Annotated in this window: 58 protein-coding genes and 1 pseudogene (1 of these 59 cut by a window edge); 9 read left to right on the plus strand and 50 right to left on the minus strand. The window is 66.1% G+C overall.

The genetic code is table 11. From position 1 onward, the window contains the following. Both AUP43_RS15675 and AUP43_RS19690 read right to left on the minus strand, forming a co-directional pair. Positions 1-3,849 (minus strand): beta strand repeat-containing protein (locus tag AUP43_RS15675; protein WP_232315199.1); only part of this gene is annotated, 3,849 nt, incomplete at its 3' end. Between the two features lie 639 nt (positions 3,850-4,488). Next, a pseudogene (locus AUP43_RS19690) lies at positions 4,489-4,836 on the minus strand (DUF4347 domain-containing protein); the annotation flags it as partial. Between AUP43_RS19690 and AUP43_RS19485 the strand changes: the two are divergent. Further along, the gene (locus AUP43_RS19485) at positions 4,735-4,986 is read left to right on the plus strand and encodes a hypothetical protein (protein ID WP_232315200.1); all 252 of its coding nucleotides are present in this window, start codon (positions 4,735-4,737) and stop codon (positions 4,984-4,986) included. The pseudogene AUP43_RS19690 and the gene AUP43_RS19485 overlap by 102 nt on opposite strands. Positions 4,987-5,250: 264 nt before the next feature. Further along, a complete protein-coding gene (locus AUP43_RS15685) occupies positions 5,251-6,063 on the plus strand; it encodes a phage tail protein (RefSeq protein WP_067559209.1) in 813 nt (270 codons plus the stop codon). Positions 6,064-6,259: 196 nt separating this feature from the next. Here the strand turns inward: AUP43_RS15685 and AUP43_RS15690 are convergent, their stop codons facing one another. The 4 genes from AUP43_RS15690 to AUP43_RS15705 all read right to left on the minus strand — a co-directional run bounded on the left by AUP43_RS15690 (position 6,260) and on the right by AUP43_RS15705 (position 10,044). Beyond that, positions 6,260-7,324 (minus strand): sodium:calcium antiporter, encoded by a 1,065-nt coding sequence (locus AUP43_RS15690; RefSeq protein WP_198154934.1) that lies wholly within the window; start codon positions 7,322-7,324, stop codon positions 6,260-6,262. Continuing rightward, positions 7,321-8,574 (minus strand): cytochrome P450, encoded by a 1,254-nt coding sequence (locus AUP43_RS15695; RefSeq protein ID WP_067559214.1) that lies wholly within the window; start codon positions 8,572-8,574, stop codon positions 7,321-7,323. Before AUP43_RS15695 ends, AUP43_RS15690 begins: the two co-directional genes overlap by 4 nt. Before the next feature lie 124 nt (positions 8,575-8,698). After that, positions 8,699-9,175, minus strand: a complete 477-nt coding sequence (gene lspA / locus AUP43_RS15700) for a signal peptidase II (protein WP_067559215.1) — start codon at positions 9,173-9,175, stop codon at positions 8,699-8,701. Then, positions 9,172-10,044 (minus strand): cation transporter, encoded by an 873-nt coding sequence (locus AUP43_RS15705; protein ID WP_067559216.1) that lies wholly within the window; start codon positions 10,042-10,044, stop codon positions 9,172-9,174. The genes lspA and AUP43_RS15705 overlap by 4 nt, the downstream gene beginning before the upstream one ends. A 48-nt stretch (positions 10,045-10,092) precedes the next feature. Between AUP43_RS15705 and AUP43_RS15710 the strand changes: the two genes are divergently transcribed. Further along, the gene (locus tag AUP43_RS15710) at positions 10,093-10,440 is read left to right on the plus strand and encodes an ArsR/SmtB family transcription factor (RefSeq protein ID WP_067559218.1); all 348 of its coding nucleotides are present in this window, start codon (positions 10,093-10,095) and stop codon (positions 10,438-10,440) included. Between the two features lie 28 nt (positions 10,441-10,468). Here AUP43_RS15710 and AUP43_RS15715 read toward each other — a convergent pair whose 3' ends face one another. The 15 genes from AUP43_RS15715 to cueR all read right to left on the minus strand — a co-directional run bounded on the left by AUP43_RS15715 (position 10,469) and on the right by cueR (position 18,170). Beyond that, positions 10,469-11,200: a cytochrome c biogenesis CcdA family protein gene (locus tag AUP43_RS15715; RefSeq protein ID WP_232315201.1), complete on the minus strand. Its 732-nt coding sequence runs from the start codon at positions 11,198-11,200 to the stop codon at positions 10,469-10,471. Beyond that, a complete protein-coding gene (locus AUP43_RS15720) occupies positions 11,197-11,688 on the minus strand; it encodes a hypothetical protein (RefSeq protein ID WP_067559219.1) in 492 nt (163 codons plus the stop codon). Before AUP43_RS15720 ends, AUP43_RS15715 begins: the two co-directional genes overlap by 4 nt. After that, positions 11,685-12,296, minus strand: coding sequence for a hypothetical protein (locus tag AUP43_RS15725; RefSeq protein ID WP_067559224.1), 612 nt, complete (start codon positions 12,294-12,296; stop codon positions 11,685-11,687). The genes AUP43_RS15720 and AUP43_RS15725 overlap by 4 nt, the downstream gene beginning before the upstream one ends. Continuing rightward, a complete protein-coding gene (locus tag AUP43_RS15730; RefSeq protein ID WP_067559228.1) occupies positions 12,293-12,736 on the minus strand; it encodes a copper chaperone PCu(A)C in 444 nt (147 codons plus the stop codon). Before AUP43_RS15730 ends, AUP43_RS15725 begins: the two co-directional genes overlap by 4 nt. Continuing rightward, entirely contained in the window at positions 12,733-13,389 is a 657-nt protein-coding gene (locus AUP43_RS15735) for an SCO family protein (protein WP_067559229.1), read from the minus strand. The genes AUP43_RS15730 and AUP43_RS15735 overlap by 4 nt, the downstream gene beginning before the upstream one ends. A 53-nt stretch (positions 13,390-13,442) precedes the next feature. Beyond that, positions 13,443-13,733 carry a hypothetical protein gene (locus AUP43_RS15740; protein ID WP_198154935.1) on the minus strand — a complete coding sequence of 97 codons (291 nt, stop codon included), beginning with the start codon at positions 13,731-13,733 and terminating at the stop codon, positions 13,443-13,445. Positions 13,734-13,754: 21 nt separating this feature from the next. Continuing rightward, complete coding sequence (locus AUP43_RS15745) at positions 13,755-14,030, minus strand: hypothetical protein (RefSeq protein ID WP_067559234.1); 276 nt, start codon at positions 14,028-14,030, stop codon at positions 13,755-13,757. A 3-nt stretch (positions 14,031-14,033) separates the two neighbouring features. After that, positions 14,034-14,555, minus strand: coding sequence for a TlpA family protein disulfide reductase (locus AUP43_RS15750; protein WP_067559237.1), 522 nt, complete (start codon positions 14,553-14,555; stop codon positions 14,034-14,036). Next, positions 14,552-15,130: a DsbE family thiol:disulfide interchange protein gene (locus AUP43_RS15755; protein ID WP_067559240.1), complete on the minus strand. Its 579-nt coding sequence runs from the start codon at positions 15,128-15,130 to the stop codon at positions 14,552-14,554. The genes AUP43_RS15750 and AUP43_RS15755 overlap by 4 nt, the downstream gene beginning before the upstream one ends. Then, on the minus strand, positions 15,127-15,612 hold the full coding sequence (locus tag AUP43_RS15760; RefSeq protein WP_067559242.1) for a c-type cytochrome: 486 nt from the start codon (positions 15,610-15,612) through the stop codon (positions 15,127-15,129). Before AUP43_RS15760 ends, AUP43_RS15755 begins: the two co-directional genes overlap by 4 nt. Next, a complete protein-coding gene (locus tag AUP43_RS19620) occupies positions 15,609-15,740 on the minus strand; it encodes a hypothetical protein (RefSeq protein ID WP_269746879.1) in 132 nt (43 codons plus the stop codon). The genes AUP43_RS15760 and AUP43_RS19620 overlap by 4 nt, the downstream gene beginning before the upstream one ends. A 4-nt stretch (positions 15,741-15,744) precedes the next feature. Beyond that, positions 15,745-16,248 (minus strand): DUF411 domain-containing protein, encoded by a 504-nt coding sequence (locus AUP43_RS15765; RefSeq protein WP_067559244.1) that lies wholly within the window; start codon positions 16,246-16,248, stop codon positions 15,745-15,747. Positions 16,249-16,259: 11 nt separating this feature from the next. Next, a complete protein-coding gene (locus AUP43_RS15770) occupies positions 16,260-17,192 on the minus strand; it encodes a WD40/YVTN/BNR-like repeat-containing protein (protein ID WP_198154936.1) in 933 nt (310 codons plus the stop codon). Between the two features lie 139 nt (positions 17,193-17,331). Continuing rightward, entirely contained in the window at positions 17,332-17,676 is a 345-nt protein-coding gene (locus AUP43_RS15775; protein ID WP_067559246.1) for a hypothetical protein, read from the minus strand. Between the two features lie 98 nt (positions 17,677-17,774). After that, positions 17,775-18,170, minus strand: a complete 396-nt coding sequence (cueR, locus tag AUP43_RS15780) for a Cu(I)-responsive transcriptional regulator (RefSeq protein WP_067559249.1) — start codon at positions 18,168-18,170, stop codon at positions 17,775-17,777. A gap of 147 nt (positions 18,171-18,317) precedes the next feature. On the opposite strand from cueR, the gene AUP43_RS15785 reads away from it, so the two are divergent. Continuing rightward, entirely contained in the window at positions 18,318-20,771 is a 2,454-nt protein-coding gene (locus tag AUP43_RS15785) for a heavy metal translocating P-type ATPase (protein WP_232315202.1), read from the plus strand. Between the two features lie 37 nt (positions 20,772-20,808). Here the strand turns inward: AUP43_RS15785 and AUP43_RS15790 are convergent, their stop codons facing one another. The 15 genes from AUP43_RS15790 to AUP43_RS15855 form a co-directional block, all read right to left on the minus strand. Then, on the minus strand, positions 20,809-21,945 hold the full coding sequence (locus AUP43_RS15790; RefSeq protein ID WP_067559252.1) for a permease: 1,137 nt from the start codon (positions 21,943-21,945) through the stop codon (positions 20,809-20,811). Positions 21,946-22,040: 95 nt separating this feature from the next. Then, entirely contained in the window at positions 22,041-22,298 is a 258-nt protein-coding gene (locus tag AUP43_RS15795; RefSeq protein WP_067559255.1) for a hypothetical protein, read from the minus strand. 162 nt (positions 22,299-22,460) lie between these two features. Next, positions 22,461-23,135: a YcbK family protein gene (locus AUP43_RS15800; RefSeq protein ID WP_067559256.1), complete on the minus strand. Its 675-nt coding sequence runs from the start codon at positions 23,133-23,135 to the stop codon at positions 22,461-22,463. Between the two features lie 74 nt (positions 23,136-23,209). Further along, positions 23,210-23,521, minus strand: coding sequence for a DUF6127 family protein (locus AUP43_RS15805; RefSeq protein ID WP_232315203.1), 312 nt, complete (start codon positions 23,519-23,521; stop codon positions 23,210-23,212). Positions 23,522-23,646: 125 nt separating this feature from the next. Next, a complete protein-coding gene (locus AUP43_RS15810) occupies positions 23,647-25,920 on the minus strand; it encodes a phage head spike fiber domain-containing protein (protein WP_067559259.1) in 2,274 nt (757 codons plus the stop codon). 1 nt (position 25,921) lies between these two features. Beyond that, positions 25,922-28,108: a phage head spike fiber domain-containing protein gene (locus tag AUP43_RS15815; RefSeq protein WP_067559261.1), complete on the minus strand. Its 2,187-nt coding sequence runs from the start codon at positions 28,106-28,108 to the stop codon at positions 25,922-25,924. Further along, positions 28,105-32,628, minus strand: coding sequence for a phage tail tape measure protein (locus AUP43_RS15820; RefSeq protein ID WP_157089388.1), 4,524 nt, complete (start codon positions 32,626-32,628; stop codon positions 28,105-28,107). Before AUP43_RS15820 ends, AUP43_RS15815 begins: the two co-directional genes overlap by 4 nt. Before the next feature lie 77 nt (positions 32,629-32,705). Beyond that, a complete protein-coding gene (locus AUP43_RS15825) occupies positions 32,706-33,368 on the minus strand; it encodes a DUF6441 family protein (RefSeq protein WP_067559266.1) in 663 nt (220 codons plus the stop codon). Then, on the minus strand, positions 33,365-33,664 hold the full coding sequence (locus AUP43_RS15830) for a hypothetical protein (protein WP_067559269.1): 300 nt from the start codon (positions 33,662-33,664) through the stop codon (positions 33,365-33,367). The genes AUP43_RS15825 and AUP43_RS15830 overlap by 4 nt, the downstream gene beginning before the upstream one ends. A gap of 11 nt (positions 33,665-33,675) precedes the next feature. Further along, positions 33,676-34,422 (minus strand): hypothetical protein, encoded by a 747-nt coding sequence (locus AUP43_RS15835; protein ID WP_067559272.1) that lies wholly within the window; start codon positions 34,420-34,422, stop codon positions 33,676-33,678. Continuing rightward, positions 34,422-35,822, minus strand: a complete 1,401-nt coding sequence (locus AUP43_RS15840; protein WP_067559275.1) for a hypothetical protein — start codon at positions 35,820-35,822, stop codon at positions 34,422-34,424. Before AUP43_RS15840 ends, AUP43_RS15835 begins: the two co-directional genes overlap by 1 nt. Positions 35,823-35,828: 6 nt before the next feature. Then, a complete protein-coding gene (locus AUP43_RS19310; RefSeq protein ID WP_198154937.1) occupies positions 35,829-36,071 on the minus strand; it encodes a hypothetical protein in 243 nt (80 codons plus the stop codon). An 83-nt stretch (positions 36,072-36,154) separates the two neighbouring features. Beyond that, entirely contained in the window at positions 36,155-36,619 is a 465-nt protein-coding gene (locus tag AUP43_RS15845; protein ID WP_067559278.1) for a hypothetical protein, read from the minus strand. A gap of 3 nt (positions 36,620-36,622) precedes the next feature. After that, positions 36,623-36,988, minus strand: a complete 366-nt coding sequence (locus tag AUP43_RS15850) for a head-tail joining protein (RefSeq protein WP_456093698.1) — start codon at positions 36,986-36,988, stop codon at positions 36,623-36,625. Between the two features lie 45 nt (positions 36,989-37,033). Next, positions 37,034-37,369 (minus strand): DUF2190 family protein, encoded by a 336-nt coding sequence (locus AUP43_RS15855; RefSeq protein WP_067559282.1) that lies wholly within the window; start codon positions 37,367-37,369, stop codon positions 37,034-37,036. A 70-nt stretch (positions 37,370-37,439) separates the two neighbouring features. Here AUP43_RS15855 and AUP43_RS15860 point away from each other — a divergent pair, with 70 nt between their 5' ends. Together AUP43_RS15860 and AUP43_RS15865 are read left to right on the plus strand one after the other, a co-directional pair. Then, on the plus strand, positions 37,440-37,679 hold the full coding sequence (locus AUP43_RS15860; protein WP_067559285.1) for a ribbon-helix-helix domain-containing protein: 240 nt from the start codon (positions 37,440-37,442) through the stop codon (positions 37,677-37,679). Positions 37,680-37,685: 6 nt separating this feature from the next. Continuing rightward, on the plus strand, positions 37,686-37,973 hold the full coding sequence (locus AUP43_RS15865) for a type II toxin-antitoxin system RelE/ParE family toxin (RefSeq protein WP_067559287.1): 288 nt from the start codon (positions 37,686-37,688) through the stop codon (positions 37,971-37,973). Between the two features lie 6 nt (positions 37,974-37,979). Here AUP43_RS15865 and AUP43_RS15870 read toward each other — a convergent pair whose 3' ends face one another. Genes AUP43_RS15870 through AUP43_RS19490 form a run of 5 tightly spaced genes read right to left on the minus strand, consistent with a single transcriptional unit; the run spans position 37,980 to position 44,307 of the window. Next, entirely contained in the window at positions 37,980-40,064 is a 2,085-nt protein-coding gene (locus AUP43_RS15870; protein ID WP_067559372.1) for a prohead protease/major capsid protein fusion protein, read from the minus strand. Positions 40,065-40,077: 13 nt separating this feature from the next. Further along, on the minus strand, positions 40,078-41,592 hold the full coding sequence (locus AUP43_RS15875) for a phage portal protein (protein WP_067559291.1): 1,515 nt from the start codon (positions 41,590-41,592) through the stop codon (positions 40,078-40,080). After that, complete coding sequence (locus tag AUP43_RS15880; protein ID WP_067559294.1) at positions 41,592-41,798, minus strand: phage head-tail joining protein; 207 nt, start codon at positions 41,796-41,798, stop codon at positions 41,592-41,594. The genes AUP43_RS15875 and AUP43_RS15880 overlap by 1 nt, the downstream gene beginning before the upstream one ends. Continuing rightward, the gene (locus tag AUP43_RS15885) at positions 41,799-43,793 is read right to left on the minus strand and encodes a phage terminase large subunit family protein (protein WP_067559297.1); all 1,995 of its coding nucleotides are present in this window, start codon (positions 43,791-43,793) and stop codon (positions 41,799-41,801) included. It abuts the gene before it with no gap. Then, positions 43,744-44,307 (minus strand): hypothetical protein, encoded by a 564-nt coding sequence (locus tag AUP43_RS19490; protein ID WP_067559299.1) that lies wholly within the window; start codon positions 44,305-44,307, stop codon positions 43,744-43,746. The genes AUP43_RS15885 and AUP43_RS19490 overlap by 50 nt, the downstream gene beginning before the upstream one ends. A 111-nt stretch (positions 44,308-44,418) precedes the next feature. On the opposite strand from AUP43_RS19490, the gene AUP43_RS15895 reads away from it, so the two are divergent. The 3 genes from AUP43_RS15895 to AUP43_RS15905 all read left to right on the plus strand — a co-directional run bounded on the left by AUP43_RS15895 (position 44,419) and on the right by AUP43_RS15905 (position 46,266). After that, positions 44,419-44,691 carry a hypothetical protein gene (locus AUP43_RS15895; RefSeq protein ID WP_067559302.1) on the plus strand — a complete coding sequence of 91 codons (273 nt, stop codon included), beginning with the start codon at positions 44,419-44,421 and terminating at the stop codon, positions 44,689-44,691. A gap of 94 nt (positions 44,692-44,785) precedes the next feature. After that, positions 44,786-45,370: a DUF3489 domain-containing protein gene (locus AUP43_RS15900; RefSeq protein ID WP_067559304.1), complete on the plus strand. Its 585-nt coding sequence runs from the start codon at positions 44,786-44,788 to the stop codon at positions 45,368-45,370. 50 nt (positions 45,371-45,420) lie between these two features. Further along, positions 45,421-46,266 (plus strand): DUF429 domain-containing protein, encoded by an 846-nt coding sequence (locus AUP43_RS15905; protein ID WP_067559307.1) that lies wholly within the window; start codon positions 45,421-45,423, stop codon positions 46,264-46,266. Here AUP43_RS15905 and AUP43_RS15910 read toward each other — a convergent pair. The 9 genes from AUP43_RS15910 to AUP43_RS15950 form a co-directional block, all read right to left on the minus strand. Then, positions 46,263-46,481: a DUF7220 family protein gene (locus AUP43_RS15910; RefSeq protein ID WP_067559310.1), complete on the minus strand. Its 219-nt coding sequence runs from the start codon at positions 46,479-46,481 to the stop codon at positions 46,263-46,265. The genes AUP43_RS15905 and AUP43_RS15910 overlap by 4 nt on opposite strands. Beyond that, positions 46,478-47,800 carry a site-specific DNA-methyltransferase gene (locus AUP43_RS15915; RefSeq protein WP_067559313.1) on the minus strand — a complete coding sequence of 441 codons (1,323 nt, stop codon included), beginning with the start codon at positions 47,798-47,800 and terminating at the stop codon, positions 46,478-46,480. Before AUP43_RS15915 ends, AUP43_RS15910 begins: the two co-directional genes overlap by 4 nt. A gap of 413 nt (positions 47,801-48,213) precedes the next feature. Continuing rightward, entirely contained in the window at positions 48,214-48,594 is a 381-nt protein-coding gene (locus AUP43_RS15920; RefSeq protein ID WP_067559316.1) for a DUF6362 family protein, read from the minus strand. Continuing rightward, on the minus strand, positions 48,587-48,787 hold the full coding sequence (locus AUP43_RS15925) for a hypothetical protein (protein ID WP_067559318.1): 201 nt from the start codon (positions 48,785-48,787) through the stop codon (positions 48,587-48,589). The genes AUP43_RS15920 and AUP43_RS15925 overlap by 8 nt, the downstream gene beginning before the upstream one ends. After that, positions 48,784-49,323 (minus strand): crossover junction endodeoxyribonuclease RuvC, encoded by a 540-nt coding sequence (locus tag AUP43_RS15930; protein ID WP_067559321.1) that lies wholly within the window; start codon positions 49,321-49,323, stop codon positions 48,784-48,786. Before AUP43_RS15930 ends, AUP43_RS15925 begins: the two co-directional genes overlap by 4 nt. Before the next feature lie 341 nt (positions 49,324-49,664). Further along, a complete protein-coding gene (locus AUP43_RS15935) occupies positions 49,665-51,986 on the minus strand; it encodes an AAA family ATPase (protein ID WP_232315204.1) in 2,322 nt (773 codons plus the stop codon). Next, complete coding sequence (locus AUP43_RS15940; RefSeq protein WP_067559327.1) at positions 51,983-52,753, minus strand: PD-(D/E)XK nuclease family protein; 771 nt, start codon at positions 52,751-52,753, stop codon at positions 51,983-51,985. Before AUP43_RS15940 ends, AUP43_RS15935 begins: the two co-directional genes overlap by 4 nt. Beyond that, positions 52,750-52,956, minus strand: a complete 207-nt coding sequence (locus AUP43_RS15945) for a DUF6511 domain-containing protein (protein WP_067559331.1) — start codon at positions 52,954-52,956, stop codon at positions 52,750-52,752. Before AUP43_RS15945 ends, AUP43_RS15940 begins: the two co-directional genes overlap by 4 nt. Before the next feature lie 207 nt (positions 52,957-53,163). Then, on the minus strand, positions 53,164-54,649 hold the 3' portion of the coding sequence (locus AUP43_RS15950) for a DEAD/DEAH box helicase (protein ID WP_067559334.1). Its footprint extends 197 nt past the window's final position; only the last 1,486 of its 1,683 coding nucleotides appear in the window; the start codon falls outside the window, past its right edge; it ends in the stop codon at positions 53,164-53,166.

Consider the following 54,649-nt stretch of genomic DNA (forward strand, 5'->3'; position numbering starts at 1 on the left):
GCCCCCCGGTACCGTCGGATCCACAGGCGTCACCACAATCGGGTTCGTCGGTTCCGTCGGCGGGGTGGTGGGCGGATTGGTGACCGTCAGCGTGAAGCTTTGATCCGCCAGCGTGGCGTTCTCATCGTCCGCCAGATCGAACGCGAAGCTGAAGCCGCCCGCCGAAGCGCCCGCCTTGAAGGTGAGCTTGCTGTCGTCGATGTCCTGCTGGGTGAAGGTGCCGTCCTCGGACACGGTCACGCCGTCCAGCAGCAGCGTGCCGCCAGTCGGCAGTGTGCTCACGGTATAGGTCAGGTCCTCACCGTCATCGTCGACATCGCCCTCGTTCAGCATCGCCGTGGTGATCGTCACCGTCTGCCCGGTCTGCACCGATGCGCCCTTGTTCACCGCCAGGACCGGCGCGTCATTGACACCTGTGACGGTGACGGTGTAGCTGGCGTCGCTGATATTGCCGGCCTTATCCGCGACCTGGGCGACGATAACCGTGTCCGCCGTCTCATCGGTGGCGAGAGAATCGAAATCGCCGTTCGGATCGAAGGTGACCGCGCCCTCCGCGTCGATGGTGAACAGCCCGCCCTCGCCGCCGGTGATGGCCTCGCCGATATTCTCGTCGGAGCCGGCCACAGAGACCACGCGGTTGCCGGCCGAACCATCCACCAGATCGGCGACGGTGCCCGGCGCGTCGTCCTCGCCGACCGTATCGCTCCCGTCGGCATCGCCCAGCGGGGTGGTATCGATGGTGAGGGAAAGCGCGGTGCTGGTGAAGCTGTTGCCAGCCTTATCGGTATAGATCGCGACGATCTCCTGCACTCCCTCGTCGAGCGCGTCTTCAAGCGTGATGGTCCAGGTGCCTTCCGAATCGACGGTGGCGGTGCCCAGACTATGGTCGTCCTCGTCGAACAATTCGACGGACGCCCCCACCTCGCCGGTGCCGGTGAAACTCGGCGTCGTCACCTTGGTGTAATTGTCGCTGGTGGAGACGCCGCTGTCGGAATCGCTCGACAAGTCGGGCACGGAGCCTTCCGGCGGCGTGGTGTCGATGACGATATCGGCATTGTCGGCCAGATTCTCATCGTCCGGCACGCTGAGCAGCGCCGGCAGCGCATCGTCCTGGGCCAACAGGGTGGCCCCGCCCTGCAAGGCGATGGAGGCGACGGAGAGGTCGGCGCTGTCGTCGTCATCCGCTCCCACCGTATAAGTGCCGGTGAAGCTGGTCGAAGTCTCGTCGGCATTCGCCAGCGTCACGGTCGCGCCGTTCGACAGGGTGGCGACCAGCGACCCGCCATTGGCGGTGAACACCACGCTCTCGTCGAAGGTGACGGTGATGCCGATCTCGTCATCCGCCTTGTAGCTTCCGTCCGGCGTAACGGTGCCGATGGAGAGAATGCCGGGGGAAGGGGCCGTCACGATGGAGAAGACATCGTTCTCGGTGGCCGGCGCCATCTCGTTCCCGGCCGCGTCCACCGCACCCTCGATCCGCACGTCGATGTCGCCGACGACGGCGTTGATATCGGCCACATTGTAGGTCGCCACATAGGTGGTGTCGTCGTCCTGCCATGCGCCGCTTGCGAAGCTCAACGTGCCGGCTGGGTCCTCGTCCCCCGTCGGGAAGTCGATGGTCGGAGCGACCTCCGTATCCATCGCCTCGCTGAACACGAGTGTCAGCGTGAAGGTGCCGGATCCGACTTGGCCATCGGTCACGGTGTCGACCGAGGGCGTCACGGATTTCACCGTCGGCAGCACGCCGTCGATCACGATATTCTTGTTCGCCCCCAGCGAGTCGGCCGCGCCCGGCGTCGGCAGCGTCAGGTTGGCGGCGTTGCCCTCCGCGTCGGTGATCGTGGTGCCGTCCTCCAGCGTCAGGCTGCCCGTTCCGACATAGTCCAGATCGAGGCTCTCGTCGCCGGTCTGCACGACATAAGAGAAGGTTAGGGTATCGGTGCCAGTGCCGTCGCTGTAGATGGCGGCCCGGTCGGTATCGCCAAGCTCCAGAAGCAATTCCAGCACGCCGTCGCCCTCGACCTTCACCGCCTCGCTGAAGGTGACGGTTATGTCGATCTCGTCTCCGAACTTATAAGGGCCATCGCTTTCCACCGCCGATACCGAGGCGACCGTCGGAGCGATATCGTCCACAACGATGATCGTGAAGGTGTCGCTGTAGGTCTCCCCGCCGGCATCCTCCGTCTGGATTTCCACCTCGTAGCTGCCCGCCTTCAGCGGTTCCGCCAGCTTCAGGCCATCTCCATCAATGGCGAAGCTGCCTTGGTCCGCACCGCCGACGAGGCTGTAGCTAAAGCCCGAATCATCGTCGATATCCATGGTCGTCAGCGTGGCGACCACGGCCCCCGATTCCGCCGCCGACAGGTCGATGTTATTGCCGGACAGCGTAATGTCGGTCGGCGCGTCATTCTCGGCGGTGACGTTAATGGTAATCGCCGTCGAATCCTGTTGCGCGCCGCCCGACCCCGAATAGCCGCCATCGTCGATTGCAATCGTGAGCGTAACGTCGTCTGTGGCGTCCTGCGCCGTCTTGAAGCTGACGGCCTCGGCGACGATAAAAGCATTGATGTCCGCGACGGTGCCGGTCAGCGTCAGCGCGCTGGCGGTGCCGCCGACCGTGACGCCCGCGCCGGATGTCGCGGCCAACGTGCCGCTGGCGACGGACAAGGTCGCTATTGCATCGCCGCTGCCCGCATCGACATCCGAGAAGCTGATGTCGGTCACGGCGCCGGCCACATCCTCCGTCACGGTCAGGGAATCCGGCGCGGTCACGACGGGCGCGTCGTTCACGGCGGTGACATCGAGGGTCACCGTGCCGCTATCGCTTAGCTCCCCACCGCTGCCGCTATTGCCGTCATCGTTGATCGACACCGTCAGGGTCACGTCGGCCGTCGCGTTCGATGCCGTGGTGAAGGTCACGTTGCTCGCCGCGATGAAGGCATTGATGTTCGCAACGGTGCCGGTCAGCGTCAGCGCGCTGGCGGTGCCGCCGACCGTGACGCCCGCGCCGGATGTCGCGGCCAACGTGCCGCTGGCGACGGACAAGGTCGCTATTGCATCGCCGCTGCCCGCATCGACATCCGAGAAGCTGATGCCGGTCAGCGCGGTCGCCACGTCCTCCATCACCGAGATCGACCCCGGCACGGTCGCCACCGGCGCGTCGTTCACCGCCGTCGCGGTCAGCGTGATCTCGCCGTCGTCCGGGCCGTCGTTGGCGAGATCGTGGATGTGCGTGGTGATGGTGAGGCCCTGGTCGTAATTCGCCGCCGGGGTGAAGGTGACGGCGGCCAGGGCGGCGTTCACGTCGGCGACGGAGCCGGTGACCGTCCACACGCCGGTGCCGTCATTGTAAGTGCTGGTGGCGCTGCCATAGGTGCCGGTGCTCAGCGCGCCGCCGTCCGCATCGGACAGCGTCAGCGTCGCCGTGACGGTGTCGCCGGTATCGACATCGGTGATCACGATATCGTCCAGCGTCACCGCGCCGCCATCCTCGGTGAAGGATTTGGACTGCGTCAGGTTGGTCGCCGTGGGCGCGTCGTTCACGGCGGTGACCGTGACCGTCTGCGTCACTGTCGCGCTGGTTTCCACGCCGTCGTTGACCTGGAAGCTGATCGTCCGGTCGGCGGTGTCGGGCGAGTCGGAGGTGTTTTCGTAGGTGACCGCCTGCATCGCCGCTTGCCACTGCGCCACCGTCGCCGTGCCGCCCGCCGAGGTCAGGTTCAGGACGCCGGTGCCGGCGTCGTAGGAACCCGTGATGTTGCCGTGCGTCCCTCCACCAACGTTGGTGAAGGCGAGCACATCCTCTGCGGACTGGAAACCGCCGGTGATCGAAACCGTGGCGCTGGACAAGCTCGCATTGTCCGAATCCGCGACGCCAAGTGCGGCATCAATGGCGACCGGGCCGGCATCCTCGGTGAATGCTGGTTCGCCGCCGGAAATGGTAATAACGGGGGCGGTCTCGGAAACAAGCTCGGTAGAGGTGAAATTGTAGGTTACAGTAACGCTGAATGTTTCACTCCCACCCCCAAAAGATATTGGGCCAGATCTGAATGCCAGCGCCCTCTCATCCAGACCATCAATGGTAATTACCCCGAAATCTTCCAGAACATCAACAGAAAAAGAGCCGGCGCTAGTCGTAAAATTTGTAAATACCGGATCCGAAATATCAGTGAATTTATCCAAAGCTCCATTGTTAAACACTAAATCAAAATCCCAAACATCCCCAGATGGATCTTGGGCTATTGCATTCAGAATAAATACAATAGTATCACTGGATATATTTACTGTAAATGTCCCCAAATCCAGCTCGGGATCGGTGACTATACTATCGTCTACAATGCCGTCAGCCCATTGCTCTCCCTCTTGAAAGCCCACCCCCCCTATATAAATGTTGGTAGAGATAACGTTGAGAACGTTCGAGAAAGAGGCGGCTGCAATTGCATTTGCCTCAATCTGACCGACAGAGCTTTCCAAATCCCAGTCGCCTGATTTGGCGGCAGCGCCGGTCAAATCGTCCGAGGCCGCGACATCCGCGCCGGTGATCGCCGACAGGCTGGCGAGGAAGGCTTCGCCGGCCGGGCCGGCCGCCACTTCGCAGCCATAGAGCAGGATGTCGCCGCCGGGCGCCAGCGCGCGGCCGATGGCGTCGAGCGCGGGCGCGTGAGCCTCCAGGCTGTCCTGGTCGAGGCTGGCGGCGCCCAGGCGCACCGCGCCGGCCGCGCCGTGGGAGAGAATATGCAGGGCGTCGATATCGGCCCGTCCGTCCAGCGCCGCCGCCAGAGCGGCGAAGCCGTCGGCGTCGGCGGCGACGAACAAGGTCTCGGCCCCCTCGGGCACGCCGTCGCGCAGCGCCTCCCAGCCATCGACCCCCATATCGATTACGAAGATTTCCGTCCGCGCCATCGACTGCAACTCCCTAAAGCTCAACAATTGGTTATGACCGGCACATTTATGACAAACGCCATGCTAGCGGCTATTTATAAATAGGCCGTTAATTCGCCTATTCGGCAATGGTTTAATTGTGACTCTATCTGACCAATTCTGACTGTTTTCCTGTGCTGAAATTTGTGCATTGCGGCAATTCCCCGAAATCGGAGGCGACTCGAAACCGTCATCTATTTCTTTTACAGGTTGCATTCATTTTCGCTCAACTCGTTAAAACTTTATTAATAATTGAAACGCAATTTTTACGTCGGGGGAAGGCAAATCAAAGACCTGGCCCCACCAACAACCATCCGAGAGGAGATTGACATGCTGGGGTTTTCGCTTTCCCGCCGCCACGGCTATGCGTTTGCGGCGGCCGCCGCGCTGGCGACCAGCGTTACCGGCGGCACGGCCCAGGCCTGCTCGGCCGATTCGCCCTATATCGGCAGCATTTGCACCATCGTGACCAACTATTGCCCGGAGGGGTATCTGCCGGCGGACGGGCGAATCCTGACGATCAATAACTATCAGGCGCTCTATTCCTTGATCGGCACCCTCTTCGGCGGCAGCGCGCAACAGGGCACTTTCGCCCTGCCGGACCTGCGCGGCCGCAGCGTGGTGGGCCAGGGCCAGGGGCCGGGCCTGCCCGCCGTGGCGCGCGGCCAGTCCTTCGGCACGCCGACCACGCAGCTCTCCCTCGCCAACATGCCGGCGCATAATCACAACGCGGCTTTCACTCCCGTCGTCGGCCAGCAGCAGGTCACCCTTCCCGCCGTGACCGGCTCGCTGACGGTCGACTCGACCCTTCCGGTCGGGACCGCGACGACGACGGTAGCCCCAGCAGTGACGGCCGGTCAGGCGACCTTTCTGACCAATGCCTCCACCAGCAATCCAGGCACGCAGATGCGCGGCCTCTACACCCAGACTGAGCCGACCAGCACCGGCAGCATCGCCGTCACCTCCATCCCGTCGGGCAATCCCAGCATCCCGCAACAGACCGTGACCATCAACACGGTCATCGGCGGCTCGGTCACTGTCGGCAACAGTGGCGGCAGCACCCCCTTCACCAACGAGCCGCCCCGCATCGGCCTGATGCAGTGCATTGCCACTCTCGGCATTTACCCGACCAACCCGAACTGATTTCCGCGCATCCGCATGGGCCGGCGCAGCGCCGCCGGCCCATGTTTCTTCTCTGCCCCACGGGCCAGGCCCGCGACAGACAAGCGCATAGGAGAATGGGGCGCGGAAAGCGCCTCAAAATCCTTTAACATCAATTTCTTATGAGAAATTGGCGGAGGGGACGGGACCCCGGTCTAACCTTCTCTGGGCCCCGCAGCTATTCCGTCCCTTCCTGAGCCTGCCTGCCGGATGCGCCAGCTGATTCCTGCGCGCCTTGTCCGAAGGGCTGAACCCAGAGCACAAGCACGGCCACAAAGAGGGCGTAGACCGCGGGAAGTGCTGCGACTTGCCAGCGTCTAAATCCGCTATCGCGACCGCCCCACCAGATGAAGGCGGCATAGAGGGTCGGCATCAGGGCCACAAAGGCAAGCGTCACCCAGAAGAGCTGCAGGTTCTCGATCGGCATTCCGACAATTGTGAGCGGAATGAAGGCGAGCGTCATCGTCACGGCGTGATCGCCGATAACGCTGGTAACGCCCGACGTGACCTGACCGCTGCGGGCGACATACCAGGTGGCAAAGACTTCCGGCAGAGCGGCGACCGGCGCGGTGATGAAGAGTCCGCCGATGATCTTCGAGATCCCGATCGCGCTCACGATCTTCTCGGTCGAGAACACGGTGAAGTAGGCGCCGGCGGCAAGAGCGCCGACGCCGGCCACGGCCTTCCACTTTTCCTTCCGCTTCCAGTCGACCTCTTCGCCCTCCTTGCGGCCGCGCAGAAGCGCCTGGACGAGATAGGCGAGATAGCCGAGCAGCAGGATCCAGCCGTCGATCGGCTGCAGCCCGCGCCAGGGCGCAGGCAGGGTCAGGAGCGCGAAGAGCGCGATGATGCCGAGATAGGGCAGCGCCTGGACCGTCACGGCTTGGCGATCGACTTGCAAGAGGTGCGCGCGGCGGTGCTCCTCGTGGTCGTCATGCCTGCCGTTCTCGCCGATGCCACTCTTGCGAGTAGCGAGGTAGGCAGTCACCACCATCATCGGGATCGCCAGCACGTTCGAGCCGAGGAGCGCACCGAGGCCGATATCGCCGACCCCGCGCAGGGCGCTCGTGGTATTGATACCGATCTCGGGCGAGGCGGCGGCAAGGCCGACGAAGGCGCCGCCCGCCGCGACCGAGAAGCCCCATTGCTGGCGCAGCTTCCTCAGAGGGTCGGACAGGTGCTCCGCCCCCCAGTGCGCCAGCCAAACGGCAGCAAGAAGAACCCCGGCCCAGACAGCGATCACGATTCACTCCGAAGTCTGACGTTGCTCATCACGAAACGGCTCTTTGGCATGGCCGGCAATCTCCTTGTGTCGATCTCCAGATCCTGATCCGGCATGTCGTAATCCATGCTATTCGCGAGAAATTCGCAGGAGACCTTCATGAGTTCGATCGTGATCCATTCGCCCGGGCAGCGGTGGTTCAGGTCGTGATCGCCGCCTCCCTGCGGAATGAAATTGAAGGGACTGCCATCCCAACGCTGAAAACGCTCGGGCCGGAACTCCTCCGGCGCATCCCACGCCCGCGGATCGCGATTGGTGCCGTAGAGGTCCAGCATCACCCGTCGTCCCCGCGGGAACCTATAGCCGTTCCATTCGAAGTTGCGCCTTGCGCGCGCCATCACCGCGGGGAAGAACGGATAGAATCGCCGGACCTCCTGCACGAAATGCTCCACGCTCCCGTCCTCGGTCTGGAGCATCTGGCGGCAGGCCGGAAACCGGTGCAGGGCGTGGGCGGCGAAGGTTATGAACACGGAGACGGCGACGGTCGGCCGCAGAATGTTCAGTAGTTCCACGGCGGCAATGCGGGGACTCAACGGCTCGCCATCCAGATCCCGCCAGGTAGCGATCACACGCGCCGCGCTGTCTTCCGGTGGGTCCAGACGGCCGGCACGAACGCCCTCGACGACGTCCTCGATCCACCTTTCAGACCGCTTACGGGACAGGCGGGACCACCAGTGCCTCGGACCGACCGATCCCGCGTAATCGAACAGCGCGGTGAGCTCCGACGTGCGACGGCGGGCCTCCGGCTCCGGCAGCGGAACTCCGGCCCATGTGCAAACGACTCTCGTCAGAAGCTGCTGCACCTCATCGTAAAGGACGACCCGGTCCTTCGCGGCCCAACTTTGGGCGTAGACGCTCCACGACCCGGCGGTCAGCTCTTTCAGGTTGTCGATCCGCTCGGGCGTCATGAGGGACATGAACATCTGCTTGCGGTGTCGGTGCGCGTCGCCGTCCAGCCCCTGAACGCCGCCCCGGCCGAAGAGGGTCTTCTGGATTCTGCCCGGCGTAGCGCCGCGCCGGACGAACAGGTCGCGGCGATAGAACAGCTCGGCCGCCTCCGGCCCGCTCATGCAGATCGTCGGGCGGAGCAAGAGCCGAGCCTGAAAGAGATCGGCCCCGTAACGGCGGCACCTTTTCGAGACGAACCCGTAGGGATCGAAGAGCAGGGCCAGCGTACTGTCGAAACTCTGATCGCGCGGAATGCGGGGCACCAGTTACGCTCCTCGCAACCCGTTCGGACAGGCCCGAGGTCCTCGCCACAGCGGATCCGTTCCGGACCGTTCTCCACCGGTGCAGCAACCGCCCTGCAGACCGTCGCTTCCGGCTCGTCTCCTCTCAAGCCTCCGCACGGTCTCTCGCCTTCGCGGGACGAAAGCTGTCCCACACGAGCAGCGCCGCGCCGCAGAAAACCGCCACGTCGGCAAGGTTGAAAGCCGGCCAGTGGTAGGCTCCCACATGGAAGTCCAGAAAATCCGTGACGGCCTGAAGCCGCACCCGGTCAACCACGTTGCCCAGAGCACCGCCGATGACCAGTCCAAGCGCCGCGCTGACCACCCGGCACTGCGATCGCCACAGCCAGACGGAAAGCCACGCCACAATTGCGAAGGCGAGCAGGACCAGCGCCCACCAGGGCACTAGGCCGCCGAGCATTCCGAAGCTGACGCCGTCATTGCGGACAAGAACAAGGTTCATGACCGGCAGGACCTCCACACCGCCTGCCAGCCTCGGTGAATTTAGGGCAAGCGCCTTGCTGCCCTGATCAAGAGCGAGCGCCGCAGCGGCACAGACTAGCCCCAGAAAGCGAGCGCTCATATGCTCTCCTGCAGATCGGCTTTCGCATCGCGGATGATCGACCACGAGGATTGCATGAAGAGCCCGGCGATCACGGCCGCCACAACGAGGTCAGGCCACGCCGTGCCGGTCCAGGCGACCAGACCCGCCGCGAGAACGACGGCGGCGTTGCCGATGGCGTCGTTGCGCGAAAACAGCCACACCGCCCGCACATTGGCGTCGCCGGTCCGGTGAGGCAGTAGCGGAAGGACCGCGACCACATTGACGACGAGCGCGATCACCGCGAACAGACCCATCAACTCGGCCTCGGGCTGCTGCTGCACCAGCACGCGGTAGGCCGTATTGGCGAGAACCCCGAGCCCGAGCGCGCCCAGGAACAGGCCCTGGATCAAGGCGGAACGGGCCCGCCAGACCAAGCTCCAGCCGATCGCCAGCACCCCGAGGAACGTGATCAGGCCGTCGCCGAGGAAATCGAGCGCATCGGCTTTCAGCGCCTGCGAACCGGAGATGAACCCGCCGAACATCTCGATGACGCCGTAGCCGACGTTCAGCAGGATCACGATCCACAGCGCCCGCCGATAAGCCGGGGTGATATGGCTCAAGTCCTTCGGAAGATCATCGATGTCCCCTTCGTGATCGACGTCGGAGCCGCCCAGGCGGTCGAGGCGATAACCGATCCCCGTTACCGCGCGCTCCACTTCCGGCAGTTGCGCGCCCGGATCGGACACATGCAGCGTCATGACCTGCGTTGCGATCGAGACCTTCACTTCCTCCACCCCGACAGACCGAACCGCCTTCTCGATCTTTGCGGCGCAGGAGGGGCAGTCCATCCCGGTGACGCGATAACGGGCCATCTCTGCGGCGTTGTGGATCAGGTCTGGGCTGCTCATCAGATTCTTCCTATCATCGGCGCGGGCAAAATATCACTGGTGGATGATATGTCTAGTGCGGGAATCCGATCCGTCGATCGGGAGGACTCCAGGGCCTCCCTGCAGCGGGCTAAGCTTCTCAGGGGCTTCGCCGATCCCTCCCGACTGGCAATCCTTCAAGCGTTGAGCGACGGGCCTCTGTCAGTGGGGGAGATCGTCGGAGCGACAGGTCTCTCGCAGCCCAACGCGTCGAACCACCTACGCTGCCTGAGCGAATGCGGTCTGGCGGTTGGAGAGCAACGGGGACGCCACGTCCATTATCGCTTGAGTGATCCGCGGATTTCCCGGTTGCTCGAGCTCATGGACGAAGTACTGACCAACGTGGCGGTGGGTGTTGAAGATTGCCAGAGCTACTAGCCCGCAAGTACATGTACCGCCCGCTGGTTCAGCCGATCCGTGCCAGGACCGGGAAGGCGTCCAGGAGCCAGTAGGCTAATGCACTCAGCCGACCACTCATCATGGCCAGCCCCATCAGGATCATGACGCCTCCGGCAGCCTGATTCAGGCGCCGACCCCAACGACCGATGCCCCGCAGCTTGCCGGCGATGGTGTCGGTGAAGGCGGCAACAATGAGGAACGGGATTCCGAGCCCGGCTGAGTAGACCGCCAGGAGGACGAGACCCTCGCCTATCGTTGCGCTGGTGGCACTGGCTGTCAGGATGGCACCGAGGATCGGTCCGATACAGGGCGTCCAGCCGAAGCCGAAGGCAAGGCCGAGGACGTAGGACGCGACCGGCTGTCCGCCCGGCAGATCGAGGTGAAATCGCAGGTCGCGTTCCATAGCCGAGAAGCGAGCTGCTCCGATCATGAATAGTCCGAACAAGATCACGATAGCGCCGCCGACGAAGTTCAGCTCGTACCGCCAGCGCAGTAGCGCCTGCCCCAGCGCGGTCGCCGAAGCCCCGAGGACAATGAAGATCGTCGAGAATCCGAGGACGAAGCAGAAGCTCAGCCAAACCGCGTGTGCACGGGACGGCGCCGCTCGATCGGAGACCGTTCGTCCCGCAACGTAGGAGACGTAACCTGGCACCAGTGGCAGGACGCAGGGCGACAAGAAGGAGATGGTGCCGGCCAGCAGCGCTGCCGAAACTCCAAGGAGGGAAAGGTCGACCATCATGCGCCCGGCCGCACTCCGAGAGCGCCTCGCGGGAGCCGCAGGGCTGCAAGGTAGGCGACGGTGGGAACGATCACCCACTGCAGCAGCGGCGTGAGACCCGCGTCGAGGATCGGAACGACCGGCATGATCTCCCGATAGGCCCAGGCCGCTCGAACGACGATGTTCAGCCATTCGCTGAAGACCGTGTAGGCAACGCCGAACGCCACAGCCACGATCAGGACCCGACGTACCCGTTCGAAAGGCCACGTCGCATCTCCAACCAGGAAGAGCGACAAGAGCATCGTGCTCATGGCGATGAGAATGTCCCCGCCCGTGCAATGCAGGATCGCGAAGGCGATCTCGCCCCAGGTTCCCTCCAGCCAGATGGTGTAGAGGGGGATGTGGCCGATCTCCCAGCTCAGATGTGCGACGGCCGAGAACAGCACGTATCTCCGGAGAACCAGGAGCCAGTCTGGTGCGGATGCTCCGTGAATGACCGCGCTCGTCATCTGATTAGCCCCAAGACACGATCCAGAAGACCCGGCTCAGGCGGGCGCGCGTTGCTCAAGCCATTGATGTAGAGGACCATGTTCACATAGCCGAACTCCTCACCGTGGAAGATGCCGGCGTGACGCCCGCCGCGGTCGAGCACATGGGCCTGCGGGCTGATCCCTTCGCGCGAGGAAAGGTCGGCAAAGCGTGCCGCCAAGGAAGCGGCTGTGGCGCCGCTGGACGGTTCGACGGTGATGAGGTTTGACGCCACCGGCTTCTCGCCGCCGTCGCCGTCCTCGGCAACCGCAACGAACGTAACCATGTCGCGCATCGGTGTGACGTTCACCGCTTCCCGGACACGAGCGAGCAGCGTCTGCTGCGCGGCGCAGGGCGCCCCACAGCCTTTGGGCGCGAAGCTCAGGACCACGATCTGATCCGAGAGACGGCCAAGATCGAACGGTTCGCCGGAACCATCGACGCCGTCGAGTTCCGGCGGACGCCGGACATCCGTGGCCTCGAAAGCAGGCTCCTTCGCCGCCACAGCTTCGTCGAGCCGGTCTTCTGGATGGTCGGCGAGGGCCGGGCCGGCAAGAAGCAGCGCAGCAAGGAAGATTACTGATCTCATGGCCGTTCCTCCGTGGGGCCCATCGCGCCGGGGCCGAGAACCGGGACCTCCACTGTCAGCTTGCCCGCGGCCTCGAAGACCAGCGTCAAGGGGAAGCTCTCGCCCTCCTCGAGTTTCCGCGAGAGGTCCATCAGCATCAGATGCGAGCTGCCTGGGGCGAGCGTCACTGGTGTGCCGGGAGAAATGTCCAGTCCTTCGATGTGCACCATGCGGCTCACGCCCGCAGCATCGGTCTCGATCCCGTGGAGCATGACGTGTCCGGCTACCGGACTCGTCACTTCGAGCAACCGATCGAGCTCATCGCTGGTCAGGGTCAGGTAGGCGGCGCCTGGCCGCGAGGCGAGAACGCTGGCGCGGGCCCAAGGATCGCTGACAATGATCTCAGCCTGCGCGGCCATCGGCATGGCGAAGGTAAGGAGGGAGGCGACGAGCAACTTCATTCCTGCTGTTCTTCCTTTTCGATCTGCATGAGGATTTCCTCGGCGACGGCCTCAGGCGGCTGGTCGCGTTCCTGGAAGACAGCCTCGAACCGCCCGTCCGGGTCCATCAGGTAGATGTGGCCGGCATGCGCCATCATATAGCCGTCGGGCGCGGTCTCTTCCTCGACCCGCTCGTACCAGGTGCGGAAAGCTTGCGCCGCCTCTGCCACCTGCGCCTCGGTGCCGGTCAGGCCGACGAGGCGGGGGTGGAAGGCGGAGACGTATTCGGCCATCACCGGAACAGTGTCGCGCACCGGATCGACGGTGATGAAGAGCGGCGCCACACGGTCTGCCTGAGGGCCAAGCAGATCGAGCACGCTTGCCATGTAGGCCAGCGTCGTCGGGCAAATGTCCGGGCAGTGGGTGAAGCCGAAGAAGACGAGCTGCCATCTCCCGGCGAAGTCGGCCTCCGTCACGGCACGGCCGGTGTGATCCGTCAGCGAAAACTCCGAGCGGATGTCCGCTTCTCCGGAAGAAATCGCCTGGGGTGGTTGTGGCGCCAAGTACGCGCGCAACGTCAGCGCGCCGCCTGCCGAGAGCAGGAGAGCTGCCGCGCCGGCCCAAATCACGAGCCGGGCGCGCCGTAGACGGCGCATTCTGGTATTTTCGGTCATCGTTCCAACTCAGGTAGTGGCCCGCCCGGGCCGCAGCCCGGGCGGGTGACGGGTCAGCCGTCCTGCGGCTCGACCTCGGGCGTCTGCATCTGATCCGTCATGGCCTGCATCATCTCGGTGCAGGCCTCCATCATCGGTCCCATCTGCTGCATCATCTGCATCATTGGCATCATGCCCTGCATCCCGGGCATGTCCCCGCCCATCATGTTGCCAGGCATGGCGTCCTGGTTCTGCATCATCTGGTCGGACGTCTGGTCCCCGGCCTCCTGCGCGAGGGCGGCCGTGGTTAGGAGCGCCGTCAGAGCGGTCGCGGCGAACCCGAGCTTACGTGTGGTATTCATCATCTTCTCCTTCAGGTTTTTCGGTTATTCCCTCGTCGGGTCCGGCTCTCCGGCCGGATTGCTCTTGCTCGCGCAAGATTTCGAGCCGCCCATCATGCAGAGCCCCAGCCCGCACATGACGGCGCAAGGGGCGAGGCTCAGGATCAGCGGCGCCGCGCCCACGGCTGTGAGCCAGCCCCAGTTGAGGGCGAGACCTGCGCCGACCAGCGCCATCGCGGTGAGCATCAGGCCTCGACGGCCCAACGGCAGTCGCAGCGGGACGGCCCGTCGTGTTGCGGGCATGGTTGTCGTCTCGAGCATGGTCTACTGACTCCTTTCGTTGATGAGGGATTGGACTTGGGCGACGGCTTCAGGACTGTCCCATTCCGCCGGGCCGGCAAGGCGACCGCGCTCGCGCCCCACGCGGTCGATCAGGATCGTCGTCGGCAGCCCCACCACGGCGAAGGCGAGCATCGCGCGAATGTCCTCTGCGAGGTACATGTCGAGGTGGCGAATGCCGATCTCGTCGTAGAAGCGGCGCACAGGCTCGAGCCCCGCCCGATCGATCGACAGCGGCAAGACATGGAAGTCCGGCCCGCCCAGGCGCGCCTGAAGCGCATCAAGGGTCGGCATCTCCTCGCGGCAAGGCGCGCACCAGGTGGCCCAGATGTTCAGAAGCACGACCCGCCCGCGGAAATCCGCAAGCGTCAGGTCCCGACCGTCTCTGTCCACGAAGGGCGGCGAAAGGAGATCGCGCGGCTCCCCGTGCAGGGGCATCGCCGTCCGAGCAACAGCCGGGTTAGCCGCGAGCGCGAGCAATCCAGCAAGGACTTCGCGGCGCCTCATGAGCCGCGCTCCGCTTGCAACCGGCGCACGACCGGCACGATGTCGTCCTCAAGCGCGCGCCGGTCGAAGGGGCCGACGTGCTTGTAGGCGATGCGGCCTTCGGCATCGATCACGAAGGTCTCCGGCAAGCCGTAGACGCCCCAGTCAATGGCTGCGCGTCCCGACCTGTCCGCTCCGATGCGCGTGAAGGGATCGCCGAGCTCTTCGAGGAAAGCCAGCGCCTCTTCGGGATCGTCCTTGTAGTTGATCCCGTAGATCGGAACGGTGCCTGCTTTGGCCAGCTCCACGAGAAGCGGGTTCTCCGTGCGGCAGGGGACGCACCACGATGCCCAGACATTAACAAGAGAAACCTGGCCCTGCAGGTCGGCCGAGGACAAGCCATCCTGCCGCCCTTCGATGGGCGGGAGCGCGAACTCCGGGACCGGTTTTCCGATCAGCGTCGAGGGCAACCGGTCGTCGTTGTTCCAGAGGCCCCAATAAAAGGCTGCAGCCAGCAGGCCGAACACCGCCAGAGGCAAAAGCAGAACCAGTCGGCTCCCTCGGCGCCGAGGCTCTTGCTCGACATCCGCGCTCATGATCCGTCCTCGTCGTTCGCGGTGACATCTGACTGGAAGGCTCGCTGGCGGTCGGGCCATGTGCTCTTGATGTAGGCGAGCACCGCCCGGATCTCCTCGTCCGTCAGCACACCCTCAAAGGCAGGCATGTCGCTTTCGTAGCCGGGCACGACGCCGCCGACCCCGAGCTTCGTGATAGTGAAGAGCTGCCCGTCGGCGTGGTGCCAGGTGTGCCCGGTCTCGTCGTGCGGCGGGGCGGGCATGCGGCCGCTCTCAAGCCGGCGCTTCCAGTCCGGTTGACCCTCGAGATTGGCCCCGTGGCACGACGCGCAGTTCGCAGCATAGAGTTCCTGCCCAAGGGTGAGTTCGTCCGCTGTCACGGGCTCGCCGAGGAACGTCACGCCGTCCACTGGTGCGCCGCTGCCCTGCTGCTGGGCGAATGCGCCGATGGCGACCAAGCTTGCGACCGCGACGCCGGAGAAGGCAATAGCTCTGCGCTTCATCTCGGCCCCCGCAGGTACTTCACCAGCGCCACGAGGCTGAGCACGAGGACCGCGAGGACAAGCAGCAGAACAAGACCGCCGCCTGCCATCATGAGGCCCATCATCGGCCCGTCCATCATTCCCATCATGCACTCACTCATTGGAATAGACGGTGACCCCGCCCTCGCCGAAGGCGTAGGTCTTCAACGTGCCGGTCTTCTCGGGCGCCATGCCGGGCGCGTTCGCCGGCATGCCGGGGAGCGTGATGCCGGCGATTTCTGGACGCTCCGTCACCAGCCGTTCGATGATCTCCGCTGGCACCAGCCCGCTGACGTAGTAGCCGTCGATCTCGGCCAGATGGCAGCCGAGGCCCTGCTCCGGCACGCCGGCCTCGACGGAGCGCCGATCGAAATTCGGGTCGTCGACGCGGGTCACCTGGTAGCCGTTTCCTTCGAGGTATTCGGCATAGGCGTCACAGCAGCCGCAGCTCGGGTCGCGCCAGATCGTGATCTGTTTCGAGGGCACCGCCTGTTCCGCGGCGGCGGCATCAGCAGTGGTCGCCCGGCCCGAATCCTGCGCCGAGGATAGCGTGGCGAAGGCGATACCCCCCGCCACCGCGACGGCTGCAAGTGAGGTGAATGCAAGAGCGTTCTTCATGATGAACTCCTTCAGATGGCCGCGAGCGCGGACCAGGTGTCGCCGCCGTCGCGGCTCTGCTTCAGGCCGCCATCCAGCGCAGCGACGATGTGGTCGGGATTTCTCGGGTGCACCGCCACTGCGGAGGCGAATCCGTCCGCGAGGTGCGACCAGACGACGCCGCCGTCGCGGGAGGTCCACACGCCTGACGGCAGGGCGGCGTAGAGCGTTTCGGGCGCGGACGGCGCGCTAGCCAGCGCATGGATCGGCTGGCCTGCCGGAAGTGGCGCTTCCGACGGCGGAGCATCGCCGGAAACCAGAGCGTCCATCGCGTTGCCGGGCTGGACGTCCTGCCAACGGCAGAAGCAATCCGGCACGCGCGTAAGCCCCATCTCGGTGCCGGCGTAAATCCAGATCCCGCCCATGCCCGTGGCGAGATCGACCGAAGCGAGCGTCAGAAGGTCTCGCTCAACTTCATCTAGCCACGGGCGATCCATGGCGAGGCTCCAGCTTCGGCCGGCGTCCTCGCTCTTCCAGAGGCCGTCTCCCCGAACCGCGGCGTAGATCATCTCAGGCTGTCCGGCCGCGACGGTCACAGCGGCGATCTCGCCTTCCGGAAGGTCATGCGAGCGGGCTTCCCAGGTGCGGCCCTCGTCGTTGGAGAATGCAATCCCGCCAGAGGCGAGGCCGGCAATAATGCGGCCCGGCCGTTCGGGGTGTGTTGCGAGAGCCAGGACGGCGGCAGGGACCGGCAGCGCCGTCCATGAGCTTCCGCCGTCGTCGCTGCGCATCAGATCCGAACCCGCGGCGAGCAGAACGTCACCGTCGAAGGCGAGCGCTACCACTGCTGGCTTCACCGGTTCGGCGCCATGCAGAACCTTCGGTAGCGCCAACACGCCGACCGCGGTGCCGGACGAGAGAAGGAAACTGCGACGCGTTAGCGCCGGATACGATGGGCCGGGCATGGTAACTCCTCATCAAACCCTCGGTCCTCCGCCGCGGCCGGAAGGCACGCCAAGCGGTGGGAAAGGACTGCGCATCGGGGGCACACGCCGCCGAGGCACGGATTGACGCCCCGGCCGCGCTCGTGCGGCGGGCGTCAGATCAGATGAGGGTTCGAGGAGGGTGTTTGGCTGGAAGGTTTGCAACGCCGCAGAAATTCTGCGTCACCGCTGGCCCAAGCGCCTCGCGTGGAACCGAGACGATGCCGTATCCATGCGGCGCAAGCACAGCTGCGAAACTGCCCGCTCCGCAGACGAGGTCGCACGCGACAGCCATTTCGCCTGCATCGGTGTCGCCACAGGCGTCGCAGTCGGACATGTGCATCGCAGCATCATCGGAGGCGATCATGGCCGCAGCCATCTCCGCCGAGCCCGCTGCATGCGCAACCGAACTCGCCGCGAATGCGGCGAAGACGGCAGCGAAGATCAGGCGGGCCAGAAACGTCATGGAGTAAGCTTAACCTGTAATGGGCCGGGTTTCCACCGAGCTGTGCTCGCAATCGAGTGAACGCCTTGCCTTCATCGGCCTCCGAATGGTGCGATCCATCAGGTCGTTCCGGAGCGTGCAAGGTCGTTCATGATGGGACATTCGGGGCGATCATCGCCCTGGCAGCGCACGACAAGATCACGAAGAGTCGCGCTTAGTGCCTGCAACTCGACAATCTTCTGATCGATCCGCGTAAGGTGCTTTTCCGCTAGCCTCTTGACGTCCGAACTCGAGCGTTGGCGATCTTCGTAAAGGGACAAGAGCGTCCGGCATTCTTCGATGGTGAACCCGAGGGATCGAGCGCGAGCCAGGAAAGCCAGCTTGTGCAGGTCCTGAGATCCGAACTCCCGGTACCCGTTCTCGCTTCGCGAAGGCCGCACAAGTCCGATGTCTTCGTAGTAGCGAATGGTCTTGGCCGGCAAGCCGCTCCGTTCCGAAACATCTCCGATGTTCATGGTCGCGACACCTCTCGCTCTGTCTTGAGCAACCACATAGGGATTCCACCTACTGGAAGGTCAAGCGCCTCGCCGGAAATTTTCCTTCTTGACCTTCCAGTCGCTGGAAGCCCCACCTTGGCGATGAGATGAGCTGGAGGACCGAACATGGATGTTGCGCGTGCTACAACTGGAATGGTGAGAGACCCGGTCTGCGGCATGGTCGTCGACCCAAGCGACACCGGCCCTCGCCATGAGCACGAAGGCCACGTCTATCACTTCTGCTCCGAGAAGTGCCAATCCAGGTTCGCTGCCTCGCCCGGCGACTTCATCGAGGCCGTCGATCCGGTCTGCGGGATGTCCGTCGATCGCGCGACGGCCAAGCATTTGTCTTCGCACACGGGCGAGAAGTTCTACTTCTGCTCAGCGCGCTGCAAGGAGAAGTTCGACTCCGAGCCGGAGACGTACCTGAAGGGCAAGCCAACGCCGGAGCCGATGCCGGCGGGCACGATCTATACGTGCCCGATGCATCCCGAGATTGAGCAGGTCGGCCCCGGAGACTGCCCGATTTGCGGGATGGCACTCGAGCCGAAGGGCGTGCCTCAGGGGGACGAGGGCCCGAACCCCGAGTTGGTCGACTTCACCCGCCGGTTCTGGATAGGTGCCGCGCTGACCGTGCCGGTACTCCTTCTGGCGATGGGCGGCTACGTCGGGATGCCGATCCGCACCTGGGTGGGGGAGCGGCTCGCGCACTGGCTCGAGCTGATCCTGGCGACGCCGGTGATCCTCTGGGCGGGCTGGCCGTTCCTGGTGCGCGGCTGGAAGAGCTTCCGTAGCCTGAACCTCAACATGTTCAGTCTAATCGGCATGGGGGTGTTCGCGGCGTGGATCTTCAGCACCGTCGCCGTGATCGCCCCCGGCCTGTTCCCGAGCGGATTCCGCGACGCGGAAGGGAACGTCGGCATCTATTTCGAGGCCGGTGCGGTCATCGTGGTGCTCGTGCTCCTTGGCCAGATTCTTGAGCTGCGCGCGCGCGAGCGGACTGGTTCTGCGATCCGTGCGCTGCTCGACCTCGCGGCGAAGAACGCGCGCGTCATTCGTGACGACGGCAGCGAAGAGGAGGTGCCGCTCGAGGAGGTGCAGATCGGCGAGCGCCTCCGGGTCCGCCCCGGCGAGAAGGTGCCGGTCGACGGTGAAGTGGTCGAGGGGCGATCTTCGGTCGACGAGTCCATGCTCACTGGTGAGCCGGTGCCCGTCGAGAAGGTCGCCGGTGACCCGGTCACCGGCGCGACGATCAACGGGACCGGGAGTCTGGTGATTGAGGCGAAGCGGGTAGGCAAGGATACAATGCTTGCGCAGATCGTCGAGATGGTGGCGGCTGCACAGAGGTCGCGTGCGCCGATCCAGAAGCTTGCAGACGCGGTGGCCGGTTACTTCGTGCCGGCGGTGATCGCGATTGCGGTGGTCTCCTTCATCGCGTGGTCCATCTGGGGACCCTCGCCGGCCCTTGCCTATGGGCTCGTCTCCGCGATCGCCGTCCTGATCATCGCCTGCCCCTGCGCCCTCGGGCTCGCCACGCCAATGTCGATCATGACCGCCACGGGGCGCGGCGCTCAGGCGGGCGTTCTGATCAAGAACGCGGAGGCGCTCGAAGCCTTCGAGAAGGTGGACACGCTGATCGTCGATAAGACCGGCACGCTGACGGTGGGCAAGCCGGAGCTTTCCGCCGTGCTGCCCGAGGCGGAGCACGACGAGGCCGAGATCCTGCGTCTGGCGGCGAGCCTGGAGCGGGGTTCCGAACATCCTCTTGCAGAGGCCATCGTCCGGGGCGCCGAGGCGCGCGGACTGAGCCTCGCCAAGGCAGATCAGTTCGAAGCGGTGACCGGAATGGGCGTCAAGGGCGTGGTCGACGGGAAATCGGTGGCCTTGGGTAATGTCAGGATGCTGGCGGAGCTCGGGATCGAAGCGCCGGCTGCGACCGAGATCGCGAATGCTCGGCGCGATGAAGGCGAAACTGTCATGTTCGTGGTCGTCGACGGAACCATCGCGGGGCTCGTGGGGGTGGCCGATCCGGTCAAAGAGACCACACCGCAGGCGCTCAAGACGCTGCACGAGCTTGGCTTCCGGATCGTCATGGCGACGGGAGACAACGAACGCACCGCGCGCGCCATCGCGAGTCGTCTCGGCATCGACGACATCCGCGCCGATGTGCTGCCGGAGGACAAAGCGCGCGTCATTCGCGCTTTGCAGTCAGAGGGCCGAAAGGTGGCGATGGCCGGAGATGGCGTCAACGACGCGCCGGCATTGGCTCAGGCTGACGTCGGAATCGCGATGGGCACCGGCGCCGACGTTGCTATCGAGAGCGCGGGCTTCACTCTGGTGAAGGGCGACCTTGGCGGAATCGTGAGAGCGCGGCGCTTGTCGCTCGCCACCATGCGCAACATCCGACAGAACCTGTTTTTCGCGATGATCTACAACACCGCTGGCGTGCCGATCGCAGCAGGGCTGCTTTATCCCTTCTTCGGGCTCCTGATCTCACCCATGTTCGCTGCCGCTGCGATGAGCCTGTCGTCCGTCTCCGTCATTGCCAATGCACTCCGGCTGCGTGCCGTGCGACTCTGACAGCGAGCTTCTCGCTCAAACGCGGGCGCGGGTCGCTTCATGCTCTTGCTTTTTCCCGGCGTCCCGTGCTCTCACCGCCGCCTCGGAAGTGCAGCCAGAGAAGCGCCGCGGCCGCGGCCAGGAAGGCGAGGTTCAGGAAGAAGGTGTAGTCGATCGCGAAGCGGACCATCTCCTGCAGCGACGGCCTCTCGGTCGGGATCATGCCGACAAGCGCAAACAGGTAGTGCACGGTGATGCCTGCCGCGACCATGCAGACATAGAGCAGTCCCGACAGGTAGAGGGCGTAGCGCCAGCCATAATATTTGGCGTGGACCCAGATTACCGTCGCCGCGACGAGATCGGCACCAAGGAACGCCACCACGCCCCCGAAGGACGCATCGCGCGACCAGAGCATCGCCGCCAGGGGCACATTGCCCATCGAGCCGATGAAGGTGAAGAACGCGACCACAGGGGCAACGAGCGCGTTCTCAAGCACAATGAGAAATCCTGGGCTCTGCTGCGCGCCGCCATCTCCAATGAGGAAGATCGTATTCCAGAAGCTCTGCGGCACGAAAACAGAGATGAAGCCGGCGATGGTGAAGCCGAAGAGGATCTCTTTCCAGACCATCTTCCATTCCATGAAGAACGCCCGGGCGATCCGTTGCCAACCCTTGCGGGAGAGGAGCTTGTCGCGGAACGAGCCCTTCATCCCGTGGTCCATGTCCATTCCCTCGCTCTGCTGAGCCTTCTCGGCGTGCCCCTTCGCCTCGTCGATGAGGCCCGAGGGGAACCAAAGCTGCGTCAGAATGTAGGCGTACACGATCATCAGCATCCCGAGCAGAAAGTTCGCGAGGGTGAACTTCCAGCCGAGCAGCACCCAGAGGACGATCCCGAGCTCGATCACCAGATTGGTCGATGCGATGAGGAACGCGATCGAGTTCATCGGATGCGCGCCCTTGACCAGGACCGAGCGCGATGCCGCGAGCGCGGCGAAAGAGCAGGAAGATGAGATGAAGCCGAAGAATCCGGCGATGCCGGCCTCTCTCGGTCCGCGCTCGCCGAGGATCTTGGCCATCTGCTCGCGAGTGACGAGGACCTGGATGCCGGCCGAGATGATGTAGCCGAAGATCAGCGCCCAGAGCGCCTTCCACAGCATACCGGCGCCAGTGGTGAAGGCTTGAAGAACTTGATCCATGAAGGTTGCTTGCCAGGCGTCGGTTCTGTTCCCACTCCGAAGAACCTCTGAAGTTCCATGAGGTTCCTCTGACGCCATGCACGGCATCTTGAGGGTCAGCTTCCTTTGCAAGCCCGCGCCTGCTCGCGCATCACGCCATAGTCGCTCATCATCTCGGCAAGCGCCGAGGGCTCCGGGAGCAGCGCGATCTCGTCGGCCGCCTGCGTCTGGAACTCGCGGCCGTACTCGACAACCGGCGGACAGACGCCACCGGCCGGAGCTTTAGAACCGACCGTCGCGCAGGCGGTCAGCGAGGTCGTCGCGATCACGAGGACGGCGAGCCGCAGCCTCCAACATACGGCGCTGAACATCATGGGTTCTCTCCACGCTTTCAAGGCGCTCCGCGACGCGTCCGGCGCGCTCACCGAAGCGTCGGAGCGAGAGCAGGAAAAGGAGCACGGCGATCGCGATGGCGCCGTAGCGCAGGGCCGCCCGCGCCCAAGGGCTGGCGGCAAGCCCGGTGAACAGAGCAGCGATCATCGAAGCCCCCGCTTCCAGTCATCGATGCGGGCGTAGATGGCGACCGCGATGCCGGCGAGGGCCACGGCGATGAACACCCAGCGCAAGGTGTCGAGATAGGGGACGAGCGGCAGGATCGCGGTCTGGGTTTCCGCCAGGACGTTCTGCGCCACCTCGACGCCAGCGGCGCCAAGCGTCGCCACGCCAGCCGCGCCACCGCCTTTCATCGTACGGCTCTCGGCCAGCACCTCTCGCGCAGGCGGGGTCTCTGCCGCGAAGGGCACGGGCCGCGCCGGGAACCGCTCGCCCCACTGCCGCGCGGGGCCGAGATCGACGTGCATGAACCCTGATCGCGGGTAGAGGCCAAAGCCGAGGAAGCCGACCTCCCGCGCCGCCGCCTCAAACGCCGCTGGATCGTGGTTCGCCATGGCAATGTCGAAGGCTGTACCGTCGAGGTGCTTCGAGTGTGGCGCGCCGCCGACGGCCCGGTTGTGCGCCGGGCTCCGGTAGGCCGAGCGGACGATCAGCGGCCTGCCAAGCTGGTCGCGCAGCGCCTGGAGCTTGTCGAGCGCTTCCTCGTTGATGCGCAGGGAGCCGGTGCCCCGGCAGGCGATCTCGGCGGGGGAGAAATTCTTCCAGCGCCATGAGCGCTCGGGCACGTCGCGCCAGTGTTTGTAGGTCATGGTCGTCATCGCAGGTCTCCAGGCACAAAAAAGCCCGCTCCTCGACGAGGGCGGGCGGTGGTCTGATGGGTCGGGCGGATCGGTTAAGGCGTCGGCCCGAAAAGCTTCAGCTTGATGGCGATGCCGGCCATCAGGGCGAGCAGGATTGCGGTGGTGATCAGCCGCACGGAGGTCTGTACGGCGGTCTGTTTCGCGAGGCGGAAACCCGCGAGCAGCGAGCGAAGATCGCGGATGTCCTCGGCGGCATTTTTGCCGTCGAGGCCAACCTCGCGCAAGGCGCGCCGTGCGCCCGTCTCGGCCGCTCGCTCAAGCAATTTTTCCAACATTTCGCCGGACAGGTTTCCGGGAGCGGTTCCGGGCATGGCGAAGCCGTCACGATCGTTGGAACGGATCATTCGGTCTTCCTTTCGTCGAAGGCCAGAGGGACAGGCCGGGCTCATGGGAACAGGCATATGGCCAAGGCATCCTTGTCTGCGCCTGCGCTGCTCTTCAAGCGAACGGATCGGTTTAAAGCCTTCCTTCAGGTCAGCCTTTCCTCCAGTTCGAGTTCGGTAGCGTATCCCTGGAAGTAGCTGTTGCGAATCGGGTTCGTGGCGCGCAGCCGGGCGATGAACACCCGCTCGGCGCGGAACTCGACATCCTCCGGGTCAGGGACAGTGAGCACCTCACCGGACAACCGGGCTTCGCGCTGCAGCGTCAGCAGGGGGCGGTGCGCCTCACCGGCAGAAGCATGCTCCAGCGTCAGACGCATGATCCTTGGCGCGGCGCCATCCTGGAACCGGCTGACCCCGCCAGGACTCCGGATGATCTGTGTATCCGGCTCGGCCCACAACCCGGCTCCATAACTGTAATTATGCTCGAACCGTACCGCCGGCCCCAGCCACAGCCGGGCGAGATCGAGGAAGCCGTCGGTGCTGGCCCCGTCATCCAGGTCGAAACGCCAGTAGCGTGCCGCCACGTCCGGCGGGGTAGCCAGCATCACGGCGGCATAGCCCTCGCGCCGCCAATTCCCCTGCCAGACATCGAGCCAGCCTGAATCCCAGGCGACGGGGCCGAGCTGCAAGGCAAGCGCGGTACTGGCGCCTTGCAGTTCGCCATCGCCCAGCCGACGGCCATAGAGCTGCAGGCGGGCGAGATGACCGTCCAGCCGTTCGCCGGCAGGACGGCTTCCGAGATCGAGGCCGGTGACGGCAGGCAGCGTGCCCGGCGTGCCTGTGATCACGGCGCCGCCATCGGCGGCGGCCGAGGCATTACCGGCGGCGAAGGCGATCCCGGCCACGGAGGCGGTATCGGCGGCGGGACTGCCGGTGGACAGCGCCGCCTGCTCGGCTCCGCCAGTGACGATATAGCCCAGCCGCGCGCCGCCGGATCCGTGGCGCAGCTCGATGGCGTTGTCCGCCGTGCCGTCATTCAGACCGGCGATGGCGACCGATCCGGTGCGCCGGCTGCGATAGGCGGCCAGCAAGGTGCCTTCCGCCATCGAGCCGTCGAGTGCCAGCCTTGCCACATCGGCGGCGCGGGTAGCGGGATCGCCTTCTGTCGGGATATAGCTGCTGGCGTCCGGCCCTTCCTCGGCCTGCGCGCCCCAGACCAGCAGCCCGCTCGTACCGTCGCCGGCATAGTTGCCGCCGGGATTCAGCAGGCGGCAGGCGGCGAGATAGGACGTCTCCCCGGCGATCGATCCGGTCAGCATGCAGCGCGCCCAGCCCCCGGCCAGCGGGACCAGCCGCGCCGAGAGCGCCGTGCCCGCCCCGCCCTGCGCGGTTGTCGCGGTGCCGGCGGCAAGGTCGAAGGTGCCTTGCGCATAATCGCCGCCGCTGGACAGCACGAGCGCAAGGCGCGTCCGCTCCGCCGGCTTCACGAACAGGCTGAAGGTGACCGCAGCGCCTTCCGTCACGGTGGCGGATTGCGTGATCTGGTGGATGCCGGTGGTGGCGCTCTCGACCAGCATGTCGGCTTGCAGGCTGCCATCCGGCGTGGCGCCGGCGTCGGCGGTGATGGTCGCATTCTGCTTCGTCCAGACGGCATCGCCGAACTGGGCGCTGCGTGCCAGCAGGTTGGTGCGCTCCCCCTCGATCAGGAAGCCGCGCGGCGTGCCGCTGGCCGGCTCATGGTCCTGCCGCCACCCATAGCGCGCGGCCAGGCTTTCCAGCCGCCAGGTGATGGTGGAGCTGCCGGTTCCGGAGACGCTGGCGATGGCGAGGCAGGCGCTGCCGCTCTGCTTCTCGAAGGCGGTCAGCGTGCCGTCGAGATAGCGGCCAGCATCCTCAGGATCGGCCAGCCGGACCGCCTCGCCGACCCGGAAATCGCGATCCTTCTGCTGCAGCACCAATTCCAGCGTGCCGGGCGGATCGAAGCCGTCGAGGTTGATGGTCAGCGGCTCGGTCAGCCCATAGCCCTGAAGCCGGCCGTTCCGGTCGAAGCGGGTGGCGAGGCTGGACCGGGTGAAGGCGATGCGCGGATCCTCCGGCCCATAGCCGGTGAAGTCGAGATCGAGAAGCGGTCCCGCCAGGCGTGCATCGTCGCCGGCCCGCACACGATAGCGCGCCGTGGAGCCGGGGCAGCCGGGGGCGGGGGCGGCAACCGCCCCGAACAGGGCGGCCAGGCCGATCGCTTTCGCCTCGCCCAGATCCGCGACAATGGCGGTGTCGGCGGTCCGGTTGCCCAGCGTGCGCGCCGCCTTCGACAGGCGGTCATCCGCCAGTGCCGTTTGCGGCAGCGATTCTGCCCAGCGCCCGCCGGCGAGATCCGCGCGGTCAGCCTCGTTCACCCAGCCGATCAGAAGCTTGCCCATGTCACCCCCAGGCCTGCAGGATCGCGCGTCCCTGCGCGTGGGATTCGGTCACACCGATCAGGATCAGCGGCCGGCCCGCCGCATAGTCGAGGAAACATTCGTCGCGATAGGATATCTCGTCGCCGAGCCAGGGCGCGCCGGCCAGGAGATACTCATCTACCGTCACCTCAAGCTCGACCAGGTCCCGGCGGACAGACATCAGCGCCAGCTGCCGCTCCGCCTCCCCATCGGCATCCGTCTCGCTCTCCAGCAGCGTCATGCGGCGCAACTCGGCGGACAGCGGATGCTTCCGTTTCACCGCCGGCGCATCCCGCTGCACAATTCGGTATTCCTCCTTCAGAAAGGCGCGGCGGTCGGCCGAGACGCTCCCGGCCAGCTGGTCGCCTTCCTGTACCGTCCAGTTGCGCCGCCAGCCCAGAACCACGCGATGGTTCGGCAGACCCTGGCCTTCGTCATTGCGCGACAGCAGCCGCACATCCTGGACATGAGTGCGGTCGAACGTGGCTGCCGGATTGCCCGTGGGGGCTTCCAGCCGCCGGACCGCCAGCTTGCCGTCGCGGGTGAAATACCAGAAGCCGCCGATACTCCCGCAGATCAGATCGAAGGCCTCGGCTATTGTCATCTCGCGGTCGATGAACAGGCCGAGGCCCATGCCGGACGTTGCCTCGTTCAGCGTCTGGAAACTGGCATGGTCGAGATCGAGGAAATCCACCAGCTCGGAACGGGTGACGGCGATGGTGCGCAGCATGTCGGCAGGCTGCGCCGTATAGCTCGACGGGTGCAGTGTGCCACCGGTAATGATGCCGTTCTTCGCCACACCGCCCAGCTCGATCTGCGCGCCCCAGGCATAGATTGCAGCGGCTTCCCCGAGACTGAATATCCCGGGCGACACGCTGGAACCGGAGACGGTCTCGGTCAGGGTGTAGCGCCGCCAGACCTCGTCCAGATGGATTGCCTCCTCGGTTGCCGCCTCGATGCCCATGCCCAGCGTGACGCTGCCAATGACGCTGCGTAGGTAGATGGAGAAGGTGTAGGGCTGACCGGCCGTGACGCTGACGCTCTGGCGGAAGCCCGCCCCGTCATCGGCGGGGATGTCGATGCGCTCGGCGGTATAGCCGCCATTGGGGCCGATAATGACATCGTTCTCGACCGTGACGCCTTCATCCTTGGTCCAGGCCGGATTCATGAACTGCTCCGACCACAGGAACAGGTTTTCCAGCCGCTCGCCCGACACCTTGGCAGTGATGGTGCCGGCCGGGCTGCCGCCCAGCGTCACGAAACCCTCGGTCACATTCTCCCGGTACTGGCCAGCGGCGGGCGTGCCGGTGACCTTGGAGAGGGCGGCACCCCTGTCATAGACTTCATCCACTGAAAAGATCGATCCACTGTGCGCACCATAGCGCAACGCCGCCGTGTTCAGCGGCGCCAGCGGCACATTGTGGCACAGGCCGTAGCACAGGATCTTCGGTCGGCCCCTTATATCCTGTGGCGTACCCTCATTGCCGGTCGGGCCGCTGTTGGTGCCGGCGTAGGTCTCGCGCTGGATCGGCACCTCGAACTGCGCCTGCCGGTCGCGCAGGAACAGATGAAACCGCGCATCGCGCCATTCCGCCTGCGCTGCCGTGCCGGAAAACAGCAGGACAAAGTCCCGCCACCGCCCGCCCGCAGGCCCGCGGAACAGCCTGAACCGGCGGCCGTCCCAGCCCGCCTCGGCAAAGCGGTCGAAGAACCGGTCGGCATTGTTCAGGATCATCTCGCCCCCGCCACCCGCCGACCGGCCGCCGATCCGTCCATCGCGGAAGGCGAAGGCCTGAAAGCTGGGAGGCTCGACGATCAGCGGCATGGCCTCGATGCCGGGACGGTCGGGATCGTCGGGGCCGGTTCGCCAGCGACCGGTTGCCACCAGCAGGGTTCTGGTTCCCTCGGCCCGCCAGTCGCTGTAGGTGCCGTCACCGGAAACCGACTGTACATCCAGCGCCAGGCGGCGATCCGTCTGGACATAGGCCACGACAACCGCGTCCAGCCGCGCCGCGCCCGTCACCTCGTGAACGGAAACCCGCATGCCGGGCTCGAAAGGCTGGTCCGTCGCCAGCACCAGCTCGACTGGGCCGGTTCCGACCGTGATCCCGGAGGTGCTGGTGCCGACCAGATAGAGGTCGATTTCGGCAAGATAGATCGCATTACTCATCGGATGGCTATCAGCCTCCCCAGCTGCTGCCGCAGGTCGGTCATCTCACGGCGCATCGCCGTCAGCTCGTTGCGCGACTGACCTTCCTCGCGGCGCACGGTCTCGGCGGAGGCGCTGCCGGCCTGCTGAATGGCCGCGGAGAGTGCCTGCTGCAGCGCGCGGATGTCCGCCCGCAGCCCCCTGATCTCTCCCTCCGGCATGGCGCTGCTGCTGCTGCCGGAGCGGATCATGTCGACCAGCCGTTCGGGTGAATAGATGCGGGCCGGGCCGGTCACTTCCAGTTCCGGGCCCCGCTCGCCGACCAGGCGCAACCCGCCGGCATGGGTGCCGCCATAGGCGAAGGCCGGCGTACCGCCTGCCGCGATCAGGGCAGCCCGATAGGCGTCCCGGAAATCGGAGTCGCTGGCGATGCGGGCCTGCACCACGCCGCCACCGGCGGAGGTCTGGCCGAGGCTCACCAGGATGGCGTCCCGGACCTCGCGTGGCACGCCCTGGATCAGGTCGCCCGACGTGCCGACCGTGGCGCCATAGCTGCCCGGCACATAGCTCACACTGCCACCGCCGGATCCGCCGCCTCCGGACCCGCCAGTGCCGGCGCCGAGCTGTGCGTTCTGGATCGCTGCGGCAATCTCTGCCAGGAGGGCATTGGCCTGATCGAGACTGGCGATCACCAGCCGGTCGCCATTCACCAGCTGGTCGAGGCGGTCCAGCTCGGCGCGGGTAGCCGCCAGCTGCTGCTCACCAAGCGACAGATGCCGTCCGGCCAGATCCTCACTGTCGCGCAGGACCTCCTGCACTCGCTCGAAATCCCGATAGTAATCCTCCGAACTGGCGTAGAAGGCCCGGCTCGCCTCCAGCAGACGGCGGCTGGATTCCGGCAGTCCGGCCAGCGCCTCCTGATCACCCAGACGGGCCCGGCGTTCCAGATCGTCGAACTGCCGGCGGGCTTCTTCCAGCCGGTCAGCCGGTGACAAGGGCGACAGCGACTGATCCACCAGCAGTCCCTCGCGGGCGCTGCGCAGCTGCGCCGCCAGCCGGCGCCAGCCCTCGACGATGCGCTCCTGCTCATTCAGGAACTGCCGGGTCGCGCGCAGCTGCGTATCGATCTGGTCGCGCTGCTCCGCCGACAGGAAGGCCGCCGCTTCGCCCATCTGCGACAGCAGCGCGGTCGCCGCGCGGACGATCGGCGCATTGTCCTCGATGGTGCTGTAATACTCGATGACGTTGCGAAGCGTCTGGCCGTCGACCCCGGACAGCGCCTCGCGCAGCCCGGCATCGCGCAGGGTCCGCAGTGTGCCCAGCACCTGGTCGGATACACCCAGCTCCGCCGCCGTGTCGCGCTCCGCCCGGAAACCGGCCAGCACATCGCCCAGCCCGCCCGTGAGCCCGCCATTCAGCCCCATGCCGCGCGCCGTCACCCCGCGCACGAAATCCCCCGCGACCTTCTGCTGTGCCCGCTCCAGCGCCGCGATCCCGGTCTCGGCGGAGATCCCGACCTCGGCCAGCAGCGGGCCGATCTCCTCCATCAGCGCCGCGATCCGCCGCCATTCGGTCTGCACCGGCGTCAGCGTCTCATAGGTCGCCTGGCGCAGGCCGATCAGGATCTCGACATAATCCCGCGTCGCCTGCGCGGCACGGCCGGTATCCAGCCCGGCATCGGCGGCGTTGCGGCGATAGGTCTGGATATCCTCCAGCGTGCCCAGCACCTGGTCGCGCACCTGCCCCTCGATGACGTCGCCGAGTGACAGGGCACCCTGCGACAGCGCCTTCAGGCTGCTCTCGAAATTCTCGGCAAAGCCCAGCAGCTCGGCGCTGCGCTGCAGCCCCAGCTCGACGAAATCCAGCCCGTCCACCACCTTGCGCGCATTCTCCGACAGGCCTTCGGAGCGCCGCAGAATCTCCTGCAGCATGCCGGCAGTCAGCTGGTCGGCGCTGTCGAACCTGCCCTCATACAGCTTGTCGGCGCGGTTGACCGACCCGTCCGGGTTGGTGCCGAACAGCCAGCCCCGGCGGCCGTCGCGGCTACCGGTGGCGAAGTCCACATAGAGACCCTTCGGCAGCTGCGCGCCCAGCGTGCGGGTCAGCTCATCCAGCGAGGCCTCGAACACGCCCTGGATCTGGTCGCGCTCGGACCTCGTCTGGTCGTTCGCCTTGTCCTCGGTCTTGATCAGGCGGCCGCCCAACGGCCCCTGGAAGCTCGCCGTATAGTCCGACGGCTGGCCGCCGAACAGCTTGCCGAGCACGAAGGGGGCGGCGATCGCCATGATTGGCAGGGCCACGGAGAGCATCGGCGCGATACCGGCCAGCGGCGCCGCCGCCGCGATACCCACATTGCTGGCGCCGCCGGCGACGGCGGAGACACCCAGGCTGGCCGCCGTGGCGCCGCCGGCCATGGTGCCGACGGCCGTTGCGCCGAAGACGGAGGGCAGGGCACTCGCCAGCCAGTTGCCGTTATGCAGCATCTGACCGAAATCCCAGGCCGACTTCGCGCCGGAAATGGTGGACAGCATCCCGCCGCCATTGCCCGATACCATGTCGCCCAACGTCGGCAGGGTGGCGCTGCCGGTCACCGCGTTCTTCAGCGGGTTGATCGCTGCCAGCTGGATGAAGCTCTGATACAGCTCCGATGCCATGGCGCGGCCGATATTGCCCATGTCGAGCAGGTCGCGCTTGCCGGTGGCCAGCGCCTGCGTCAGCGATTCGCCGATCCGGTCGAAGCCCCGCGTCAGGCTGTCGCTGAAGAAGCTGCCGGCCTCGCGGGTGCGCGCCAGCTCGTCCTGCGCATCCACCATCTCCGTTGCCAGCTTGCGCGCGGCCTCGGCCGTCAGCAGCGTATCGCGGCGCAGCAGCGCCTGGGTCTGCTGTACCACCTTGTACTCGCGGTCGGAGATCTTCAGCGCCGCCGTCAGGGCGCGGGTCTCGCCGATCTCGCGCACCGTCGCCTTGACCAGGTCCTCGCGTTCCTTGATCAGGGCCAGCGCGCGCTTCGAGGCATCGGACCGTGCCTTCTCATCTTCGACGGCCGCGGCGGTCGCGGCCTCGGTCGCCAGCTTGCGCCGGTTCAGTGCCGCAGCGATCTGCCCTTCCAGCTCCACCTGCTGGCGCGCCTGCGGCAAATAGCGCTCCACCAGCGCGCGCAACTCCTCCTGGCTGAGGCCGGTCAGGCCCAGCTGGGCGGCATGCGCCTTTGCCGCCTGCTCGGCGATCTTCAGCGCCTTTTCCTCGCGGTCCAGCGCTGCGACCTGCGCCAGGCTGCCCTGGCTGGCCGCAAGATACCGCTCCTCCAGCGCGGCGATCGCCCGCGACAGATCCTCGGCCGCCTTGATCGTCGGCTCGATCTGCGCCGGCGCCGGTGCGGGCGCCCCATCGGGCGGCCCCTGCAGATAGGCACGGCGCGCTTCCAGCCCCCGGATCGCGCGCTCGACCTTCTCCAGCTCGTCGCGCATCCGGACCAGCGCGTCCGGATCGCCGAACAGCTGGTCGAAAAGCCCGCCGCCGGCATGCTCCTGGCTGCCGATGGCCTGACGCAGCCGTGTCGCCCGTTCCTGCAGCTCGGCGAGGTTGCGCTCGACGGTGACCAGCGAATGCTCTTCCGGCGGCTCGAAGGCGTCCCACAGATAGCGGGCCTCCCTGGCTGCTGACAGCAGCTTGGTAGCGACCCCATCAATGAGCGGCGTCAGTTCCAGCAACGCCACCTTCAGCTTGGTATCCATCACCTGCGCCAGCGTGCCCAGCTTGTTCTCGGCCTCAGCGGCCTTCGCCACCATCTCGCTGTCGATCACCAGACCCAGGTCCCGGGCATCCTGCGCGAAGCGGTCCAGACCGTCCGCCCCGTCCTTCAGCATGCGCAGCATCGCCACGCCTTCCGAATCGAACAGCTTGAAGGCGATGCGCACCCGGTCGGCCTCGGTCGGCACACGCTGCAGCGCGTCCGCGACCTCGCGCAGCAGCTGCTCCGCCGGCTTCATCTGGCCGTTGAAGTCCCGGGCCGACACGCCCAGCTCGTTCAGCGCGCCCAGCGCCTCGCCGGTGCCGCGCGCGGCCTCGGCCGAGCGGCGGATGAAGCGCTGCAGCGCCATGTCGGCGGTGCCGATGGCAATGCCGCTTTCGGTCGCCGCGAATCGCAGCTCCTGCAAGGCTTCGACATTGATGCCCAGCGTCTGCGCGACATCGTCCAGCGCCGCAATCTCCCGCGCGGCGCGCAGGAAGCCGGCGAATGCCAGCGTCACCGTGCCGATACCGGCGGCGGCAGCGATCCCGGCCGGCCCCAGCGCCCCCAGCACCGTGCCAGCGGGGCCCACACGGGCGGCCAGGCCGGCAATGCCGTCGCGTGCCGATCTGCTGGCCGTGTTCAGCGCCAGCAGGCCTCGCGTCGGCTCCTCGGTTGCACGCGCTATCTTGCGCAGCGCCAGCTGGCCCTCGGTCCCCAGCTCCTTCAGGGCCTTTTCCACGACCTCCTTGTCGCGGATCGACAGCCGGATCGCCACGCCCCTCGACTGCCCGCCGGATCGAAATGCCATGAAACACCCTTCGGACACGAAAAACCCCGCCGAAGCGGGGTTCTGTTACCAGCAAAAAATCAAAAATGGCGATTCACCTAATCGGCCTCACCGCCCCCATTAACTGCGCGCGCGACCGTGCGGTAGAGAGTGTCGAGCGCCCGCTTTTCTGCCCGCGCCACGTCCAGCACTTTCGGCAGCGTCACCTGCGGCAGCAGGATGAAGATCGGCACCGTCGTGCGCCCCCTCAGCCTTGTGTAGGTCCCGGTCCTGGAGCGGGTGACATTGGCCCGGGCGACGCCCCTGCCATCCAGCCGCGCATTATCGGCCACCAGCAGCGAGGGCGCGCCCTGCCGGTACACCAGCCGCAACCGCTGGCCGTGCCCGCGTTCCCACTCGCCCGGCGTCAGCCGCTTGCCGCCACTGCCACGGCCCGCCGCCTCGGTCGGCACCGCGAGGAAAAAACCGTCGCGCGACCGGATCGTCATCCCTTCATCGAAGGCCCGAACGATCTCCGGCGCCTTGGAATAGACCAGCGCCGCCGGCCCCAGCGTCTGCTTGTGACGCGCGGGATAGATCTTGTCCTGCCAGGTACGGGCCAGACGTTCGCCCATCCCGGCCCCGGTCACCTGGCCGCGCAACTCCTGCTTCAGTCCCGTCGATGCCTCGGTGACCCCGGCCCGCAACCTGTCGGCCAGATCGCCCCGCTCGCGGGCCAGCACCTCGGTCAGATTGCCTTCCAGCGCCGATCCCAGCCTCATGACCGGTCCTTTTCCTCGAACGGACGCACCGCCTCGCTCATCAGCGCGAAGGCGTCCAGCATGATCGCCGCCTGGTCGCCCGTACCGCCGGCTTCCGGCAGATGCCCCACGCCGCCAAGCCCGCCACCGCGATACTGCCCCCACAGCCTGACCATCGCCCAGTCCTCCGGGTTCAGCCGCAGCACCGGATTACGCTTGTAACGCCAGCCGGCGATCTCCCAGCAGCTGCCATCGACGGCCCGGCCCTCCGCGTCCATCATCTCGTCGCCGAAATCCCCGGGGCGCAGGGCCGCCACGGCGACGATTGTCAGTTTTTTGCCGTCTGCTCCGGGATCTGGTGCATCAGTTCCAGCGCCTTGCGGCCGATGGCAGCCACATGCTCCGGCGGCAGGGCCGACAGGCAGGCCGTCGTCACCCGGCCGGCCCGGGCCTCATACCTGATGGCCAGCCCCTCCCAGCCCCGCAGGAACAGCTGCGCCGCCACGATGGGCGCGGTGCGGGTATAGCGCTCCCGCGCCGCCAGCAGGGCGTCCAGCTCGGGGAAGTGACCGCGCAGCTGCGCCGTCATGTCGCCGATCTGCACCTCTAGCGCCGCCGGCCAGCGCTCCTCCGGCAGGGCCTCCGCCTCGTCCAGGATCTCCGTGAGATCGGGCTGCTGCTGCGGCTCGACGCAGAATTCGACGGCACGACGCAGGGCGCGCACCACCTCCCCGCCTGCAGGGAAGCGGCAGCCATGCTCGGTCATTGCCGCCGGGAAGGCGGCCCGCTGGAAGGCATCGGCAGCGGCGATCAGATAGACCGGCTCTTCCGGCTCCGCCTCCTTGCGGGTCTTCAGCGCCGCCAGCTCCGCCTCGCCTTCCTCCAGCATCCGCTGGAAGCGCTTGCGATCCGCAGCCCCGCCAGAGGGGCCAGCGGCCGGGTTCTCGGCGGCATCGGCCTTTTCCTCCATCCCGGAGGCGACGGCGCGCAGCGCTTCCAGCTCACGCTCGCCCCGCGCCACCGCTTCCGCCAGGACCTGGAAGCGCACCGGCGTTTTTGCACTGACAGGCAACATCACCACACCTGCAGGAAGAGGCCGCTATCCTGCCCCTGGGCGAAGAAGCCGGTCTGCTCGGTCTGCACCCCCTGACGGTCGCCCGGCTGGTAGGAGGTGTAGAGCGCCGACGGGATGGTGAGGCCGACACGCTGCCCCGGCCGGGAGGCCGACCCGCCGGCCAGGCGGGCGGCGACCGGCTGCGCCGTGCCGTCACGGAAGGCGGTCATCAGGTCCCGCGTTGCGACCAGCGTCGCGTTCGGGTCCATCGACCCGGCCATCCGGCGGCGGGTGATGATCGGCGCGTCGAAGCCCTCCTGCCCATTCGGGTCCGGTGGGAAGATCACCTCATTGCCCAGATCGACCGACAGGGTCTGCAAGGCCGCGCGGCGCCTATTCACCAGCATGGCCGAATTCCGCCAGATGCCCGGGCGGGTACCGTCATAGGTGACGGAAGGAACCGCCGCATCGGCCTTTTCGCTCATGAGCGCCGAGATGGTGTAGGTGCAGCGCGCGGCGCCGCCGGCGGTCTGCTCGATCGACAGGGTTGCCTTGGCCCCGGTGCAGCGATAGACCACGCCGTCCATGTACAGCGCGACGGACGCCGCCGGGATCGAGCTGCTGGCCGGCGCATAGCGGATATTGGCCGGGATCGAGGCGACCGTGCTGTCGCTGAGCGGCGTCGAGAAGTTGTCTGACAAGGTCGCCACCCGGCCCGCCGTATAGTCGAGGATCTGGCTGATATACGCCGTGGCCGGATTGCCCGACAGCGCGACCGGCATGCCGCGATAGAGCTGCGCCGTATCCGCCCAGGGCGCCTGCAGGGTGATGCTGTCGGCACCGCCTGCGGTCGCCTCCACCGCCGCAATACCCCGACGGAGGGTGACATTCTCCCCGGCCGCCTCATCCACCATCGCCGTTGCGCCGGTCAGCCGCGCCACCACGATGGCGCCCGCCGCCGAGGTCGTGACGATGAACTCGCCGTTGTTCGCCTCATTGGCAAAGCCGGAGACATGGATCACCGTGCCGACGGTCAGCGCCGCCAGCCCGTCGCCGCTGTCGGCGATCTCGGCCGAGGCGCCGGTGACCGAGAAAGTCACGCCGGTGATATCGGTACGGGTCTGGGTTGCCGCCATGCCGGCGATGCGCATCAGCAGGTCCCATTCCGGATATTCGCCCGGAACGCCGGGGCCCTTCAGATAGAAGGAACCGCCGATGGTGACCTGCATGCCGCCGACGATCGGCGCGGTCGAATCGAGCGAGCCCTGCACCTCATCCGTCTCGACATTCTGCGTCGTCGGGTTGATCGTCGGGGCCTCGACCAGGATGCCATCAGTTGCCGGATCCGGAGCCTCATAGGTGCCGGGCACCGATTCCTGCTTCAGCAGCAGCGCGCCATTGCGGGTGCGGAGAGTGGCCATATCGGATTACTCCTTCTTGCCAGAGGACGTGGCGCCAGAGGATGTGGAAACGGGCTTGCCGGCGGGTACACCGGACCTGACAGGCCGGGTGACGGCCTCGGCCCTGGCGGGAGCCGCACCACCGACAGCAGGGCCAGAGGGCGTCGCAGGCGGAAGTACGGGCTTTGCCGCGGCGGCCCCGTCGATCAGCTCATGGCGCAGCGCGCCGCCGCCCGGCACGGCGGCCCGGCGGAAGGTCGGAATGGTCATCTGAACCTCCATGAAAAAACCGCGCGGGGCGCGGCGGGTTGGCGGGTGGCCCTGTTCCCTGTGGTCGGGCACCGCGCGAATCGTCAGTTAGGCGCTGGTTCGTAAGGATCGCCGTCATCGGTCGCGTAGGTGATGGTCAGATTGAGCGCGAAGACGATGCCTGCCTCCGTGCCTTCTTCACGCACCAGCTCCTGCGCGAAGCCGGCCTCCTCGATATCGACCGTAAGATTGCCGAGCGTCGTATCGGCCAGTGCCGCCGCCAGTGTCTGGCCGTAGAGAGTGCTGGCCGCCGTACCCAGATCCTCGTCCCGTCCGGCCGCGACATGACCCTCCAGATAGGCGGTAAGTCGGAAGGGCCAGAAATGCGTGGCGCGGCCCTCGATATCCGGCTCATGCCCGCCATCGATCAGGATGACGGCCGGCATCGACTTCCGGTCGGGCCGGCGGCGGCGGTTGCGTGTGACACTGATGCCCTGCGGCGCCAGGCTGGCCAGCAGCTGCTGGTGCAGGGCATCGAGGCATCGCTCGCGGACTGTCATCTCCGGCATGGCCTACGCCTCCTCATCCGGGGCAGGTACAAGCCAGAGCCGCCACAGCAGCCGGTCCGCCTCCGGCCGCGCCGCCATGTCGACCCGCAGCGTCTCATCCACACCCCCATTGGCGTCCAGAAGATCGACCAGGTCACCTTCATCGACCGACGGCAGGACCGCCACGCGGATCTCGCCGATCCGCGTCGTGCTGCCGGTGCCGGTCTGCATCAGGGGGATCGCCGCATCGCCTGTCATCCAGGCCATGCGGCAGGGGATGGGATCGCCGCCGGCCGCCAAGCGAACCCGGACATCCACGGCCATGAACGGGTCCGAATGGATCGTGGCCAGCATCGAATCCCAGGAACCACCTCCCGTGCCGACACTCATCCGGCACAACCTTCGCGGAATATTCCCATCATCGGATCGCCGACATCAGAAGCTGCCATTGAGGCGCACCCGTCCGACAGTATCCGATGCGCCACCGCCGACGGCCTCGACCGCGGCGCCGATCAGCGTGTTGGAGGTCGCAGTCTTGGTGACCACCTTGGTGGTATTGTCCCAATAGACCTTGTCACCGGTCGACCAAGCCTGCGAGGCCGTCTTCGCCAGATCGAAGATGCCGACGAGACTGGCCTCAACACTCTCGCCATTGGCGGCATTCCCGGCGGCAATACCGAAAATGGAGCCGACGAGCAGGCCGTCACCGGACATGACATCATAAGGTGCCGTCAGGGTGATCGTGTTGCCGGGCTGGACATAGTTGCGCATGTGTTACTCCTTTTGCGAGCTTGCAGATGGTACGAATATTTCCTACTTTTGGGGCGGGAGGATCTGGAAGATGACCGAAAAGATCAGCGTTTCCCTCACCGACGAGCACGCCAGGCTTCTGCAGGACGCTGTGAAGAGTGGCGATTACGCCTCGTCCAGCGAGGTCGTCCGGGAAGCACTCCGCGAGTGGAAGACCCGCCGCCTCCTGGGCCGAATGTGGGACGAGGGCATCGCCAGCGGTCCTGATGAGCCCAATACGACCATGGACGACATCAAGGTCGAGGCACGCCGCCGCAAAACCCTTGTCTGATCGTCCATGGCACGGATCTCCTTCACCCGACGGGCCCGCGAGGACCTGATCGAGATATGGATGCACGTCGCCGAGGATGATCCGCAGGCTGCCGACCGGCTCCTTGATCGGCTGAACGAAACGGCCGCCCGCCTTGCCGAACACCCTGAGATGGGCGCGGCCCGCGACGACATCCGCCCAGGCCTGCGCTATCTGGTCAGCGCGCCATACCTTCTGCTCTACCGAACCACCGATGTCGGGGTGGAGATCGTTCGGGCCGTGCACGGTCGCCGCGATCTGTCTGGCCTGTTCTAAACAGGCTTACGCGCCAGGATTCTTGTAGAGGCCACGCCAGTCGATGGCCTTGGCACCGAAGTCAAGGCGGCACTTGATCTCTACCCCGTCGACGTCGAAACCGTTGCGAGTCTCGATGTAGGCGCCCTGCTGGCCTTCGAGATAGGCGTACTCGATCGTGTCGATCTGGCTCGGACTGGCCGCCAGATACCAGGCCGTCTCGCTGGCCGCATCGAGACGCGGCTCGGCGATGGGCGAAAGCGTGCGGATCGATTGCGGTACCACGTTGCCGCTCTCGGCGGGAACGATGTTCTGGGCCACCAGCTGCTCGGCCTTCAGCTCCAGCGCGGCTGGCACGATCAGGAAGGCGGGGCGGATGTTGAGCACCGTCTTCCTGTCTAGCCCGGTCTGCTTGCGCATCGCCGCGCGCGCCGCGCCCACGCTGTCCACCCCGAGCGCTCCGCCAGTGCCGGCAAAGTTCTTATGATTGGCATGGAAGAGCGCCGTTCCGTCCGCCATGGCCGGATTCGATGTGACGATGTCCCAGACCACGTCGCTTTCGAGCTGGGCGATCGAGTTGCCGTACATCGCCGGAATCCGGGTGAAGGCGTCGAGATCGTCGTTGATCAGTACCTGTCGGGTGATGGCGACCACGCGCCCATAGGTCTCGATGCGGTAGCTCTCCTTGCTCTCGCCGAGGGTGCCGCGCTTGAACTCTCCACTCTCGCCGACCTTGAGGAGCTGCGGCGCCTCGCCCAGCTGGACCCGATGCATCGCCTTGAAGTCGGTGGCGAGTACCTGGCGGCAGAAGAGCGGGAAGGTTCGCGGGTAGGCCTCGTAGGCCTGGCGGAGCGTCTTGTTGGTGACCGCCGCGAGGATCTCGGGGAAGTCCGAGGTCGAGTGCAGCGCGCGGGTCGCCACCTCGTCGCGAGAGAGGCCGCGAGTGCTGGCACCCGTCGTCTCAAGACTTTCGCGGGCGAGCTCCATCAGCGTCATGCCGCGATACTCGCGTGCCGCGTCCTCGAGCGGGAAGAGCGTCGGGCTGTAGCGGTGCAGCAGCGCATTGGCGACGGCCTCGCGGCGGGTGACCGTCGCGTCGCGCCCGCCGAGCGGGATCGAGACATGGGGGAAGGTCCGGGTCTCGTCCGACTTCAAAGCGACCTGGTCGAGGATCAGCCGGCGCGCCTCGTTGATGGAAACACCGCGTCTGATCAGGTCGTCGGCGAAGCCGCGTTCGAGCTGGAGCTTGTCGACCAGGCCATGGATCGTGGAGACGCGCTCGCGCTCCTGCACACGTGCCTCGCTGACCAGAGCATCGGTGTCAACGCTCCGGCTGCGATCCTCGGCCGCCAGGCCGGTTGCGGGCTTCGTCGCGCCAGGCTTGGTCTCAGCCGCGCGGGTCTGTGTGTCGCTTGCGCGGACCTTCGGTTCGGCAGCGCCGGTCTGGTCATCAGTCATCTGGGTCTCCTCGGCCATTTCCGTGGTGTTGTTCTGATCAGCCTTTACGGCCGGGGTCTCGGTCTTGTCGGTCATTGGGGATGCTCCTTGGTCTATGGGGGCGTCCCGGCGTTGGAGGACGCAGGTCTGGTACTCGCGGTGCATGCGGAAGCCGGCGGCGGGATCGGCACCGACCGGCACCGCAGAGATCTCGAACGGGGTCCAGTCCACCGCCCGCCAGAGTTCGCGCTGGCCGTCGGGTTTCGATATCTCGAAGCGGTGGACCTGATAGCCGACGGAGACCGCGCGGATGTGCCCGGCCTCGATGTCGCGCCAGATGTCGTCGACGGCGTTGCGCTCGGAAAGCCGGATGCGGGCGATGCCCTGGCCGTTTTCGATCCGCGCCGAACCCGGCACGACAGAGCCGATCACCGCGTCGAGATCGTGCGCCTCGTGCACCTTGAGGAAGGGCGCGCCGGCGTTCAGTCGCTCGAGCCGTACATGGTCGGGCGCCATGCTGAGCTCCTCGTCATGCGGCTCGCCGAAAAGCGAGGCCCGGCGCACGCGTGCGCCGGTCGACCAGATCACTTCAACGCTGCGTGTGTTCGGGTCAAGGCTGTCCGGCGCAAGCTCCGCCGACCGGCGGAAGGCCGGTAGTTCGATCATCTGCTCCATGTTTGAATCCTCTTCAGGCTCCGTCGCCGTGCGCATCGTCCGGGTCGGTCGTGGTGTCGGCCGGCGCATTCGTTTGCGCGCTGCCGGTCTTGGTGACGCGGCGCGGATCGCTGTCGAGCACGAGGCGAAGTTCGTCGAGCCTGGCGTTCGTCGCCGCGATCTCGGCCAGCACCGCGTCAGGGTTGCGGCCCTTCCGGGCGATGGCCTCGGCGAGCGTCATGGTGCCGGAGCGGATGGCGAGCAGGTCAGCCATCGCGTCTTTCTGCGGATCTACCGCCTCAAACTTCGGCGGCGACCATTCGACCGACACGTCGGGCGTCGGGATGCGGCCTGCTGCCCACGCGGCTTCGATGAACCAGCGCCAGACCGGCTGACAGAACATCGGGATGAAAATCTGCCACTGGACGGCATCGATCATCCGTCGGAACTCCACGAGCCCCGCCCGGATCGAGGAATAATTCACCTGGGACAGATCGCCGGTCAGCAGCTCGTAGGGCACGCGGAACCCGGCCGAGACCGTGTGCAGGCTGGCGCGCTTGTACTCACCGTAGCCGCCGGCAGCGGCGGGCTGGTTGAAGCGGATGTCCTTTCCGCCGCGGGCATAGGCGATGAGTCCCGGCTCGAACTGCTCCACCCGGTTTCCGTCGACATCGACGACCGCGGGCGCGATGCCCTGCTGGGCCTCCTCTTCGCCGAAAACGATGGCGGTGACGCAGGCCTCGGTCTTCTTGCGCACGATCTCGGCCACCTCGTAGTCGTCGAGATCGCGCAAGGCCCGGATCACCGGTGCGCCCCAGGGCACGCCGCGCGCCTGCGTGCGTTGTTTCTCGTAGACATGAGCGATCTCGGATGCCGGTACCGCCCGGCTGGTGACCCCGCCCGTGAGACCGAGCATCGCATCGCCCGGATGGGCGCCGAATAGCCAGTATGCGCGGCGCCGGCCAAGAGCGTCGAACTCGACCCCCTGGACTGCCTGGCCCGACCCAAGCGCTCCGTTGCGCGTGGTATCGAGGAAATCCGCCTCCAGCAGCTGCAGCTGCACGGGCGGCATGACGCCGTCGCCGATGCGTCGCGAGCGGCGGCGGACCAGAATCTCGCCGGCCTCGACCATCTCACGGCAGGCGAGGGTCTGAAGGCCGTAGAAGTCGAGCTGGCCGTCGGCATCGCAGGCTTGCGCCCAGATCTCGAACAGCCGATCGACTTCACGATCGAGCGCATCATCACCACTTGCGGCGCGTGGCATGATGCCGGCGCCGACGATGTTGTTGACGAGCACCGAGACCGCCTTGGCGGCATGCGGGTTGTTGCGCACAAGGTCCCGCATCCGGTCGCGGAGCAGCGCGCCCGCGCGGCCGATCTCGGCGTCCGCCGAGGAGCCCGGTGCATGCCAGCCATCGGTGCGCCGCCCGCGGGCCGCGCCCTCGTAGGAGCGAGCGAGCCCTTCGAACGCCTGCCGTGCGAGCACGCGCCGTGTCGCCGCCCGCGGCGCCACCGCCGCAATGGCCCGGTCGAACCATGACACCGACATCAGCGGTCTCCGCGCGAGAAGCCGGCAAAGCCTGCGATCGGGCGCTCGGTTGTTCCGGCAATCAAGCGTTCGATGGTCCGGATTCGCCCGAGCAGATCCTCGGCCGAACCGTACTCGACGGACTTGCCATCATAGCTCACCCGGGTCGTTCCACTCGCATAGGCGCGCCGGAGCGCCGCGAGTTCTGCTTCGGTCCAATCGGCCATCTAGAACCATCCTTCCTGCCGCCCGAGCCAGTCAGAGCGACGCTTGCCGTGTGCGCCGGAAGCCGGACGTCCGATCATGCCGGCAGGCGCGTCCGTGCCGGTGGGGACGCCGACCTGCGCTTCCAGATCAGCCCATGTCGCCTCGGACCAGCGATCCGCGCCCGCGATCCAGGCGGCGGCGCGGGCGTAGATCCGGCAGTCCAGCGCCTCGTTGCGCTCTCGGAGCTTCTGCCATTCGAGCTTCGCGAAGCCGCGACGGTTGCGGACCGTCACCAGCTGCTCGGCCGTCAGTTGGCGGAGCCACTCGGTGTCGACCCAACCAGGCAGATGCACCGTACCGGGCGCGAACGCCGCACCGTCTCCAAGTTCTTCCATTGTCGGCCAGCCCAGCCGCAGGAAGCGGTAGGTCTCGGCCTTGAAGGTCGATGTGGCGACCGTCCACAGACGCGCGCCCCGACGTAGCCGCTTCCCTCCTGCGGTAGCGTCCACGAAGGTCGGGCCCGAGACCGGGCTCGACCGGTTGAAGCCTTCTAGCCCCTTGACCGGGGCGACCTGCGTAAAGCCGGCCGAGCGCGCCCAGCCATAGACCGCCGCCGCCTCGTACCCGGTGTCGATGGCAAGCCGTGCAAGGCCCAGATCCGCCCCGCCCGCATGCCGCCAGATGCGGCCCAGCAGATCGGTCAATGAGTCCCAGCTTTCCGGGTGTGCCGGTCCGCCTTCGATCACAACATGATCGACGAGCCAGCTTTCCAGCCCGCGGCCCCAGGCCCAGACATCGACCTCGATCCGGTCCTTCTGCACGTCGGCGCCTGCGGTCAGGAACAGCCCTCCCGCCGGGACCGTGCCGGCCGGCCAGTCCTCCCGCCGCTCGGCGATCCGCTGCCAGTCCGGCGCGTCGCCGGTCTCGATCCAGGTCTCGCCGAGCACGGTGTTGCGGAACACCCGCTCGGCCTCATCCGAGCCTGCCGCTACCTCCTTATCGCGCGCGATATCGGCCCAGCTCTTCCACCCCGGCGGCGAATAGAGTGCCGAGAGATGAAACCCCACCGTTCGCGCATCGCGAGGCTCGGCAGTGGCCCGCCATTCGCCTGCGGCCAACATCGCGGGCTTGTGGTGCTCAGCGATCGGCTTCTCGCAAGCATCGCAGTGATAGGCCGTGGTCTCCGGCTTGCCCCTGTCCCAGCGCAGCCGCTCGAACCGCAGCCACTGCATCGCAGCGCAATGCGGGCACGGCACGAAGAACCGCCGCTGATCGCTCGCCTCGTATTCCCGCTCGATCCGGCTCACCCCGCGGATCGTCGGGGTCGAGACCAGGAACACCTTGCGCCGATGCGCGAAGGTCAGCGAGCGCGCCTCGGCAAGACCTACCGGGTCGCCTTCCTCATCGGCCGAAGCCGGGTAGGCATCCACCTCGTCGAGGAAGACGTAGCGCGCCGGCATCGAGCGCAGCCCCACGGCCGAGTTGGCGCCGGTCAGCACCAGAACGCCGCCTGGAAAATCCTTGGACAGCTGTGTGTTGCCACTGTCGCGCGCCCGCGCCGGGCGGACGCGATCCCGCAGCGCCGGGCTCTCCTCGATCAGCGGATCGATGCGCTGGCGCGAGTTGCGCTTGGCCAGTTCCACCGTCGGCTGGACCGCGAGCATCGGTCCCGGCGCGTGATGCACCACGAAGCCGATCCAGTTGTTACCGGCCTCCGTGGCGCCCACCTGCGCGGCCTTCATGAACACGACCCGCTGCGCCGGATGGCTCGGCGAGAGCGCGTCCATGATCGCGCGCATGTAGGGCGTGCGCCCGGTCCGGTACCGGCCGGGCTCGGCGCTCGCGCGCGAGCTCAGCCAGCGATGCGCATCCGACCATTCCGAAACGGTCAGCCAGGGATCGGGCGTGAGCCCGCGTCCCCAGGCCCGGAGCAGATCTTCAGCGCCGTCGAACCGCGTGACCTCGTCAGAAGGCGATTCGGGGCTGGACGAGTTCCTCGAGATGGGCGCGGACATGGGCCTCCAGAACCTTCTGCATGGCCGCTGTCTCCACCCCCAGCTCCGCCGCCATCAGCGCGGCGACCCGCGCCGGCCAGTTGACCCACGCGTCGCGTTCCTCGCGCGCGAGCCGGAAGACCAGCGCCGTGGCGCGGTCGCGGTCAACGAGCTCGCCCTTCAGCCTGGCCAGCCGGATACGCCGCTCCTGCGCCTTCAGCACCTCATGCGCCGTCTTCGCCTGCAGGAAGGTCGTGCCACCGCCCGTCACGGGCGCATTCATTCCCTGTTCCTTGAGCGTGTCGCCCACTGCCGAGACCGCCGCCTCCGGCACCGGTTTCATTCCGGATTTCGCCGCGCCCTTCGGCCGGCTCTTCGACGGATCGGTGGTTCCGGCACGCCTGGCATCGCTCGCCGCCGCATCGATCGAGCCGTCGGCATGCAGGACCAACCGGCCGGTGGCCTTCGCCTTCTGGATCGCGCCCCGCGACAGCCCGACATGGGCGGCGTACTGGCGCTCGCTCAGGCCCTGCATTGGAAACCATGATTATGCTTCAGAATCATGTGCTTATTGAGTTGATAAGCAAACCGGACAGAGCGAACGTGGTTTTCAGAGAAACGCTGAAACCGGACACGAGAAACCACCATGATGACCAGCATCAACCCGCTCACCACCCCGCGCCACCAGATCCGCGACGAGAAGGATCAGCGGAACAGGGAAGCCGCCCTCAACGCCTTCATCGGCAAGAAGGCCGAGATTGACGAGATGCTCACCCGGCTGCAGGCGCTGAGCGAGGACCACTTCAACGCCCACCCCGACGAGATCAACTGGAGCAACGTCGGCACCCTCGAACATTACGCCAGCCTCCTGAAGCGCATCACCGACAGCGCATTCCGCGAGGGCGAACACGCCAAGTGAACTCCGGCCCAGCCGGAACTCCCGCCGCGCGCCCTGCGCGGCTCGGGGTCGTAGAAGGCTCGCGACGGTCGCAGCCCGAACAAGGAGACCCCAGATGACCAAGCTTTCCGACACTCAGCTCGTGATCCTCAGCGCCGCCGCGCAGCGCGATGACCGCAACGCCCTGCCGCTCCCGGGCTCGCTCCGAGGCGGCGCAGCCGCCAAGGTAGCCGGCGCGCTCATCTCCCGCGGGCTGATCGCCGAGACGGTGACCGAAAGCCAGACCAAGGCCGATCCGGCGCTCAACCGCTTCTGGCGCAACGACGAGGACGGCCGCGCCACCCTCCTGCAAATTACGGAAGCAGGCCTTGCCGCCATCGGGATTGAGACGGAAGATACCGGCAGCACGCCCACGGACGCGACCCAGACGCCGGCCAACAACGCCGCACCTGACGCCGCCGGATCCACGATACCCGCGCCCAAGGCGCGGACAGCGCGCGAGGGCACCAAGCAGGCGCTGCTGATCGAGATGCTCCGTGCCGAGAACGGTGCGACCATCGCCGAGATCGTCGAAGCCACAGGCTGGCAACCGCACACGGTGCGGGGCGCGATGGCGGGGGGGCTGAAGAAGCGCCTCGGTCTTGCGATCACGTCGGACAAGGTCGAAGGTAGAGGAAGGGTCTACAAGCTGACCAACTAAAAACCTGCATCCCCTGCAGGCTTTGACTATGCTGCTTTGCGGAGGATCACATGGATTTCCTGAAGCCGCAAAGCAGCGCAGTCATTTTCGGCTTCGACTCGGCGTGGACAGATGCTCCGAAGGCACCGGGCGCGATCTGCGCTGTCGCTTTTGATGACCAGGGCCAAGTCCAGTTCCACGAACCTCGGCTAGTTTCATTCGCGGGGGCTCGTACTTTCATTGATGCGCTCCGCAAGGATTTCGCTGTCAGTCTTGTTGCACTCGATCAGCCAACTGTCGTGCCCAATATCTCCGGCAGTCGTCCGGTCGACAAAGTTGCTGCGTCCCTGATCTCGTTCATCGGCGGAGGCGTTCAGCCGGCCAACCGCAGCAAAATCGGCATGTTCTGCGACGATGCGCCGATATGGTCGTTCCTCTCCGACCTCGATGCGACGGAGGATCCGGTTCAAGCGCGCACGGCACCTGCCGGGCACTTCCTCATCGAAGTTTTTCCGGCATTGGCTCTACCCGCTTTCGAGGACGGCTTTGCTGAGCGGCTTCGTGCACCGAAGTACAATCCAAAGAACGTGAAGAAATTTCGCATTGATGACTGGAAGGCGGTGACGCGTGTTACCCAGCTAAACGGAGAACGCTTAGGGGTAAGCGGCCTTGCCGACTGGGCTCGCCACATGCATGACGTCGCCAGACCTCGGAAGTCCGACCAGGACAAGCTTGATGCAGTCATATGCGCGCTGATCGGATTGACCTGGCGAGCGGATCACGCGGCGCGTTCAATCATGTTGGGCGATGTTAAGAATGGTTACATGATAACCCCGATCTCAGAGTCGACGCGTCCGAGGCTCGAACAAGCAGCAATACGACACCGTGTGCCAATAATGCTGATGCTCCAAGCCTAGCATCTCAACCGGATTGCCTCGAACAGCCGACGTAACGCGAACGATCGCGCGATGCTCACCACGGTGAACACCGCCCCCATCTTCAGATTCTGTACCAGCGTCGTCTGCAGCCCGAAGACCGGGAAGATCAGGATCTGGGTGACGACGGCAACGCCGAAGCCCACGGCGACGTTCGCGACGGCCTCGACGAGCGACATGATACGCGACTGCTTCATGCGGCGTCTGCCGCATCGGATTCACCCAGCCTCTCCTCGCGCGCCTCGGAGAAAGTCCGACCGTCGCCATCGAGGATGGCATCGCGGCCGGTCGCGGCCTGCCAACGTTCCACGGCGACATCGATATAGGCCGGGCTGATCTCCATCGCATAGACGCGACGGCCATTGGCTTCGCCGGCCATGATCTGCGACCCCGAACCGGAAAAAGGCTCGTAACAAAGCCCGCCGCGCGCCACATGCTGGCGCATCGGGATGCCGAACACATCGAGCGGTTTCGGCGTCGGGTGGTCGGGGCGGTCGTCCTTCGCGAAGCTCGGGAGCGGCCAGGTGGATGCGAGGGTCTCTTCTGCCACTTTGGGCGGGCGCTTGCCCTTCACCCAACCCATGAAGCAGGGCTCGTGCTTCCAGAGGTAGTGCGACCGGGTCAGGACGCCACGGTCCTTCACCCATATGATCTGCTGGTGGACGAAGGCGCCAGCTTTCTCCCAGCAGGCCTCGAGCATCGCCTGGCGGCGCGAGGCGTGCCAGCAATACCAGGCTGCATCCTCGGCGATGGCCTCGGCAACAGCCGCCGCGATGAAGCCGTCGTAGAGCTCCGCGCCCTGCGAACTGTCGTCCCATGACACGCCATAGGACTGCGACCAGTCCTTGTTGCGCGTGGGATGGTTCGAGCCGTCGTAGTCGACCAGATAGGGCGGGTCGGTAGCGAACAGGATGGCGCGTTCGCCATTCATCAGACGGCGCACATCGGCCGCGCTGGTGCTGTCGCCGCACAGCAATCGATGATCCCCGAGGATCCAGAGATCGCCCGTCCGCGACGCCGGGTTGCGTGGCGGCTCGGGGATGGTCACCGGCGGCACGGAGGCCCCGACGCCGCCTTCTTCACCGTCGTCTTCCGCGACGTAGGCCAGCAGCTTGTCCAACTCGCCGTCGGAGAAACCGACCAGCGAGAGTTCGAAATCCTCGGCCAGGAGGTCGTTCAGTTCCGCCGACAGCAGCGCCTCGTCCCAGGTGCCGAGTTCGGTCAGCTTGTTGTCCGCGATGCGGTAGGCCCTCCGCTGCGCCTCGGTCAGATGTCCGAGCACTATCACCGGCGCTTCGGTCAGGCCGAGCTTTGTCGCAGCGAGCACGCGCCCATGGCCCGCGATCAACTCGCCGTCATCGGCCACAAGGCACGGCACCGTCCAGCCAAACTCGGCCATGCTGGCGGCGATCTTCGTCACCTGGTCCGCCCCGTGCACCTTTGCGTTCTTCGCATAGGGCTGGAGCCTTGCCAGCGGCCACATCTCGATCGCCTCCGGGGCAAAGCTCAGCGTCATGGCGGACAAGGTTCCTTGGTCGGGTGGATACCCAGTGGCTTCTGGACTCCGGATGTCGCGCTGGACTCCACGCGGGGTCCAACGGCCAACAGCGTGTCCAGCAGAACGGTTTGTATTTATTGAGACTTGGACAGCATGCAGGTGGAACCGGCTTCCGGGTGGCTTCCCAAAAATCCGGCCCTGTCGCTGGCGATGTGCCGCGCTGAGCCCTCCCGAATACAGAGTCGCCAGGAAGGACCCGGAAACTGCCGCAGATTGACCTACGGCAGATGCTCGCTGGATGCAAAAGGTCAGAGACAATCCGCAAAGCAAAGGGGAGAGCGAGCTTCTCAGCACACTCTCCCTACAATGCCTTCAGAATAGATTGATCCTGTTGCAAGTGTCCAAGGAAAAAATGTTGCAACACATTGGACTTATTGCGCATTCAGCCGCGCCGCGATCTTGGTCAGCGCCAGCTGCCAGCGCCGCCACGCCGTGGTGCGGTCGCATCCGAGCTCGCCGCTGATCTGCTTCCACGGCACTCGGGCGGCGCGCGACCAGACCAGCCGGCGCTCCTCCTCGTTGACCCAGAGCGCCCAGTTGAAGGTCTGCTCGAGCCGGGTGATTGCTGCGGCCGAAGGACAGATACGCATCGGCTGCGGCTCCATCATCGCGATCTCGCGGTCAGTGCGCACGATGTCGGGCCATGTGTTGAAATAGCCCCGCACCTTGACAGGCGGCAGCTTTCGCAGGGTACGGAACGCCTCTTCGAAATGATCGGCTACGCAGTCGGCGGTCCATTCGCGATCAGCCATGGCGCGCCTCCTTAGCCGAGGGACGTGGGCCGTAGAGCTTCTCGCCCAGCTGCCGGACCAGTTCGCGTTCGGGCCAGGTAAGGCGGCCGTCGTCGGCCGAGACGGCGAGAACGCCTTGTTCATGCCAGCCCTCGCGCTTGACCTGCTCGGGGTCACGGCGCTGGCCACCATAGCCTTTCGGGAACCACCTCATGCGACACCTCCCTTCGTCTCGATCGCCCAGAGCAGGATGGCGATGGCATCCGCCTCGTTGTCGTCGGCCGGGTTGAAACCGCGGGCGCGAACGGCGACGACCATGGTGGCCTTATCAGCGTTGCCCTTACCGGCGGCATGGCGCTTGATCGTCCCGACAGGGACGCCCTGGTAGGAGATACCGCGCAGCTCGGCCCATCCGGTCAGCGTGGCCATGAGCCCGCCATAGATGTGGCTCGCGTCGGTGCCGACGTGGCGGCGCACCTCCTCGAACCAGATCGCGGCAATGGGTCCCGACAGCCGGTCGATCTCGGTAAGCCAGTTCGTGAAACGCAGATAACGCATCCCACCGCCGTCGAAGCGGCCGGGGCGCAGCGAGACGGTGCCGCTGGTGATTTGGCCGTCATGGCCGCGCATCGCCCAACCGGTCGTGGTGCCGAGGTCGAGCGCGAGGATGCATTGGTTGCGGCGGGCGTCGAGCGGCAGCGATTCAAACCTTGCGCCGTCGCAATTGGGGATCAGAGTCGGCTGAGCCATGATGGGTCTCCTTTGCCGGTGGCCTGTGGTGGTGGAAGACAACGGCGGTCTGGTGCTTGGCGGTACGGTGCCGCCGTCGTCGGATGGGGAAAGCACAACAGGCCGTCACGGCGGTGCGCGCGGCTGGCCCGGACGTATGGGAGGAGTGGGCAACCCTGTGGGGTGGCCCTCCCATACGTAGTATGGGGGTTTGACACCTAACTGTTCCGAGGCGTTCAAGTGGCTGAAATCATTGCGGAATAAGACTTCATGAAGTCTTCGGGCATGAGTCAGGGACCTGACTCTTATTTGCCCGTAATCTATTGATTTCATTGAGTAAACAGTTCGCGCCGTCATATGAGTCAGGCCTCACTCATATGAGTTAGGTCGTCCTCGAGCCCCTCCGGGTAGACCCAGACGGCAGGGTTTTCGACCTGCAGGCAGAGCCCGGATTGGGGGCACTTGAAGTGGCTGGGCAGGACCGGACGGGCGGTTGTGTTGACCTCGCCGGTGTCCGGATCGACCTCCTCGACGGGCGCGCCGAACTGCATGCCCTCGACGCAGAGGTAGCCGAACCGCGACCGGGTGACGGGGAAGCCGAACCCCGAGGGGTCGCGCAGGAACTTCACGAAGCCCTTGGTTGCCAGCACGCTGAGGCGCTCGCGGATCGTGTGCTTGCTGCCCAGACCGCCCCGGTTCTCGAAGGTCTCGGCGAACTGCATGGCGGTGTAGAGGCGCTCGCTGGCCGCCTCATCAAGCAGCATGCCGAGGATGACATCGTGTTTGCGCAGCCGCTCGGCATCGAGCCTGGCGCCGACCTCCTTGCGCACCAGACGCTCGTTCAGTGGGTTCAGCTCGACCCATTCGCCCTTCTCCTTGTCGATCAGCTTCCCAGGCAGCGCAGGGCCGTTCCGCAGCTCGATTTCCAGCCTGCGGACGGTGCTGTCATCGTCGGGCCGGTGCATGAGCAGCCCCGAGGTATAGAAACCGCGCAGCGCGCTTGCGCCGGAGAGCGCGAGGAAGGGATCGTCCTTGACCTGATGCCTGGTGGCCTTGCGGGTGTGGTGGGCGAGGATGACGCCCGCGTCCGGATTGACGGCATCGCGGAGAAGCTCCACCCGGTCCTTAAGGAAGAACATCATGGCGCTGTTGTCGTTTTCGCCTCCGCCCTCGGGGCCGCCATCGAACAGGTTGCGGATCGGGTCGATGACGATGATGTCGGGCAGTGCGTCGGGGAATGCGGCCCGGATCGCCTCGGCCACGCGGGCGACGCCCTCCGCGTCGAGCAGCAGCTTCAGCTTCGGCGTGGCGACGAAGGTGTCGCGCGCGGCGGCGATCACGGCGGCAGACAGCGCGATCTGCTGCATGCGCTCGCGCAGATAGTGATACTGGATCTCGGCCTGCAGGTAGAATACGCGCAGCGGCCGGGGCGGCGTGAACCCGAGGAACGGCACGCCTGCCGCCATGTGCACGAGCCAGGAGATCAGGAAGTCGCTCTTGCCGACCTTGGGCGCGCCGCCCAGCACCAGGAGCCCGCCCGGCGTCAGCACCCGCGGCCCGATGATGTCCTCCGGCATCGGACTGGTGTCGTCGAGCAGCGCGCCGAGGCTGAAGGTCTGCAGCGGGCTGGCCGGGGCGTGGACATGGGCTGCGCGCAGGAGCGGCGGACCGTTGCGCTTCACATGCAGCGCCCAGAGCCGTTCCGCTTCGGCCTGTAGCCGATCGAGCGGCCAGGACGGGCGCAGCATGGCGGTGTTGTAGCCGCAGATCGCCTCCCAGCCCGTGAAGGGGTCGAGGCGGCCCTCGTGAACCAGGCGGATGTAATGGCCGATGGCGGCGCTGGCTCCCTGGAACCGGGACCACTCATCAACCGCGCCCTCGCGCACCGGCGTGGTGAGCACCGCGTCGATGCCGGGCTTGGCCTGCGGGGCCGAGACGTCGCTGGCGAAGCCCACGCCGGGAAGCGGCGGCATCGCGGCGACTTGTTCGGCGAACTCCGCAAGGTCCGCCTCGACCGCGCGATATTCACGGATCTGCACGAGGCGTTGATGACCATGCTTGTGATAGACGGTGCCCGGCACCCGAATCGGCTGGTGTGCCGAGCGGAAATGGGTATCGCCGCCGACCTTCACGGCGATCTCGCCCCGCAGGCGGCAGAGGGTGGCCAGCTCTTCGCTCTCGGCGGGTTCGGTCAGTTTCCACCAGACATGTAGCTTCGCCGCCCCCTCGGGCGTGCGCCCGCCGCTTTCGATGATGAGCGTCGGCGGGCCGAGGTGGCGGGTGACATGGTCCAACTTCGCCGGGATGTCGCCCGCGTCGAGATCGACGACGATGGCCTGCATCTGCAACACGTCGGCGGCTCGGGCCTGACCCTGTTCGGCGACCGTGCCGGGGATGACATAGACCGCCGCCCCCTCGCGGTTCGCCCACGCGGCGAAGGTCGCGAGTTTCCCTGGTGCGGTGTCGTCGGCCGCGATCCAGATGTTGTGCGGCTTGCCGTCCCGGCCCTGACCCTTGTCGACGAAGCCGCGAAGCGGGATCAGCCCCTCGCACCAGCTGAAGACCGTGTCGAGAAAGAGGGCGATCTGCTCGGGATCGGAATCGCAGCCGAACGGGTTCTCGGATGGCGGCCCATCGTTGAAGTCCATCCACGGGTTGAAATGCAGGATGCCGTCGTCGCTCATGGCTCGAGCCTCCAGCAGCGCTCGAGCCATGAGCAGAAGCGGCACTCGAAGTAATCGGGCGTGGTGGCGACGCGCGGCAGGACTTCGCCCGCATCGGTCGCCTGCAGGATCCGGACACCGCGGTCGGACATGCGCTGCGCGAGATTGGCGTCGAAGGGGACGAGCTCGTGGTGGAGCTCGGCCGTGTCCTTGTTGATCGCGGTGAAGAGCGCGGGCGCATCCGAGAGTCCGGGGACTGTCCCCTCCATGTAGGCCTGGTAGAGCGCGATCTGGGCGGCGTAGACCGGCTTAGACTTCGTGATGCCGTCCTTCACGCAGGCGCGCCAGTTCTTCGCGTTCATCGTCTTGCATTCCCAGAGAGCGGGAACGGCGAGACCGAGGTCCTCGGGTCCGGTAGCGATGATGCCGTCGACATGACCGCGGATGCGCCCGCCGGCGACGGAGAAGCCGAACTGGCCGCCATCGGGCCGGTTGCCCCTGCGCGTGTAGAGGTCGAAGCCCGCGTCGCGCAGCCAGGCGACCGCCAGATCCTCGAGCGCGTGGCCGATAGCGAAAATGCGCAGCGACTGGCCCGAGAAGTCCTTGCCCTCGTCCTTCGGTGTCGCCGTGAACTCGAACTGCAGGGCGCGCTCGCAGGCATGGCCGAGGCGGGATCCGCCAAGGTAATCGCGGCGCGGCCGCATGGCCTGATCGGCGGTGAGCGCCCGATCCACGGCAGCATTGACCCGTTCGGCGAAGCTGGGCCGGTGATTGTAATCGAGGGTCAAAACGGCACCTCCGCCGTCTGCACCCAGGCGATGTCGGACATGGCCTCACGGAAGCCCTCGACGGCTTCCTCGATCAGCGCGCGCACCTGTGCCTCGGTCAGTTCGGACAGCGGGGTGGCCCAGCCGATCTCGTCCATCAGCAGCGCCACGCGCTGCATGGTGGCGGTGATCGCGGCGCGTTCTTCCTCGGTCAGGTCAACCATGGCGAAACCCTCCCGTGCCAAACGCGTCCAGAAGGACTGGCAGGGAATCGAGCAGAACCAGACCGGCGGCCGGGGTCGTTTCGACCGGCGCGGATCGAACCAGCCAAAACCACGGGTGGGTTGCCGGCAGACAGCACAGAGCATTCCACGCGGATACCAGAGCCGCCACCGGTCCGCGGCGATGGTGGGGGTGGCAGGTGTCATCGATCATGCCGCCCTCCGTTCGGGGCTTGCGGCCGTGTCGATCAGCTGCCGGATGGCGCGCTTGTTGAAACCGAAGGTCATCAGCGCCGAGGCGCGATAACGCGTCAGACCGAAGTCGTGCCGGCACTCGGGCGGCAGGTACTGGAGCTGTTTCTCGGTCGGCGGCTGGCGTAGCCAGGAGCGGGTCTTGAAGGCGCTCTCGTCGGTCTCGTGGGTATTCAGCCAGTCGTCGGCCTGCGCCAGGCAGACGGTGCGCTCGCCGACACCCAGCAGATGCGGACGTTCGCCCTTCGCGCCACCGATGGCATACCAGATTCCGTCCATCCAGAAGATACCACCCCAGGCTGCGAAGCCCGCCGCCATCAGCGCGTCGTCCGTGCCGAAAAGGTCGACCCAGGCGAAGCTGGACCGCTTCAGCAAGTCGATCTCGGTCATCATGAAGCCCGAGAGCGGCGCCGTGCCCCCGCCCTCGCCAACGCCCTCACGCGGGAAAACCTCGCCGCAGAGCGGGCACTCGGTGGTGGCGAGCGGAATCTCCGCCGCGCAGGCCGGGCAGGTCTTTGTCGGCGCCTCGCCGGTCTCGGCCCTGCCGTCGAGATCGACGTCCTGCTCCAGCGTGCCGTGGATCAGACTCGACGTCCCGAAATCGAGGATGATGCAGTCGGTCTTGACGATGCCGGGGTATTCCTCGGGATCGACGGTGCGCAGGCCGCGCCCGACCATCTGGATCATGGTGGACTTGTAGGAGCTGGGACGCAGCAGCACGACGCAGGATGTGGGCGGGTGGTCCCAGCCTTCGGTCAGCACAGCCACATTGACGACGACGCGGATGTCGCCCGCCGCGTAGCTGGCCAGAAGCGCTTTCCGCGTCTCGGCCTCCAGATCGCCATGGATCAGCGCGGCGGAAACGCCCGCCGCCTTGAACGCCTCGGTGACGTGTTCGGCGTGGGCGACGGTGGAGCAGAACACCACGGTCTGCCGGTCGCCTGCCTTCTCCTTCCAGTGCCGGATCACCTCGTCAGTGACCGGCGCGCGGTCCATGATGCCCGCCACCTCCGCCATGTCGAAATCCGACATCGTCCTGCGGACCGAGCGCAGCTCGTCCTGCACACCGACATCGATGACAAAGGTGCGCGGAGGAACGAGGTGACCGGAAGCAACCATCTCACCCAGTCGCACCTGGTCCGCGACATTGTCGAAGACCTCGCGCAAGCCCCTCCGGTCACCCCGGTTCGGCGTCGCCGTGACCCCGAAGACCCGCACGTCGGGATTGGCCTCGCGCACCCGGCCGATGATGCGGCGATAGCTGTCGGCGACGGCATGGTGTGCCTCATCGACGACCAGCAGGTCGAGACGCGGCATGTCGGCGAGGTTCGGGGCGCGCGCCAGCGTCGGCACCATGGCGAAGGCTACCTGGCCCTTCCAGCTCTTCTCGGTGGCGTCGATGACAGAGGTCGACATGCCCGGCACCACGCGCTGGAAGCGGGCA

It is taken from the genome of Oceanibaculum pacificum (genome assembly GCF_001618175.1).
Lineage (GTDB): Bacteria > Pseudomonadota > Alphaproteobacteria > Oceanibaculales > Oceanibaculaceae > Oceanibaculum > Oceanibaculum pacificum.

What these genes read in the sequence shown, in the direction of transcription:
- AUP43_RS15790 (WP_067559252.1), bottom strand. Translation starts at nt 21,945, where the DNA reads ATGGATCAAGTTCTTCAAGCCTTCACCACTGGCGCCGGTATGCTGTGG.
- AUP43_RS15915 (WP_067559313.1), bottom strand. Translation starts at nt 47,800, where the DNA reads ATGACGCTGAGCTTTGCCCCGGAGGCGATCGAGATGTGGCCGCTGGCA.
- AUP43_RS19620 (WP_269746879.1), bottom strand. Translation starts at nt 15,740, where the DNA reads ATGATGGGAATGATGGACGGGCCGATGATGGGCCTCATGATGGCAGGC.
- AUP43_RS15685 (WP_067559209.1), top strand. Translation starts at nt 5,251, where the DNA reads ATGCTGGGGTTTTCGCTTTCCCGCCGCCACGGCTATGCGTTTGCGGCG.
- AUP43_RS15880 (WP_067559294.1), bottom strand. Translation starts at nt 41,798, where the DNA reads ATGGCCGATTGGACCGAAGCAGAACTCGCGGCGCTCCGGCGCGCCTAT.
- AUP43_RS15885 (WP_067559297.1), bottom strand. Translation starts at nt 43,793, where the DNA reads ATGTCCGCGCCCATCTCGAGGAACTCGTCCAGCCCCGAATCGCCTTCT.
- AUP43_RS15745 (WP_067559234.1), bottom strand. Translation starts at nt 14,030, where the DNA reads ATGCTCGAGACGACAACCATGCCCGCAACACGACGGGCCGTCCCGCTG.
- AUP43_RS15925 (WP_067559318.1), bottom strand. Translation starts at nt 48,787, where the DNA reads ATGAGGTGGTTCCCGAAAGGCTATGGTGGCCAGCGCCGTGACCCCGAG.
- AUP43_RS15850 (WP_456093698.1), bottom strand. Translation starts at nt 36,988, where the DNA reads ATGAGTGTCGGCACGGGAGGTGGTTCCTGGGATTCGATGCTGGCCACG.
- AUP43_RS15775 (WP_067559246.1), bottom strand. Translation starts at nt 17,676, where the DNA reads ATGACGTTTCTGGCCCGCCTGATCTTCGCTGCCGTCTTCGCCGCATTC.
- cueR (WP_067559249.1), bottom strand. Translation starts at nt 18,170, where the DNA reads ATGAACATCGGAGATGTTTCGGAACGGAGCGGCTTGCCGGCCAAGACC.
- AUP43_RS15870 (WP_067559372.1), bottom strand. Translation starts at nt 40,064, where the DNA reads ATGGAGCAGATGATCGAACTACCGGCCTTCCGCCGGTCGGCGGAGCTT.
- AUP43_RS15710 (WP_067559218.1), top strand. Translation starts at nt 10,093, where the DNA reads ATGTCTAGTGCGGGAATCCGATCCGTCGATCGGGAGGACTCCAGGGCC.
- AUP43_RS15845 (WP_067559278.1), bottom strand. Translation starts at nt 36,619, where the DNA reads ATGCCGGAGATGACAGTCCGCGAGCGATGCCTCGATGCCCTGCACCAG.
- AUP43_RS15755 (WP_067559240.1), bottom strand. Translation starts at nt 15,130, where the DNA reads ATGAGCGCGGATGTCGAGCAAGAGCCTCGGCGCCGAGGGAGCCGACTG.
- AUP43_RS15930 (WP_067559321.1), bottom strand. Translation starts at nt 49,323, where the DNA reads ATGGCTCAGCCGACTCTGATCCCCAATTGCGACGGCGCAAGGTTTGAA.
- AUP43_RS15840 (WP_067559275.1), bottom strand. Translation starts at nt 35,822, where the DNA reads ATGGCCACTCTCCGCACCCGCAATGGCGCGCTGCTGCTGAAGCAGGAA.
- AUP43_RS15770 (WP_198154936.1), bottom strand. Translation starts at nt 17,192, where the DNA reads ATGCCCGGCCCATCGTATCCGGCGCTAACGCGTCGCAGTTTCCTTCTC.
- AUP43_RS15815 (WP_067559261.1), bottom strand. Translation starts at nt 28,108, where the DNA reads ATGAGTAATGCGATCTATCTTGCCGAAATCGACCTCTATCTGGTCGGC.
- AUP43_RS15865 (WP_067559287.1), top strand. Translation starts at nt 37,686, where the DNA reads ATGGCACGGATCTCCTTCACCCGACGGGCCCGCGAGGACCTGATCGAG.
- AUP43_RS15715 (WP_232315201.1), bottom strand. Translation starts at nt 11,200, where the DNA reads ATGATGGTCGACCTTTCCCTCCTTGGAGTTTCGGCAGCGCTGCTGGCC.
- AUP43_RS15705 (WP_067559216.1), bottom strand. Translation starts at nt 10,044, where the DNA reads ATGAGCAGCCCAGACCTGATCCACAACGCCGCAGAGATGGCCCGTTAT.
- AUP43_RS15730 (WP_067559228.1), bottom strand. Translation starts at nt 12,736, where the DNA reads ATGAAGTTGCTCGTCGCCTCCCTCCTTACCTTCGCCATGCCGATGGCC.
- AUP43_RS15720 (WP_067559219.1), bottom strand. Translation starts at nt 11,688, where the DNA reads ATGACGAGCGCGGTCATTCACGGAGCATCCGCACCAGACTGGCTCCTG.
- AUP43_RS15905 (WP_067559307.1), top strand. Translation starts at nt 45,421, where the DNA reads ATGGATTTCCTGAAGCCGCAAAGCAGCGCAGTCATTTTCGGCTTCGAC.
- AUP43_RS15750 (WP_067559237.1), bottom strand. Translation starts at nt 14,555, where the DNA reads ATGAGGCGCCGCGAAGTCCTTGCTGGATTGCTCGCGCTCGCGGCTAAC.
- AUP43_RS15910 (WP_067559310.1), bottom strand. Translation starts at nt 46,481, where the DNA reads ATGAAGCAGTCGCGTATCATGTCGCTCGTCGAGGCCGTCGCGAACGTC.
- AUP43_RS15810 (WP_067559259.1), bottom strand. Translation starts at nt 25,920, where the DNA reads ATGGGCAAGCTTCTGATCGGCTGGGTGAACGAGGCTGACCGCGCGGAT.
- AUP43_RS15895 (WP_067559302.1), top strand. Translation starts at nt 44,419, where the DNA reads ATGATGACCAGCATCAACCCGCTCACCACCCCGCGCCACCAGATCCGC.
- AUP43_RS15820 (WP_157089388.1), bottom strand. Translation starts at nt 32,628, where the DNA reads ATGGCATTTCGATCCGGCGGGCAGTCGAGGGGCGTGGCGATCCGGCTG.
- AUP43_RS15765 (WP_067559244.1), bottom strand. Translation starts at nt 16,248, where the DNA reads ATGAAGAACGCTCTTGCATTCACCTCACTTGCAGCCGTCGCGGTGGCG.
- AUP43_RS15800 (WP_067559256.1), bottom strand. Translation starts at nt 23,135, where the DNA reads ATGACGACCATGACCTACAAACACTGGCGCGACGTGCCCGAGCGCTCA.
- AUP43_RS15760 (WP_067559242.1), bottom strand. Translation starts at nt 15,612, where the DNA reads ATGAAGCGCAGAGCTATTGCCTTCTCCGGCGTCGCGGTCGCAAGCTTG.
- AUP43_RS15735 (WP_067559229.1), bottom strand. Translation starts at nt 13,389, where the DNA reads ATGACCGAAAATACCAGAATGCGCCGTCTACGGCGCGCCCGGCTCGTG.
- AUP43_RS15875 (WP_067559291.1), bottom strand. Translation starts at nt 41,592, where the DNA reads ATGTCGGTGTCATGGTTCGACCGGGCCATTGCGGCGGTGGCGCCGCGG.
- AUP43_RS19485 (WP_232315200.1), top strand. Translation starts at nt 4,735, where the DNA reads ATGCAGGGCGTCGATATCGGCCCGTCCGTCCAGCGCCGCCGCCAGAGC.
- AUP43_RS15900 (WP_067559304.1), top strand. Translation starts at nt 44,786, where the DNA reads ATGACCAAGCTTTCCGACACTCAGCTCGTGATCCTCAGCGCCGCCGCG.
- AUP43_RS15855 (WP_067559282.1), bottom strand. Translation starts at nt 37,369, where the DNA reads ATGCGCAACTATGTCCAGCCCGGCAACACGATCACCCTGACGGCACCT.
- AUP43_RS15920 (WP_067559316.1), bottom strand. Translation starts at nt 48,594, where the DNA reads ATGGCTGATCGCGAATGGACCGCCGACTGCGTAGCCGATCATTTCGAA.
- AUP43_RS15795 (WP_067559255.1), bottom strand. Translation starts at nt 22,298, where the DNA reads ATGATGTTCAGCGCCGTATGTTGGAGGCTGCGGCTCGCCGTCCTCGTG.
- AUP43_RS15835 (WP_067559272.1), bottom strand. Translation starts at nt 34,422, where the DNA reads ATGTTGCCTGTCAGTGCAAAAACGCCGGTGCGCTTCCAGGTCCTGGCG.
- AUP43_RS15725 (WP_067559224.1), bottom strand. Translation starts at nt 12,296, where the DNA reads ATGAGATCAGTAATCTTCCTTGCTGCGCTGCTTCTTGCCGGCCCGGCC.
- lspA (WP_067559215.1), bottom strand. Translation starts at nt 9,175, where the DNA reads ATGAGCGCTCGCTTTCTGGGGCTAGTCTGTGCCGCTGCGGCGCTCGCT.
- AUP43_RS15805 (WP_232315203.1), bottom strand. Translation starts at nt 23,521, where the DNA reads ATGATCCGTTCCAACGATCGTGACGGCTTCGCCATGCCCGGAACCGCT.
- AUP43_RS15740 (WP_198154935.1), bottom strand. Translation starts at nt 13,733, where the DNA reads ATGATGAATACCACACGTAAGCTCGGGTTCGCCGCGACCGCTCTGACG.
- AUP43_RS19490 (WP_067559299.1), bottom strand. Translation starts at nt 44,307, where the DNA reads ATGCAGGGCCTGAGCGAGCGCCAGTACGCCGCCCATGTCGGGCTGTCG.
- AUP43_RS15860 (WP_067559285.1), top strand. Translation starts at nt 37,440, where the DNA reads ATGACCGAAAAGATCAGCGTTTCCCTCACCGACGAGCACGCCAGGCTT.
- AUP43_RS15935 (WP_232315204.1), bottom strand. Translation starts at nt 51,986, where the DNA reads ATGAGCGACGACGGCATCCTGCATTTCAACCCGTGGATGGACTTCAAC.
- AUP43_RS15785 (WP_232315202.1), top strand. Translation starts at nt 18,318, where the DNA reads ATGGATGTTGCGCGTGCTACAACTGGAATGGTGAGAGACCCGGTCTGC.
- AUP43_RS15825 (WP_067559266.1), bottom strand. Translation starts at nt 33,368, where the DNA reads ATGAGGCTGGGATCGGCGCTGGAAGGCAATCTGACCGAGGTGCTGGCC.
- AUP43_RS19310 (WP_198154937.1), bottom strand. Translation starts at nt 36,071, where the DNA reads ATGACCATTCCGACCTTCCGCCGGGCCGCCGTGCCGGGCGGCGGCGCG.
- AUP43_RS15945 (WP_067559331.1), bottom strand. Translation starts at nt 52,956, where the DNA reads ATGGTTGACCTGACCGAGGAAGAACGCGCCGCGATCACCGCCACCATG.